At 43.1% G+C, this 57,671-nt stretch carries 51 protein-coding genes and 1 pseudogene (1 of these 52 running past the window's edge); 39 read left to right on the top strand and 13 right to left on the bottom strand.

Features of this window, described 5'->3' with window-relative positions; all coding sequences use genetic code 11:
* Window positions 1-190: 190 nt before the first annotated feature.
* The 5 genes and pseudogenes from RL70_RS09700 (at window position 191) to bioB (ending at window position 5,227) form a co-directional block, all read left to right on the top strand.
* Window positions 191-1,382 (top strand): annotated as a pseudogene (locus RL70_RS09700) (multidrug effflux MFS transporter).
* Window positions 1,383-1,620: 238 nt separating this feature from the next.
* Complete coding sequence (gene bioD, locus RL70_RS09705) at window positions 1,621-2,301, top strand: dethiobiotin synthase (protein ID WP_039043219.1); 681 nt, start codon at window positions 1,621-1,623, stop codon at window positions 2,299-2,301.
* Complete coding sequence (gene bioA / locus RL70_RS09710) at window positions 2,291-3,658, top strand: adenosylmethionine--8-amino-7-oxononanoate transaminase (RefSeq protein WP_039043220.1); 1,368 nt, start codon at window positions 2,291-2,293, stop codon at window positions 3,656-3,658. The genes bioD and bioA overlap by 11 nt, the downstream gene beginning before the upstream one ends.
* Window positions 3,655-4,263, top strand: a complete 609-nt coding sequence (locus RL70_RS09715) for a biotin transporter BioY (protein ID WP_039043221.1) — start codon at window positions 3,655-3,657, stop codon at window positions 4,261-4,263. The genes bioA and RL70_RS09715 overlap by 4 nt, the downstream gene beginning before the upstream one ends.
* Window positions 4,229-5,227, top strand: coding sequence for a biotin synthase BioB (gene bioB, locus RL70_RS09720; protein ID WP_039043222.1), 999 nt, complete (start codon window positions 4,229-4,231; stop codon window positions 5,225-5,227). The genes RL70_RS09715 and bioB overlap by 35 nt, the downstream gene beginning before the upstream one ends.
* A gap of 129 nt (window positions 5,228-5,356) precedes the next feature.
* Here bioB and RL70_RS17870 read toward each other — a convergent pair whose 3' ends face one another.
* The 3 genes from RL70_RS17870 to RL70_RS09730 all read right to left on the bottom strand — a co-directional run bounded on the left by RL70_RS17870 (window position 5,357) and on the right by RL70_RS09730 (window position 7,775).
* On the bottom strand, window positions 5,357-5,521 hold the full coding sequence (locus tag RL70_RS17870; protein ID WP_156137959.1) for a hypothetical protein: 165 nt from the start codon (window positions 5,519-5,521) through the stop codon (window positions 5,357-5,359).
* A gap of 417 nt (window positions 5,522-5,938) precedes the next feature.
* The gene (locus RL70_RS09725; RefSeq protein ID WP_039043223.1) at window positions 5,939-6,874 is read right to left on the bottom strand and encodes an ABC transporter permease; all 936 of its coding nucleotides are present in this window, start codon (window positions 6,872-6,874) and stop codon (window positions 5,939-5,941) included.
* Window positions 6,852-7,775, bottom strand: a complete 924-nt coding sequence (locus RL70_RS09730; RefSeq protein ID WP_039043224.1) for an ABC transporter ATP-binding protein — start codon at window positions 7,773-7,775, stop codon at window positions 6,852-6,854. The genes RL70_RS09725 and RL70_RS09730 overlap by 23 nt, the downstream gene beginning before the upstream one ends.
* A gap of 181 nt (window positions 7,776-7,956) precedes the next feature.
* Between RL70_RS09730 and RL70_RS09735 the strand changes: the two genes are divergently transcribed.
* Window positions 7,957-9,006, top strand: coding sequence for an LLM class flavin-dependent oxidoreductase (locus RL70_RS09735; protein WP_039043225.1), 1,050 nt, complete (start codon window positions 7,957-7,959; stop codon window positions 9,004-9,006).
* 70 nt (window positions 9,007-9,076) lie between these two features.
* On the opposite strand, the gene RL70_RS09740 is transcribed toward RL70_RS09735, so the two are convergent.
* Window positions 9,077-9,322: a hypothetical protein gene (locus RL70_RS09740; RefSeq protein WP_039043226.1), complete on the bottom strand. Its 246-nt coding sequence runs from the start codon at window positions 9,320-9,322 to the stop codon at window positions 9,077-9,079.
* 356 nt (window positions 9,323-9,678) lie between these two features.
* Here RL70_RS09740 and dacB point away from each other — a divergent pair, with 356 nt between their 5' ends.
* The gene (gene dacB / locus RL70_RS09745; RefSeq protein WP_039043227.1) at window positions 9,679-11,202 is read left to right on the top strand and encodes a D-alanyl-D-alanine carboxypeptidase/D-alanyl-D-alanine-endopeptidase; all 1,524 of its coding nucleotides are present in this window, start codon (window positions 9,679-9,681) and stop codon (window positions 11,200-11,202) included.
* A gap of 163 nt (window positions 11,203-11,365) precedes the next feature.
* Here the strand turns inward: dacB and RL70_RS09750 are convergent, their stop codons facing one another.
* Together RL70_RS09750 and RL70_RS09755 are read right to left on the bottom strand one after the other, a co-directional pair.
* Window positions 11,366-12,712 carry a GntP family permease gene (locus RL70_RS09750; protein ID WP_039043228.1) on the bottom strand — a complete coding sequence of 449 codons (1,347 nt, stop codon included), beginning with the start codon at window positions 12,710-12,712 and terminating at the stop codon, window positions 11,366-11,368.
* Window positions 12,713-13,852, bottom strand: a complete 1,140-nt coding sequence (locus RL70_RS09755; RefSeq protein WP_039043229.1) for a glycerate kinase — start codon at window positions 13,850-13,852, stop codon at window positions 12,713-12,715.
* A gap of 130 nt (window positions 13,853-13,982) precedes the next feature.
* On the opposite strand from RL70_RS09755, the gene RL70_RS09760 reads away from it, so the two are divergent.
* Window positions 13,983-15,068, top strand: a complete 1,086-nt coding sequence (locus RL70_RS09760) for a sugar diacid recognition domain-containing protein (RefSeq protein WP_039043230.1) — start codon at window positions 13,983-13,985, stop codon at window positions 15,066-15,068.
* A 23-nt stretch (window positions 15,069-15,091) separates the two neighbouring features.
* Here RL70_RS09760 and pgeF read toward each other — a convergent pair whose 3' ends face one another.
* Window positions 15,092-15,850, bottom strand: a complete 759-nt coding sequence (pgeF, locus tag RL70_RS09765) for a peptidoglycan editing factor PgeF (protein ID WP_039043231.1) — start codon at window positions 15,848-15,850, stop codon at window positions 15,092-15,094.
* A gap of 213 nt (window positions 15,851-16,063) precedes the next feature.
* Between pgeF and RL70_RS09770 the strand changes: the two genes are divergently transcribed.
* The 3 genes from RL70_RS09770 to RL70_RS17875 all read left to right on the top strand — a co-directional run bounded on the left by RL70_RS09770 (window position 16,064) and on the right by RL70_RS17875 (window position 18,029).
* On the top strand, window positions 16,064-17,317 hold the full coding sequence (locus tag RL70_RS09770) for a dicarboxylate/amino acid:cation symporter (RefSeq protein ID WP_039043232.1): 1,254 nt from the start codon (window positions 16,064-16,066) through the stop codon (window positions 17,315-17,317).
* Between the two features lie 311 nt (window positions 17,318-17,628).
* Window positions 17,629-17,874, top strand: coding sequence for a glutaredoxin family protein (locus RL70_RS09775; RefSeq protein WP_025784147.1), 246 nt, complete (start codon window positions 17,629-17,631; stop codon window positions 17,872-17,874).
* The gene (locus tag RL70_RS17875; protein ID WP_156137960.1) at window positions 17,871-18,029 is read left to right on the top strand and encodes a hypothetical protein; all 159 of its coding nucleotides are present in this window, start codon (window positions 17,871-17,873) and stop codon (window positions 18,027-18,029) included. Before RL70_RS09775 ends, RL70_RS17875 begins: the two co-directional genes overlap by 4 nt.
* A gap of 152 nt (window positions 18,030-18,181) precedes the next feature.
* Here RL70_RS17875 and RL70_RS09780 read toward each other — a convergent pair whose 3' ends face one another.
* On the bottom strand, window positions 18,182-19,723 hold the full coding sequence (locus RL70_RS09780; protein ID WP_052245893.1) for an FAD-dependent monooxygenase: 1,542 nt from the start codon (window positions 19,721-19,723) through the stop codon (window positions 18,182-18,184).
* 324 nt (window positions 19,724-20,047) lie between these two features.
* On the opposite strand from RL70_RS09780, the gene RL70_RS09785 reads away from it, so the two are divergent.
* Together RL70_RS09785 and RL70_RS09790 are read left to right on the top strand one after the other, a co-directional pair.
* The gene (locus RL70_RS09785; RefSeq protein ID WP_039043233.1) at window positions 20,048-20,764 is read left to right on the top strand and encodes a MarR family transcriptional regulator; all 717 of its coding nucleotides are present in this window, start codon (window positions 20,048-20,050) and stop codon (window positions 20,762-20,764) included.
* A 294-nt stretch (window positions 20,765-21,058) separates the two neighbouring features.
* Complete coding sequence (locus RL70_RS09790; RefSeq protein WP_197054105.1) at window positions 21,059-22,291, top strand: Zn-dependent hydrolase; 1,233 nt, start codon at window positions 21,059-21,061, stop codon at window positions 22,289-22,291.
* A 346-nt stretch (window positions 22,292-22,637) separates the two neighbouring features.
* On the opposite strand, the gene allD is transcribed toward RL70_RS09790, so the two are convergent.
* Window positions 22,638-23,687: an ureidoglycolate dehydrogenase gene (gene allD / locus RL70_RS09795; RefSeq protein WP_039043234.1), complete on the bottom strand. Its 1,050-nt coding sequence runs from the start codon at window positions 23,685-23,687 to the stop codon at window positions 22,638-22,640.
* A 28-nt stretch (window positions 23,688-23,715) separates the two neighbouring features.
* Complete coding sequence (locus tag RL70_RS09800; protein ID WP_039043235.1) at window positions 23,716-24,597, bottom strand: alpha/beta hydrolase; 882 nt, start codon at window positions 24,595-24,597, stop codon at window positions 23,716-23,718.
* A gap of 347 nt (window positions 24,598-24,944) precedes the next feature.
* Between RL70_RS09800 and fdrA the strand changes: the two genes are divergently transcribed.
* From fdrA to RL70_RS09855, 11 genes are all read left to right on the top strand, one after another.
* Entirely contained in the window at window positions 24,945-26,693 is a 1,749-nt protein-coding gene (gene fdrA, locus RL70_RS09805) for an acyl-CoA synthetase FdrA (protein ID WP_039043236.1), read from the top strand.
* A gap of 101 nt (window positions 26,694-26,794) precedes the next feature.
* Window positions 26,795-28,057: a DUF1116 domain-containing protein gene (locus tag RL70_RS09810; protein WP_039043237.1), complete on the top strand. Its 1,263-nt coding sequence runs from the start codon at window positions 26,795-26,797 to the stop codon at window positions 28,055-28,057.
* Window positions 28,057-28,977, top strand: a complete 921-nt coding sequence (locus RL70_RS09815; RefSeq protein WP_052245894.1) for a DUF2877 domain-containing protein — start codon at window positions 28,057-28,059, stop codon at window positions 28,975-28,977. Before RL70_RS09810 ends, RL70_RS09815 begins: the two co-directional genes overlap by 1 nt.
* Window positions 28,974-29,912, top strand: coding sequence for a carbamate kinase (arcC, locus tag RL70_RS09820; RefSeq protein WP_039043238.1), 939 nt, complete (start codon window positions 28,974-28,976; stop codon window positions 29,910-29,912). Before RL70_RS09815 ends, arcC begins: the two co-directional genes overlap by 4 nt.
* 117 nt (window positions 29,913-30,029) lie before the next feature.
* On the top strand, window positions 30,030-32,651 hold the full coding sequence (locus RL70_RS09825; protein ID WP_039043239.1) for a sensor histidine kinase: 2,622 nt from the start codon (window positions 30,030-30,032) through the stop codon (window positions 32,649-32,651).
* Between the two features lie 3 nt (window positions 32,652-32,654).
* Window positions 32,655-33,362, top strand: a complete 708-nt coding sequence (locus RL70_RS09830; RefSeq protein WP_039043240.1) for a response regulator transcription factor — start codon at window positions 32,655-32,657, stop codon at window positions 33,360-33,362.
* Window positions 33,363-33,636: 274 nt separating this feature from the next.
* On the top strand, window positions 33,637-34,893 hold the full coding sequence (locus tag RL70_RS09835) for an MFS transporter (protein ID WP_039043241.1): 1,257 nt from the start codon (window positions 33,637-33,639) through the stop codon (window positions 34,891-34,893).
* A 179-nt stretch (window positions 34,894-35,072) separates the two neighbouring features.
* The gene (gene pxpB / locus RL70_RS09840) at window positions 35,073-35,774 is read left to right on the top strand and encodes a 5-oxoprolinase subunit PxpB (protein ID WP_039043242.1); all 702 of its coding nucleotides are present in this window, start codon (window positions 35,073-35,075) and stop codon (window positions 35,772-35,774) included.
* Window positions 35,771-36,784, top strand: coding sequence for a biotin-dependent carboxyltransferase family protein (locus RL70_RS09845; protein ID WP_039043243.1), 1,014 nt, complete (start codon window positions 35,771-35,773; stop codon window positions 36,782-36,784). The genes pxpB and RL70_RS09845 overlap by 4 nt, the downstream gene beginning before the upstream one ends.
* Window positions 36,781-37,563 (top strand): 5-oxoprolinase subunit PxpA, encoded by a 783-nt coding sequence (locus RL70_RS09850; RefSeq protein WP_039043244.1) that lies wholly within the window; start codon window positions 36,781-36,783, stop codon window positions 37,561-37,563. Before RL70_RS09845 ends, RL70_RS09850 begins: the two co-directional genes overlap by 4 nt.
* 58 nt (window positions 37,564-37,621) lie before the next feature.
* Complete coding sequence (locus tag RL70_RS09855) at window positions 37,622-38,332, top strand: hypothetical protein (RefSeq protein ID WP_039043245.1); 711 nt, start codon at window positions 37,622-37,624, stop codon at window positions 38,330-38,332.
* Between the two features lie 8 nt (window positions 38,333-38,340).
* Here the strand turns inward: RL70_RS09855 and RL70_RS09860 are convergent, their stop codons facing one another.
* The gene (locus RL70_RS09860; RefSeq protein ID WP_039043246.1) at window positions 38,341-38,619 is read right to left on the bottom strand and encodes a hypothetical protein; all 279 of its coding nucleotides are present in this window, start codon (window positions 38,617-38,619) and stop codon (window positions 38,341-38,343) included.
* Window positions 38,620-38,708: 89 nt separating this feature from the next.
* Here RL70_RS09860 and RL70_RS09865 point away from each other — a divergent pair, with 89 nt between their 5' ends.
* Complete coding sequence (locus tag RL70_RS09865; RefSeq protein ID WP_039043265.1) at window positions 38,709-39,755, top strand: P1 family peptidase; 1,047 nt, start codon at window positions 38,709-38,711, stop codon at window positions 39,753-39,755.
* 117 nt (window positions 39,756-39,872) lie between these two features.
* On the opposite strand, the gene RL70_RS09870 is transcribed toward RL70_RS09865, so the two are convergent.
* Window positions 39,873-41,147 carry an MFS transporter gene (locus RL70_RS09870; protein ID WP_039043247.1) on the bottom strand — a complete coding sequence of 425 codons (1,275 nt, stop codon included), beginning with the start codon at window positions 41,145-41,147 and terminating at the stop codon, window positions 39,873-39,875.
* Between the two features lie 300 nt (window positions 41,148-41,447).
* Window positions 41,448-42,398: an MJ1477/TM1410 family putative glycoside hydrolase gene (locus RL70_RS09875; RefSeq protein WP_052245895.1), complete on the bottom strand. Its 951-nt coding sequence runs from the start codon at window positions 42,396-42,398 to the stop codon at window positions 41,448-41,450.
* A 211-nt stretch (window positions 42,399-42,609) separates the two neighbouring features.
* Here RL70_RS09875 and RL70_RS09880 point away from each other — a divergent pair, with 211 nt between their 5' ends.
* The 14 genes from RL70_RS09880 to RL70_RS09945 form a co-directional block, all read left to right on the top strand.
* The gene (locus RL70_RS09880) at window positions 42,610-43,434 is read left to right on the top strand and encodes a M55 family metallopeptidase (protein WP_039043248.1); all 825 of its coding nucleotides are present in this window, start codon (window positions 42,610-42,612) and stop codon (window positions 43,432-43,434) included.
* 12 nt (window positions 43,435-43,446) lie between these two features.
* Window positions 43,447-44,382: an ABC transporter permease gene (locus tag RL70_RS09885; protein ID WP_125101015.1), complete on the top strand. Its 936-nt coding sequence runs from the start codon at window positions 43,447-43,449 to the stop codon at window positions 44,380-44,382.
* Window positions 44,382-45,320: an ABC transporter permease gene (locus tag RL70_RS09890; protein ID WP_039043249.1), complete on the top strand. Its 939-nt coding sequence runs from the start codon at window positions 44,382-44,384 to the stop codon at window positions 45,318-45,320. Before RL70_RS09885 ends, RL70_RS09890 begins: the two co-directional genes overlap by 1 nt.
* 134 nt (window positions 45,321-45,454) lie before the next feature.
* Complete coding sequence (locus RL70_RS09895) at window positions 45,455-46,435, top strand: ABC transporter ATP-binding protein (protein ID WP_039043268.1); 981 nt, start codon at window positions 45,455-45,457, stop codon at window positions 46,433-46,435.
* 123 nt (window positions 46,436-46,558) lie between these two features.
* A complete protein-coding gene (locus RL70_RS09900) occupies window positions 46,559-48,202 on the top strand; it encodes an ABC transporter substrate-binding protein (RefSeq protein ID WP_039043250.1) in 1,644 nt (547 codons plus the stop codon).
* Window positions 48,203-48,278: 76 nt separating this feature from the next.
* Window positions 48,279-49,400 (top strand): mandelate racemase/muconate lactonizing enzyme family protein, encoded by a 1,122-nt coding sequence (locus tag RL70_RS09905; protein ID WP_039043251.1) that lies wholly within the window; start codon window positions 48,279-48,281, stop codon window positions 49,398-49,400.
* Entirely contained in the window at window positions 49,400-50,416 is a 1,017-nt protein-coding gene (locus RL70_RS09910) for an ABC transporter ATP-binding protein (protein ID WP_039043252.1), read from the top strand. Before RL70_RS09905 ends, RL70_RS09910 begins: the two co-directional genes overlap by 1 nt.
* A 14-nt stretch (window positions 50,417-50,430) precedes the next feature.
* Window positions 50,431-51,042, top strand: coding sequence for a pyroglutamyl-peptidase I (gene pcp / locus RL70_RS09915; protein ID WP_039043253.1), 612 nt, complete (start codon window positions 50,431-50,433; stop codon window positions 51,040-51,042).
* Between the two features lie 419 nt (window positions 51,043-51,461).
* Window positions 51,462-52,481, top strand: coding sequence for an ABC transporter ATP-binding protein (locus tag RL70_RS09920; protein WP_039043254.1), 1,020 nt, complete (start codon window positions 51,462-51,464; stop codon window positions 52,479-52,481).
* Complete coding sequence (locus tag RL70_RS09925; RefSeq protein WP_039043255.1) at window positions 52,468-53,406, top strand: ABC transporter ATP-binding protein; 939 nt, start codon at window positions 52,468-52,470, stop codon at window positions 53,404-53,406. Before RL70_RS09920 ends, RL70_RS09925 begins: the two co-directional genes overlap by 14 nt.
* A gap of 3 nt (window positions 53,407-53,409) precedes the next feature.
* Window positions 53,410-54,378 (top strand): oligopeptide ABC transporter permease, encoded by a 969-nt coding sequence (gene opp4B / locus RL70_RS09930; protein WP_039043256.1) that lies wholly within the window; start codon window positions 53,410-53,412, stop codon window positions 54,376-54,378.
* A 26-nt stretch (window positions 54,379-54,404) separates the two neighbouring features.
* Window positions 54,405-55,310, top strand: a complete 906-nt coding sequence (locus RL70_RS09935; RefSeq protein WP_039043257.1) for an ABC transporter permease — start codon at window positions 54,405-54,407, stop codon at window positions 55,308-55,310.
* Window positions 55,311-55,331: 21 nt separating this feature from the next.
* Window positions 55,332-57,143 (top strand): oligopeptide ABC transporter substrate-binding protein, encoded by a 1,812-nt coding sequence (gene opp4A, locus RL70_RS09940; RefSeq protein ID WP_039043258.1) that lies wholly within the window; start codon window positions 55,332-55,334, stop codon window positions 57,141-57,143.
* Between the two features lie 98 nt (window positions 57,144-57,241).
* On the top strand, window positions 57,242-57,671 hold the 5' portion of the coding sequence (locus RL70_RS09945; protein ID WP_039043259.1) for a CBS domain-containing protein. Its footprint extends 275 nt past the window's final position; 430 of the gene's 705 nt are visible here — the first part of the coding sequence; its start codon is at window positions 57,242-57,244; its stop codon lies beyond the right edge, outside the window.

The raw sequence follows: 57,671 nt of genomic DNA on the forward strand, positions 1-57,671 counted from the left end.
TACTTTGGAGAAATATCTCACGGCGGAGAACCCGCCCGTTCCGTCAGAGAACCCGCTCGTTCCGGCGGAGAACCCGCCCGTTCCCGCCAAGCTACCCGCTGGTTCCCATTACAATTTCTATCCGACAACATATACCACATGCAGTGTGGTATACTCCACCGTAGAATTTCATAGAAAAGGATTTGGGGAAATGACAAAAGCAATTACCATAAAGAAACCACTGCCAACACTTTGGCTCGTCGTGCTACTCGGTTCATTGACAGCGTTTGGCCCGCTATCAATGGATATGTACTTGCCTGGACTGCCAGCGGTTGCAGTGGATATGAGCGCATCCACTTCGCTTGTTCAGTTAAGCTTGACGGCTTGTCTGATTGGACTTGGCGTGGGACAACTCATATTTGGTCCGCTAAGTGATATTTACGGGAGACGTCGCCCACTCGTTTTGACGCTCGTGGTCTATGCAATTGCCTCAGTACTTTGTGCGTTCACGACGTCCATTTGGCCGTTCATCCTCCTTCGTTTTGTTCAAGGGTTAACAGGTGCTGCGGGTATCGTAATCGCGAGGGCCTGTGCGAGGGATCTGTACTCGGGACACGAGCTCACAAAATTCATGGCATTGCTATCAATCGTCAATGGGGCTGCACCCATACTTGCACCCATCGCGGGTGGCGCCATTTTAAGTTTTGCGTCGTGGCCAGTAGTATTTTTCGTACTTGGTGGAATTGGATTACTGATGTTTGTTGGAACTGCGAAGTTTTTACCGGATACACTTCCAATTGAGAACCGTGCAGAAAAGGGAATAGACGTTCGGCCGGTTACTCGGTGACCGCCAATTCATGGGAATTGCCCTTACACAAGCGTTTGTTATGGCTTCCATGTTTGCCTATATCGCAGGTTCTCCTTTTGTCCTGCAAAACATGTATGGCGTCTCACCACAACAATTTTCTCTTTTCTTCGCGTTGAACGGCATTGGGATCATTGCAGCTGGCCAAATTACTGGCCGTTTATCACATAAAATATCTGAACTGAATTTCATGATGACGGGCGTACTCATTTCGTTAACAGGTAGTGTACTGTTATTGCTCGTCATATGGCAACAAGGACCACTATTTATCGTCGCAACTGCATTCTTATTAGTCGTATCCAGTGTCGGAATGGTTTCGACTTCATCGTTTTCACTCGCGATGCATCGACAAAGTCAGGCAGCAGGGAGTGCTTCTGCATTCCTCGGTTTATTGCCATTTATCGGAGGAGCAATCGTCTCACCACTTGTCGGAATTGCAGGTGACCATACCGCATGGCCATTGGGGATTGTTATAATAAGCTGTAGTTTAATGGCGTTCATCCTATACATGGTACTTGTTCGAAAATCATTACGCTAACGAATTAATAGGTAACTTACAAACTTTTAATTCCAGTCTTGAACAGATTCAAAATGGAATCACTCTTTCTAAATAAGACTACTAGCAGACTGTAAGGAGCAATCAGCTCTTTGCGGTCTGCTTTTTTAATACTATTTTACGAATGGATAAAACTGTGATAACCTATTTGTGTTAACCTAGTTTCAATTCAGGTTAACACAAATGAAATCCATTCTGATAAATGAAGAAGGTATTTATGATGAAACACTTTTGGGTAGTTGGGACAGACACGGACGTCGGAAAAACATTTGTGACAACGTTATTCTTGAGAGAACTTCAGAAAAACGGGCACACTGTCACGCCTTACAAACCAGTCCAAACAGGTCTTGTTGCTGACACAGAACTAGGGCATTATCAGGACACGTCGAGTTATAAGGAATATAGTTTGTATTCCTTGGACAACGATTCACTCAGTACATATTCTTTTCCAATAGCGGCGTCCCCGCATTATGCAGCGGAGTTGGCCGGGCAGCAGATTGATGAAAACATGTTGCTACAAACAATTGAGCATTTAAAAACGAAATTTGAAACGGTTATTTGCGAAGGTGCAGGCGGCTTATATGTACCGCTCCATTCAAGTACAACACGGACATTATTGGACGTGGTGGAAGTGTCGAAATTGCCGGTCGTCCTTGTCGCTTCTACGAAACTAGGCACTATCAATCACACACTGTTGTCGATTGAAGCGTTACATGCGCGTGGAATCAGTGTGCAAGGGATTGTATTCAATCAATTCAACCAAACCCCGTTAGAGCAAAATAACATAGATACAATCCGTCGGTTTACAGGATTACCATCCGCTGTTATTGAGGCGAACCGTACAATTGAAAGTTTTACGGACGTGCCGGTCTTGGAAGGGTTGATGTCCAATGATGTATGAAGAATTACAAGCACGGGATGTTGAACATATTTGGCATCCATGTGCGCAGATGAAAGACTATGAAACCTTCCCTCCAATTGTCATTGAGCGGGGGGATGGTGTCTGGTTGACAGACAAACAAGGCAATCGATACTTAGACGCAGTGTCATCTTGGTGGGTCAACTTGTTCGGTCATACGAATCCTCGTATTAGCCAGGCAATTGCGGATCAGGCACAAAAGCTGGAGCATGTGATTTTTGCAAACTTTACCCATGAGCCTGCTATTCATGTTGCAGAAAAACTTGTGGAGTTAACTCCACAAGGGCTAGAAAAAGTATTTTTCGCCGATAACGGGTCTGCTGCCATCGAAGTCGCACTCAAAATGAGTTTTCAATACCGTGCCCAAACTAGTCAACCTGAGAAAAAACAGTTTTTAGCATTTTCGAATGCCTATCATGGCGAGACACTTGGAGCTCTGTCTATGGGAGGCGTTGGATTATATAACGACGTATATGCGCCGCTACTTCTTAATGTGGTTCACGCACAAGGACCTGATTGCTTCCGTTGTCCATTCGGTGAATCTCCTGAAACATGCCAGGCACAATGTATTCAAGATACTGAAAAGCAATTCAAGAAACATGCGGATACCATTTCCGCTGCCATTATTGAACCACTGATTCAAGCAGCAGCTGGAATGAAAATGTATCCCCCGATATTCCTGGAAAAGCTACGAGATTTGTGTGACGCATATGACGTACATCTGATTGCGGATGAAGTGGCGGTTGGTTTTGGACGAACGGGTACACTTTTTGCGTGTGAGCAAGCACAAATCACACCGGACTTTCTATGTTTGTCCAAAGGGATTACGGGAGGGTATTTACCGTTGTCTGCAGTGTTGACAACAGAGGATGTATATCGCGCATTTTACGATGACTACGGCACGATGAAGGCGTTCTTGCATTCACATAGTTACACAGGTAACCCACTAGCACTTCGAGCAGCACAAGAAGTCCTCGCCATTTTTGAAGAAGAACAGGTAATGGAAACGTTGGTTCCGAAACAGCAGATATTACAAGAACTCGCTCATACAGCATTTGACGAGTTACCGTATGTCGGAGAGTACCGTCAAACCGGTTTTGTTGGTGCAATAGAATTAGTGGCAGATCGTAAAACGAAAGAGCCTTTTCCAAGCGATGAAAGAATCGGCTATGAAATTTATCAGCTAGCTCTTAAAAAAGGTCTTTTGATACGTCCGCTAGGCAACATCATTTACTTCATGCCGCCTTATGTAATCTCTGAAGAAGAAATCGAATGGATGGTGAATACGACGAAAGAAGTTATGGAGCAATTTTTCTATGAGCGAGGACAACTTGTATGAAGAGAACCAATAGCATAAATTCAATGGCCCTTATTGCAGTTTTTGCATCATTAACAGCAATAGGTGCATTCATTAAAATTACGCTACCGGTTGTCCCGTTTACATTACAAATTGTTATTGTTTTTTTAGCAGGAACGTTATTAGGGAGTAGTCGTGGTCTACAAAGTCAGCTTGTGTATTTGTTCGTGGGGTTAGCTGGACTTCCGGTTTTCACAAAAGGTGGAGGTATCACGTATCTCCTTCAACCCACATTTGGCTACTTAATAGGATTTGCTGCTGCTGCGTATGTCATCGGCTTCATAATTGAGCGCGTTCCTGTTCCTAATCGAAAGCACTTCATCGTAGCAAATTTGGCGGGAACCGCGGTTACTTATGCAATTGGAGTACCTTATTTGTATGTCGCATTGAATAACTGGATGGATACACCGGCCAATGCCATGCACGTTTTGGTGGCTGGATTCTTTAGCACGTTTGTTATAGATATTGCGCTTGCTGTAGGTACGGGATTACTCGCGGCAAGATTATATCCGATATTAAAAAAGTTCATTCACACAAAAAGGGGCGCACGTCATGAACTGGAAAACACTCGCACAAGAAGTCATTGATGGAAAAGAGCTTTCAAATGAAGAGGCATTGTCGATTTTGAACACAAATGATGATGACGTTTTATCCCTGTTAGATGGGGCCTATATGATTCGACGTCAGTACTTCGGGAATAAAGTAAAACTGAATATGATTATGAACGCAAAGAGTGGCTTCTGTCCGGAGGATTGTGGATATTGCTCTCAATCTTCTAAATCCACAGCGCCGATTGATAAGTATCCATTCATCTCAAAAGAGGAAATTCTAGAAGGCGCAAAACGTGCGTTTGATAACAATATCGGAACGTATTGTATCGTGGCAAGTGGGCGAGGTCCGACACGAAAAGACGTACGTGTTGTCAGCGAAGCTGTTGAGGAAATAAAGGAAAAGTATGGCTTAACTGTGTGTGCGTGTTTGGGGATTTTAAAAGAAGAACAAGCAGAGCAACTGAAAACAGCAGGCGTCGATCGGTATAACCACAATTTGAATACATCTGAACGTCATCATGATTTCATCACGACATCGCATACGTATAAAGATCGTGTGGACACAGTTGAAATTGCCAAAAAGTATGGAATCTCTCCATGCTCAGGAGCAATAATCGGGATGAAAGAGACGAAAGAGGATGTCGTCGATATTACCCGTGCCCTTCGCAGGTTAAATGCAGACTCTATTCCAGTGAACTTCTTGCATGCAATTGACGGAACGAAGCTCGAAGGGACAAATGAACTGAATCCACGCTATTGCTTGAAAGTATTAGCACTATTTCGATACATGAATCCTACGAAGGAAATCAGGATTTCAGGCGGTCGGGAAGTCAACTTACGATCACTTCAACCAATGGGTATGTATGCTGCCAACAGTATATTTGTTGGCGATTACTTAACGACGGATGGTCAAGAGGACAATTCAGACTTTCGTATGTTGGAAGACCTCGGATTCGAAGTCGAACTCACTGAAAAACAAGCGTTAATTGCTCACTCATAAAACACAAAAACCAGCTTCTAATCGGCAATTCTAACTGCCGGAGAGCTGGTTTTCTATGGCATTCCCCAAACTGTAAATGGGGTATATAAATGGCTTCATTAGCTTCCGGGATTAAAGGGCAAGAAAAACTTACATTGGTGGAGAGGTATCAACTTTCAAAAGGTCGAGGGCATCTTCGATCAGGCGGATGTCAGTGAGGATTATCGATTTTAATTGAGTGGGCGCAAGTTGATATTCTTCGTTTAGGTGATGTAACTCACGAACCATCACATAACTTTCACACTCTGTCTGCATATTCTGTCCCTCCTCTTATTATGAAATTTTACCCGGTAGATGCTCTGTATAAACTAATTTTCAAGAATTCAAGAAAAATTTCTGTGACATTTATTACAAGTCAACAGCGTGAATTCAGACATAATACTATGAATTGTTGCATCTTCAAGGAATAAAGAGTCCTATTCCATGCAAAAAACCGACTCACTTTACTAAAGTGTAGCCGGTTTTTTAAAAGTTTATTCACTTCGAAACTTTCACCTCGTATGTATCTTAACGAGAGTCGATAATATACTCATATTTCGGATCTCAAGCACTCGCTTTGTGACCTTTGATGTGTTCGGGACTCTTCTTCCAATAAATATAGTGATAAGTAGTTGAAAAGTCAAAACACCAGTTATTATGGAGGGTGCCCCCGTAATAACTGGTGAAAATAAATTATGCAGTAATATCCCGTTTAGTAAATACGGTATAGCTGACAATTAAGAATGCTACGAGATAGACAGCTAAGACGACGAGAGAGAAGGACAGTGTAATGTCATCATTCAAGACGTAATTGGACTCGTACATCGTCAGGTCCATATGTGTGAATATCAAGTACTTCACGATTTCAAACCTGCTTAAAAGACCGACGATGACGCTTCCTGTAAAGTAGATGAACAAGGATAGCCCAATTGCCATTCCGCTTGAGCGGAACACGCTACCAATCATAAACGCAAACGTTGCGGTAATGATTACGTTAACAAAAGAGAGCAGTAACATGTATAGTCCATGACTCCATATGGAAACTTCCACGACGTTGCCACCTGAGATAGCAAGTGCTTGCCCGCCTTCTGATGGGAAGAATATGAATGCGCTTAAGATAGTCGTTATAAATCCGATTAGCATCAGTAAAACGCCAAATAGTAAGATTGCTAGGTACTTGGACGTCATGATTTTCCAGCGTTTAACGGGACGCGTCAGGAGCATTTTAATCGTCCCTTGTGAAAACTCAGATGCGACGATGCCTGCAGCGACGATGACAGTGAGCAACAGTGCAATACTGCCGACTGATGGATTGTAAATCATACCTTCTCTGCTAAAATCATTCAGTGGTGCGACATCATTTGCAAGTCGATATTCGGAGATTTGAACGTTCTCTTCTGCAAGTCGTTTACTTTCTCCTTTTAGGATACCGCTTGCTAATGAATTTTTGTCATTTTCCAGTTCACTTTGGGTGCTAAGTTTCCAGTCGGATTCATCATCCATTAAACTACCAGACCATTTCATTATCCCCGCCATGGCGATAATGAGTACGACCATCAGGCCAGCCATTATCCAAGTGCCTTTTTTAGACCATAGTTTCATCCATTCATTTTGAAGCAGTTTCAGCAAGTTGGCCACCTCCTGTCAATTCGAGGAATTGGTCCTCAAGTGTTTTTCGATGTGGCTGGATTGCATATAGCTCTAGTCCAGCTGTTGACAACGCTTTGACGAGTTCTGGAATTTGTGTTTTTTCAGCTTGAATTACGAACCCTTCGTTGACACTTTCTGATTTGAATCCAAGAGACCTAAGGAGTTCAAAGGTTTGATCAGCAGGAAAAGCTTCCACGTAATAATGAGCTTCTTGAGATTCACTCATATCACGAAGGTCAACGAGTTTTCCGTTTTGAATGACGGCAATCCGGTCACACATGAGTTCAATTTCTGACAGCATGTGGCTGGATACGAAAACAGAAACATTTTCTGTCTTAGCGATCAGTCGCAAGTATTCCCTAAACTCACGAATCCCTGCAGGATCCAGTCCGTTGGTCGGTTCATCCAGTATTAAAAATTTGGGCCTGTGTAACAAGGCTTGAGCAAGACCAAGGCGCTGACGCATCCCGAGTGAATAGGTCGCAACTTTTTCATGGATACGATTTTGCATCCCAACTTGTTTCACGACTTCATCAATACGTTCTTTCGTTACCCCTTTTTGCATGCGCGCAAAGTGTAGCAGGTTTTTGTAACCGGACATGAATTTATACATTTCCGGATTTTCGACGATGACGCCAACTTTAGAGAGGGCTTCTTCAAAGTCTGCGGAAAGCGTTTGTCCGTCAATCACAACTTCTCCACCACTTTTTTTCATCAGCCCGACCATCATTCGAATGGTGGTCGTTTTACCTGCACCGTTCGGACCGAGAAAGCCTGTGATTTGTCCAGGATAAAGCTGCAAACTTAGATCATCGATAATTTTCTTTCCACGGATCGTTTTAGATAAATTCTTCAATTCAACGATAGGAGTGGGTTCCATGGTGTTTCCTCCTTTTTTTGTACAGTCTTGTTAAGACTAAGTCCATAGTAAGGTGTACGTATAGAAGAGCATATAGTTTCGTATTTTTGGAAACTGCTAATAATCAGTTGTTTGTTTCACCATTTCTGGTCATGGACGAGTACAATAAAGAAACTAGCGATGCACTTAGGAGGAAGAAACGATGGAGATAGGAATTAGTACGTTCGTTGAAACAACGCCAGATCCGGAAACTGGAGAGTTGAAAAGTCATGCAGAACGACTGCGGGAAGTGGTCGAGGAGATTGTGCTGGCGGATAGGGTTGGCCTTGATGTATTTGGTGTCGGGGAGCACCATCGGGCAGATTACGCTGCATCTTCACCAGCGATATTGCTTGCTGCAGCGGCTTCCCAAACTTTTAATATTCGGCTGACAAGTGCGGTTACAGTATTATCTTCTGCAGACCCAGTACGCGTATTTCAAGACTTTGCGACACTCGATGGAATCTCTAACGGACGAGCTGAAATTATGGCGGGTCGGGGATCGTTCATCGAATCGTTCCCTTTATTTGGACAGGATTTATCGGACTATAATGAGTTGTTTAATGAAAAATTGGATTTGTTATTGAAGTTACGTGAATCGGAAGTGGTTTCGTGGGATGGAAAACACCGTCCGTCAATCGATCGTAGAGGTATATATCCACGCCCCGTGCAAGAGCCACTACCAGTCTGGATTGGCAGTGGGGGCAATCCGGAGTCCGTTGTACGTGCAGGAAAGTTAGGACTACCACTTGTACTTGCGATTATTGGAGGTCGTCCCACGCAATTTGCGCCACTTGTTCAATTGTATAAGCGGGCTGCAGCTGCAGCAGGTCATGATCTGTCGAAATTGAAGATTGCATCTCATTCGCATGGATTTGTCGGAGAAACGACTCGCGGTGCAGCAGATGCATTTTTCCCGTCTACTCAATACGCCATGAACGTAATAGGCAAAGAGCGTGGTTGGGCGCCTTATGATCGTGAAGCATTTGATGATGCACGAAGTCTGGAAGGGGCATTGTATGTAGGGGATCCGGATTATGTGGCGAAAAAGATTATCAAGTTGCGGAAAGAGGTTGGGATCACAAGGTTCCTACTTCACGTTCCGGTAGGTTCTATGCCACACGACGAAGTGATGAGTGCAATCCGTTTGTTGGGTGCAGAAGTGGCTCCAAGAGTACGTGAAGCAATTGCTGAGTGGGAAACAGAATCGTGAGATGAAAAAAAAGGGAAGCCGTGTGCTAGTAGACACAGCTGCCCTTTTTTATGTGTCGTGATAAAGGAAATCAACCAAATAGCCATTTTTGAAGAAACCAGAGAATGAGTAGGGCGCCTGCAAGTTTCACTAACATACGCCATCCTTTTTTATCAACAAAAAGGAAGATGATTGCAAAATAGGCTGCCTCGATTCCAGAGATGATCCAATTGGATACATGCAGCCACGCGCCGATGCTAGCGATGACAAGTATTACGACAAGGTGAATCCCATCGTTTGGTTCGTTGACGGTTTCGTCTTGAGTAGTTTCTCTCATAATAAATGCCCCTTTCATATTCCCTGCTCGATTATAGCTGGAACCCGCTCGTTCCAGAGGAGAAGCTGCTCGATTAGAGCCGGAGCCCGCTCGTTTCAGAGGAGAACCCGCCCGATTAAAGCCAGAACCCGATTGCACTCAACCAGGGACTTAATGTTTTACAGAAAGTATCGTGTCCTCCAGCTCATACACCAGCACTAACGTACATAAACTATACCAGTTGATGATTTATGGGACAGGCGACCTAGCCCGTGTTCTGTAACTAACTCATTAAATTCTGATTATTCTTTATTGTAACAGTTTATTCTACCAAATAATTGATATACTAAAGAAAAATCGAAGGGGATTGGTGTTGAATGTTAAAAAAACAAAAGGGAAAACAACTTCTTTTATTTGCACTATTAGTTGCTGTCGCATATCTTCCAATTGCTTATGAGCAAACGATTCCTGCACTCGCTGCCTCGGCTGCTTTAATTACACCACCTGCGAATGCATCAGTTGCGTTATCCAAGAAGTTAGACGTGATACTAGCGGATCAGAAATTGCAGGGGGGAATAACGGGGGTGAGTGTCCGAAACGCGACTACTGGTGAATCGATCTATTCGCATATGAGTGATATTCGATTGCGACCTGCTTCCAATATGAAATTGCTGACAGGTGCCGCGGCTTTAGATGTGCTTGGACCAGACTATCGATTCGAAACGGAAGTAACAACGACGGGTAAGCAGAAAGGATCTACTCTTCAAGGGGACGTGTATTTAGTAGGGAAAGGAGATCCGACACTTCTTCAAAGCGACCTCGTGAAGTTTGCAGATCAGTTGAAACAACAAGGCATCAAAACCATCAAAGGAAATTTGTTTGCAGATGACAGTTGGTATGACGATGACCGGTATTCCCAGGACTTGAATTGGTCGGACGAATTCAACTATGTGGGAGCACAAGTATCAGCTCTTACGCTTTCGCCGAATGAAGATTATGATACAGGGACAGTCATTGTGGAAGTAAAGCCTGGGGCAAAAGCGGGCGAGCTCCCTTCCGTTTCGTTATCACCCAAAACGGAGACGTCTGTCATTGTAAATGAGGCGACTACTGTTGGTAAAGGTGGGGAAAAGAAGATTTCCATCCATCGTGAACATGGGACGAATCGAATAATTGTAGAAGGTTCCATTCCAGTCGATGCCTCAAGTTCACGTTCATGGACGGCTGTTTGGCAACCATCGGAGCTTGTGCTCGATGTATTCCGAAGTGCGTTGCAAAAAGAAAGAATTCAAGTGATTGGAAAAAAAGGACTTCAGCGCGCTGTAGCACCTGAAAACGCGAAAATCCTTGCAACTAAGAAGTCTATGCCGCTGAACGAAATCTACATTCCATTCATGAAGCTGAGTAACAACGGGCACGCAGAAATGCTCGTGAAGGAGATGGGAAGAGTCGAGAAGGGAGAAGGTAGTTGGAACGCTGGTCTTGCGGTAATGTCTGAAACACTTGCAGGACTCGGTATCGCAAAAGATACGGTTCTGCTACGCGATGGTTCCGGTATGTCACACAAAAATCTAGTCTCCTCCGAAACGTTGACGACACTTCTAGTTCGAGCTCAAGAAGAATCTTGGTATCCGGCTTTCAGAGAATCGCTACCACTAGCAGGTGAAGCGGATCGCATGGTTGGCGGAACACTTCGCAATCGTATGAAAGAGGAATCGACAAAAGGGAATGTAGCAGCGAAAACAGGTTCGATCACAGGTGTATCCACATTGTCAGGGTATGTGACGACGAAAAAAGGAACACCCCTTGCTTTTTCTATTATGATAAACAATTACATTACGGGACCCGTAACCCAAATTGAAGATGCTATTGCAACAGCACTTGCGGAAGCGGATATATAATGAAAAAAGCAGATCCCCCAGGAGTAACTCCCAGGGGGATCTGCTTTTTCAGTGCGCACGATTCACATTTTTTTTAAGATCGAAAATACGTGATTTGATAACGAGGAATTCTTCAGCAACCCTCTTATCATGTTCTAATCACTGTTCGGATTGGCGAACAACTTTAAACGAGTATTACCCACAGTATCATCGTGAATACAATTGTAGTGAGACCCATCAATAAAGTCGCCATTGTTTGTGCTTTATATGCATCTGTAACTTTCATGCCACTGAACTCTGTCACGACCCAGAAGAAACTGTCGTTCACATGACTCACTGTCATTGCGCCAGCTCCAACCGCCATAACGACAAGTGCAAGTGGAATCGCTCCTTCAATTCCCATTGCAGGAAGTAACGGAGCCACTAATGTAGATGCAATGACCAACGCTGCAGTAGAAGACCCTTGTGCGGTTTTCAAAGCAGCGGATATGAGGAACGGAACTAGTAGGAATAGTGCACCACCTGCAAGTGCAGTGAAATTCATTTCCCCGATCAATTCCGCGACACCAGAAGTAGAAATCACTTTACCAAATGCACCCCCAGCTCCAGTAATCAGTAAAATAGGAGCCGCTTCTTTGAGGCCATCACCAATCCAACCTGTAAGTGTCTCTTCGTTCCATTTTGGAAGTAATAAAAACGCTGCGAGGACTCCGAAAAGTAGAGCAACGGTAGGCGAACCGATGAACTGTAGCAATGAGCTGAATCCACTTTCTCCCATTGTTAGCTTAGCAACTGAACCAGCCCCGATTAAAATAATTGGTAAGACAATAGGTAGGAATGCTTTAAACGCAGAAGGCATCTCTCCAAAAGATTTGACGATTTCATCATAGTCGAATGTAATGGATTCCTCATCCTCAGGAACAGTTATTTTGGAGCCGACTTTTACAGCCCATAAGTATCCGACCACAGTTGCTGGAATTGCGACGATCAGTCCGATTATGATAATCACACCTAAATAACCTTCAGCTCCGATATTTCCTGCAGCTGCAATAGGTCCAGGCGTAGGCGGCACCAGTGTGTGTGTCGCGAACAATCCAGTTGCCAATGCGACAGACATGGATGCAATCGTGACACCAGCTCGCTTTGCAAGCGCTTTCTTTAGACTGGATAAAATAACGAATCCTGAGTCGCAAAATACAGGGATTGAAACAATATAACCGATGAGTGACATCGCAAGTTGAGGTCGTTTTTCACCAATTACGCGTAAGACAACTTCTGCCATGCGGTAAGCGGCCCCGGATTTTTCAAGGATGACGCCGATAATGGTACCGGAAACAATGACAATCCCAATGCCTTTCATTAATCCGCCGAAACCTTCATTAACAGTGTCTACGACGGTTAGTAGAGGCATTCCAGATGTGATTCCGATGAAAAATGCCCCTGCAAGTAATGATAAGAACGGATGGACCTTCAAGACTGCTGTTAAAAAGATAATGAGAACAACACTTAAAATGATCATAGCAAACAACATTTAACATTCCTCCTTATTTTTAAAGTGCAGAATTGCTTGTTTCGTAGTTTCTTTCAGCATTCTAAATGGATTCAACATCGCATCAGCTACTGTGACGCTATCAGAAGTAATTGCGTGCACTCCTGCGAACAAATCAGTAAGTGCAAACCGACAATCTGGTGTAATTGTTCCTGATACAAGTATTACAGGGACATTTTTTTGCTGTGCTGCCTGTGCGATTCCATAGGGAGTTTTCCCTGAAAAGGTTTGACTATCAGAACGACCTTCACCTGTGATGACAAGATCTGCAGTTTCCAAATGTTCATCAAAATGGAGTGTTTCCAGCACGATATTTATACCGGATTGGAAGTTACTTGGGAAAAACACTTGAAACACACCACCCGCACCGCCAGCGGCACCTGCTCCTGGTGTCTGGTGTAAAGAAACTCCTGTCTGTTGCTCTATAATGTCTGCGAAATTGGAAAGACTTCTATCGAGAAGTTCAACATCCACGTTAGATGCCCCTTTTTGAGGTCCAAAAACTGCTGAAGCCCCATTTGGTCCAATAAATGGATTGGTAACATCCGCTGCAATTAGAAATGTACTTTCAGCGATTCGTGGGTCAAAAAAGAATGGATCAATGGTGTGCAACTGCTGCAGTGCAGCCCCACCCCTAGGGATTTCCTCTCCATTTGAGTCGAGTAACTTCATTCCCAGTGCCTGTAAGATACCGGCACCGCCGTCATTTGTGGCACTTCCTCCTAGTCCAATTATGAAATGACGATAACCTTCATTGAGCGCGTGGACGAGTAACTGTCCTGTCCCGAATGATGATGTAATGAGTGGGTTTCGATCCTGATTTGTAAGATGCATAAGACCGGAAGCTTCTGCTAATTCAATTACACAAGTCGAACGATCCCCAAGTATTCCGTATCTTGCTGGAATGAGATGGCCAAGTGGTCCTTCAACGTGAAGAGAAACAAATCTCCCATTTGTTGCGTCGACTAAGCTTTGCATCGTCCCTTCGCCACCATCAGCTGCAGGTAATAAGATGGGCACGCTAGTAGAGTCAGCCTCTCGGATTCCTTCAGCCATCGCTTCCGCTGCGTGTAGTGCAGACAAACTTCCTTTGAAGGAGTCTGGTGCAACGAGTATTTTCATACAGGCATCATTCCTATCGAATAGTAGTTGATGTCTATTATTATATGTACAGAATAATCTAATTACATTAGACTAGGTGTATATATATTACATAAATTAAAATACTTTTTTTATACGTAGAGGTGAAAAGATGCTGACCAAGCGACTTGCTGAGGAAATTGTGGAACAGACGATGCTTAGATTGACCCGAAATTTGAATGTGATGGATACGAATGGAATGATTTTAGCTTCAGGGGAAAGGGAACGGGTGGATAGAATTCATGAGGGAGCAGCCCATGTTGCGGAAACGGGAAAGTCATTGTGGATAGACAATGATAATCTAGAGGAATGGCCAGGTTCAAAACCTGGGGTGAATTTACCAATTCACTATAAATCTCGATTAGTTGGCGTTATTGGGATAACGGGATTCGTAGAAGAGTTACGAGATGTTGCGCCCCTTGTCCAGTTAACAACGGAAATGATGGTTCATCAATCGTTATTGACTTCTGAATCGGAGTGGAAGAGAACTGCGGGGGAATTGGTATTTAAAGAACTAATAAGCGGACTTCCTATTTCAGGAGTTACATTGGATAGGATGAAGATGCTAGCCATTTCTCTGGAAGGTCCGTTTATGGTACTGATCGTTCACCAAAACGAGGCGACCCGTACACCAAATCATCTTGCGGATTGGCTAGCAGAAACTATGGGAATTCGTTCTGTGTTGTCAGGAGCTGATTATGGACATGCCTTGCCATTTCTAATATGGGGGGTGGATCGGGAACTGGTGAAAAAAAGGGTGGAGCATGTTTGTAAACAGAAAGGTGTTTCCCTCCTCAAGGTTGGGATTGGTAAAACGGTGTTTGTAGAAGAGGACATCGTATTGGCCTACGAATCTGCCCGGCACGCAATTCAATTTGGTGTGGTGAATGAAGTCATCAGTGATTTTGAAACAATTGAAATGCGTGCCTTGATGGGGGCATATCAACAACCCTTGCATACGCAATACGTTGAGAGGGTATTGGGACAACTTGATGAGAATTTGATAGCAACACTTCAAGCGTATTTGGAACATGAACTTCATGCCCAAAATACGTCCAATGTGCTTAGGATTCACCGTCATACGCTCTCGTACCGACTTAAACGTATTTCAGATATAACGGGATTGGATCCCACCCGATTTAGCTCAGCGGTTCAATTGTTTTATGCGTTGTTGCTAAAGGAAGGGGCACAAACCTAAAAAACCGAGCGTTTTCCGCCCGGCTACTTTAATCCGATGAATGCGAGATGTCTTCCTGCCTTTTTGTCTTGACGATATGAAAAACCATCGTCGCTTTGAAACGTACATATCGGATCGATTGTAATATTAGCACTTGGGATACCTGCGAGTTCACATTGAGTTTTTACAGTCTGTTGGTTATCGATATGGTATTTGCCGGTTGTTTCGTTGAACGAAATCCAAGGTTTCGCATAGCCGAGTGCATGAAATTTCTCATAGACATCACCGTCCACTTCGAACTTGTCTTGGCTAAGTGCAGGTCCAATCAGTATCTCGAAGTCTTCTGGACGACATCCTTCATGTTCAATAAGATGTTGGAGCAATTTTGGTGTGATTTCTTTGACAGTGCCTTGCCAGCCCGAGTGAATAACGCCAACGATACCAGCGCGTTCATTTGAAAGAAGCACGGGAACGCAATCCGCCATGAATCCAGCGAGAACGATGCCATGCTCATTTGTATACAGAGCATCCGTATCAGGAATTGCGGTGGTTTGCTCAGTTGCACCACGCCCACGATCCGCACGAGTGACTTTGTGGAAATTGGCACTATGCGTCTGGTTTGAGTAGACAAAATCACTTGTTGAATGTCCGAGTGAAGATGCGAGCGTTTCGCGGTTTTTGAGAACAGCTGCTGGATCCAGACAAGCGTGTAACGCCAAGTTATTCTCTTCAGGAGCACTGGAGTCTTTCATAGTAATTCCTGAAATCGAGCTCCCTTTCATGTCGTATCGCTTTGTTTTCATTCCGTTCACCTCTAGTTATCAAAATGTTTGCTGATTATTGTACCATGTCGTGGGGTTACATGTGCATTAGATAGGGAAGTAATGAATACACCCTGCCGTATTGAGCAGAGACATTGACAACCTTTTTTCTGTGCATTAATGTAGACTATTATATTCCCTAGTAAGCAGATAGGGATTAATCAGAAATATAGAGAAAAGGAGATGCCGACATACATGAAAGCACTCTGGAACCGATATGCGAATGCATCTTTAATTCTTAAAATAACGATAGCTTTAATCCTCGGAATTGTGGTTGGATTGCTGATGGGCGAGCAAGCGAGTGTATTTGAGCCGCTTGGCGATTTACTGATCCGTCTTCTGACATTCTTAATTATTCCTCTTATCCTTTTTACGCTCATCGTCGGTGTGAATCAGACGACAATTACGAATCTCGGTCGAATGGGTGGAAAAGTGTTCATCTATTACACGCTCAGTTCTGCGGTTGCAATTGTGGTAGGACTTGCGGTTGCAACATTGTTCCAACCTGGATCTGGCATGAAGTTGGACGGAAGTGAGTCGTTTGATGTACCTGATAATCCCGGCATCGTCAATGTGTTACTGAATATTGTTCCGTCAAATATCGTCACTGCGTTCACAGAAATGAATTTACTAGGAATCATTTTTACAGCACTCGTTTTCGGTATTGCAATTTCTGCTATGCGCAGTTCAGAAGGATTCAATGAACTCGGCAATCATTTGTTGAAAACGATTAGTGCGCTGAACGAAGCCTCATTATTCATCCTCAAAGGGATTTTGCAATACGTTCCGATTGGTGTATTTGCAATTATGGCGAAGACGGTGGGGAGCCAAGGGGCCGACACACTTCTTTCACTTGGAGGCATGATTGGCGTGCTATATGCAGCATTACTTGCGCAAATCGTATTGTATATTGTCGCGATGCTGCTGTTTAAAGTGAACCCACTAACGTTTTTCAAGCACGCTCGAACTCCGATTACAACAGCTTTTGTGACGCAAAGTAGTGCGGGCGCGTTGCCATTATCGTTAACTGCTGCTCATGATTTAGGATTACCACGCAGTTTGTATGGATTTAGTTTGCCGTTAGGTGCCACGGTCAATATGGATGGCGCAGCGATTCGAATTGCTGTGTCTGCCGTCTTTGCTGCAAATATTTCAGGTAACCCGCTGTCGTTGACGGATATGTTAATGGTAGTCTTGATCGGAACGCTTGCCTCTATTGGAACTGCAGGTGTCCCTGGTGCAGGAATAGTAATGATTGCAACGGTTTTTGTACAGCTAGGTTTACCGATTGAAGCGGTGGCTTTACTTACGTCCATTGATGCATTGATTGGAATGGGAGCGACGGCACTGAATGTTACGGGTGACCTCGTAGGTACGACGCTCATTAGTCGTACGGAAAAACATAAAGAGGATATAAAAGAAGGAGAAGAAACCCCTGTACATTCTTAAAAAGTGATTTTCTAAAAGCTAGCTCTCAGAGATGTGATGTGATTCTCTGTGAGCCGGCTTTTTTTTGAGGGAGAATTGCTGAAGAACGTGTATGAATAAATAGGGACTTTTGGTAGTCTTAAGTTCTTGCGATATATGGAAGAAAATTGTTAAGAATCCTCAATCGAAACAATTAACACTGCTAGACACCCTATTGCAGTGAATTATCTTTTTTAGAAGGAGGACAATTGTTTCTGAAGAGAGCAGATAGGTTGAAATAATACCTTAAGGGGTATATGATGAAGGCAATTAAATCAAAAGGAGTGTTTGTTATGACACCACAAGCAACTGTTTACGTATCTTCTACGTGCCCTTATTGCACGATGATGACGAATTATTTGGACGAACAGAAAATCACATATGAGACTGTCAACGTTTCATTGGATCAAGAAGCAGGAAAACGTCTCGTAAAAACAACTGGACAGATGGGTGTTCCCCAGACCAAATTGAATGACGTTTGGATTCTAGGTTTTGACCCTGATGGTGTTCAAAATGCTCTTCGTGGAGAAGCTCAGTGAAGCGTATTGTTGACAAGTTTCGCTGTATGACGTGTTCTATTGAAACAGATGTTGAAAAGGAAATGACGCGGAAGCTATTTCCTAAGTTTTGTATCGGACACGTTGCGCTATTTGCAACCGGCATTTTTCTCGTGATTATGGAATGGATGAACTGAGCAAGGATACTAAAGTTGTTTATTTTAAATTAAGGTCATTTAAAAATCCTTCTTTCGCTAGATTTGAAAATTAGCGAAAGAAGGATTTTTGTTGACTGAATGATGGGAAATGCAGATACACCCTGTATAATTCACCAATTTACTTAGTGATTTCAGTTCGAGTTACTCGTATTGGAATGTGTGGCAAACGTGCTGACAATGTTGTTGAAGTTGGCTAGCCAGTCGTTAGTGATAATGCTGCCAATGTAACCGTCCGGTCGGATTAGTACTAATGTTTCACCAGTGATGCCGTAAATACTGCTCAGATTGCCGGTTGTGTCGTCGAGGCGATTGTTGTCAACCTCGAGACCGTTACCAACGGCATAGCAACGTAATTCTCCAACACCAATTGGCCAGCTCGACTCAAACTCAGAGAATCCTTTGATCGGGTTACTTCCAAAGGCTAGCAGGGTGAAGTGCGGCCCCTGATATAGCTCGAATAAGCGACTTAAACCTTTTGGTCCTGTGCAAGGAGCGTCTGGTGCTCTGTCTCCAACGTGTAGGGTTTTAGTGGCCGAGCTATTGGTAGGGGCGAGTGGTCCGCCGTAGTAAGAGATTCCAAGCTGTCGTTCCTCATCTCCACGTTTAAGCCCGGAAAGATGCTGCTTCTCAATCTCAGAGTAAAGTTCATTAGATTTTTTAAGAACGCGTGCGGCAATCGGCTGTCGTTCGGCTTCATAGCTTTCTAGGAGGCTCTCTGGTGCACCCTTTATAACCTGACCAAGTTTCCAGCCGAGGTTGTAAGCGTCCTGGATACCGGTGTTTAGACCCTGAGCGCCAGCGGGTGTGTGTACGTGAGCGGCGTCGCCAGCCAGAAAGACCTTGCCAGATCGGTACTGCTCGGCAAGTCGAACATTAGGTCTGAACACTGAGGTCCAGGTGATATCCTGGAGCTGTAAACCTGTGAGCGATTGGAACTTGACGGCTAATGCAGTTTCGTCCAAATCAGCCGATTCCTCCGGTGTCAGACGAATCATTACTTGAAACTGATCAGAGTGAGGGAGTGGGCATGCTGCGACCTGCTTCCCATGGGTTCGCGGCCATACGTGCCATCGGTTGCGTGACAGTCCGTTTATTGTCCCATCGATGATAAGCATACGGTCGGCTTCGTTGGTCTCTCCCATGAAACGAATACCAGCAGCCTTGCGGACTGTACTAGAACCACCGTCAGCTCCTACAAGATACCTGCTTCGAATCTTCTCTCCAGAAGAGAGTGTTGTAGTCACCCCGTTGTTATCCTGTTCAAAATCAATAATCGCAGTGTCAAACTCAATACTCAGCCCTAGACTGTCAAGTAGGCGATGCAAGATAGCGTCGGTACGGTGTTGAGGCAGTAATAATACATTCGGGTACGGCACATCAGGAGTAACCTTTTTTCGTTTCTGCATCCGCAATGGTACAGTAATCGGTCCAAAATGAATCCCCATAAGAGGATAGGCTCCTCCTTCAGAGTGAGCTTCTTTCAGGACGCCAAGGTCCTCAAGTACCTCCTGGGTTCTCGGTTGGACTCCCTTTGCACGCGAGCCCTTGAATGAATGAGGTGCCTTGTCTACCAGTCTGACACTAAGGCCGCGTCGAAGTAGATCTGCCGCGAGTGTAGACCCGGTCGGTCCAGCGCCGGCTATGAGGACATCGATGTCGTATTTTCCTGTCAAATGAATTGACCTCCTATATTTTGGTGTGAGATGTAGAAAAAATGGTTGTAATTTCTACGCATCCTCACTGGATTTTTCCAAAAATCTTGTAGAATGCGAACAAGACGTTTCAGCTTAGTGATGCACTATCTAATCGAACATCATACTGCATGAAACATGTCTTGCTCTCTTATTATTGTTGATTGGAAACATAATGTTTACAGGAAACAATAATAGTTGATATCCTGCTCTTTGTCAATAATGTTTCCCAGAAACAATTATTGTTGCTTGTTTATTTGCAATTGGTATAATGGTATCAAGTTAGCCTTTGGAGGAAAAACATCAATGGACAATAAAAGTAAAAACCAATATAAAGATCGTTTAATCATAGAAGTATGGGAAACCGCAAAAGATATGCAGCATAAACTTCAATCTGAAGATGACGAAGAAAAAAAGTGGTTGATGCAGAATAGCCAAAATCTAGTTGTTACAGAGTCAATGAAAGAAATGACTATTTTGATGTTTCATGTTCTGGAGGCGATTGGAAGGCTTGAGCCTGTAAACGGAATAACTATTTCGAAGCAATTCGGGATATCGAGGGGAAGTGTCTCCAAAATTACGAGAAAACTTGTAGAAAAAGAAATTATCTTCGTGGAATATCTTCCAGATAACAAAAAAGAAATTCTTTTCCGTACCACTCCGTTGGGCAAAGAGATACGTCTGTTACATCAAGATTTACATCATCAAATTGATAGTGAAATCAATCGTTTCTTACAACGTTATACCGAAGAAGAATTGGGAACTATCCTCAATGTACTACTCGATGCGCTGCATACGTCTTGGTTAAATCCTACGACAAACGAGGATAAAATTAAACATAGTCCAAGGATGGCGCAGATAAATGAAAATGAAGAGCTAAACACCGACAAGGCCAGCCATTCTTACCCTGTTGCTGAAGAAATGTATGAGATCATGGAAATGCTCAATAAACTTGATTCCAGAAACTTAAAAAGAGCGAAAGTGATCCTTAATGAAATATTTTATTCAGACCATAGAGAATAGAGTTAGTGTGATTTTACGGAATTAATGAATAATAATAGGTTAGTATTTCTGTTGTAAATTAAATCATGTATAAGTTTTTTAACAAATATACTTAAAAAAACATAGACTTTAGTCCGGAAATGAAATTAATCGACTTTAATGTTTTAACACATGAACTATTAAACCATCCCCTGGAGTTAAATGGGAAAGTCGGTTTGATTTTTTTCTATGAACTTGCGATACTTTACAGTAGGAGTGAACGAATTTTTTGTAAATTCATTTGCATCACGTACCTATATGAAAAGGGGAATTGCTATGAAGCTGGAGCGATTGCGTCAGTCATTTGAAGAGCTTGCGAAGTTTACAGACGAGGGAGAAGGCATCAACCGGCTTGCTTATACCGAAACAGAGCGCAATGCGAGAGAGTATATGATCCATCAGTTCGAAGAGGCTGGTCTCACTGTACGCACGGATTACGCGGGAAATGTCATTGCACGACGTGAAGGCGCAGCAGCTGAATTGCCTGTAGTAGCAACGGGTTCACACATCGACTCGGTTTATGCAGCTGGAGAATTTGACGGAACCGCTGGTGTGCTCGTTGCACTTGAAGTGATGCGCTCGCTTGCTGATGACAATATTGAAACCGAGCATCCAATGGAAGTCATTATCTTCGCGTGCGAGGAGTCTTCGCGTTTCGGAGCCTCCACACTAGGTAGTAAAGCGATGTCAGGACGATTGGATCCGGCATATACCCGGTCATTGACAGACAGAAATGGCATTACTCTTATGCAAGCGTTTGAAGAGAATGGACTCGATCTGGAAGAAGTCCATTTAGCCATGCGTTTCCAAGATGAGTTCAAAGCATTTGTGGAGCTTCATATAGAGCAAGGACCTGTGCTAGAGAAGCAACAAGCGTCTATTGGGGTCGTCTCTGCCATTGCCGCGCCTGTCCGATTCCACGTACACGTCGGAGGAACGGCCGATCACTCGGGGACAACCCCGATGGATTACCGACATGATGCACTGCTTGGTGGAGCTGAAATTGCACTAGCCGTGGAACGGGCAGCTTTTGAAGAGCTTGCGCATGGTACTGTTGGTACGGTAGGCGTTTTTTCAATAAAACCCGGAGCGATGAATGTCGTACCAAGTGCAACGGAAATGGACGTCGATATCCGAGGAACGAACACAGAATCGCGGCAACGTGTCGTGGATGCACTTGAAACAGCGGTTAAAGGAGTAGCCGAAGCACGTGGTTTAGACATTTGGATGGACGCAATCTCCAGTGAAGAACCGGTTCAAATGGATGTTGACATTGTGAATGGGTTCAAAGCGGTTTGTGAAGAACGAGGAGTGAAGTGGCTAGAAATGCCAAGTGGTGCAGGGCACGATGCTATGAATATGGCGGCGTTCTGTCCGACTGGCATGATCTTCGTCCCGTCCAAAGATGGGCTTAGCCATAACCCAGCAGAGTACACATCCATGGAAGAATTGTTGGAGGGTGCAGAAGTGCTACGGGCATTCATGTTAAGACAGGCCAAAATTGTGTGATTATCCGAGCAGTGTGGCGGGACAGCAGTTGTCTCGCTGTGCTGTTTTTTTGTGGGATAATCTTTGAAAACGGTGATGTTGCCAATTTCCTCTAAAATAGTTTCAACGATTAGTTAGCCCATCGAAAGATAAGGAAAGAGCTACCAATTAAGTCCTATAACATACTTGAATTGTGTCCCGTTATCGAGAAATTTTCGCAAGTGTCGGAGAAATCACTTTAAGTGTCGGATAAATGCGAACGAGTGATCGAGAATTCCCTGCGAGTGAACAGCAACCGCTCCAAACTAATCGACAATGAGAAAAATCATCAAAAAAAAGATGGCCCACACAAAGTGGGCCATCTAGTTTATTTTGCAAAAGGATCCTTATGATCATATTGGTTATTGTGCACAACGTCACTACGCAAATACTCAAGGATTTCATCTACAATCTCCACACCATTCTTCAAAGACTCTTGTTCTTGAAGTGTTGTGTTCTGACCAGGATACAGCACTTGATCGAACCCTGGAGCTGGTTTCACCTCATTCAATTCCTTCATCATGCCGGAAATATTGGCACGGAACAGATCGGAACTTGTAAACGCACCTGGGTCAATCACGATATGGAGTTGTCCGAGTTCACGTCCCGCCGTCAAATCGTGATACATCGACGACACGTGTTTTCCGAACGGAAGTCCAAGCAACACACCTGACAAGATATCTACCATCATCATAAGACCATAGCCTTTTGGTCCAGCAATCGGAAGCAATCCCGTGACCTTAAATGGATCTGTCGTCGGTACACCGTCTTTGTCTACCGCCCATGTATCCGGAATGGATTCGCCTTTTGATCGAGCGTGCAAAATTTTCCCCCATGCTTGAATGCTTGTTGCCATATCGAAGATGATCTTATCATCACCTACACCTGGAGCCGCGAACGCGATCGGGTTTGTCCCGAAATACGGTTCAGCTCCGCCAAAAGGAACGACCATTGGATCGGACTGGCACATGGAGATTCCAATCATTCCCGCTTCTGCTGCTTGTTGGACAAAGTACGACATGGCACCGCTATGGCTCATACGACGAATGCCGACAATGGCTGTTCCGTTTTCCCGAGCCATGTCAATTGCTCGAGTCATTGCATCTTTCGCAGCTACATGCCCGACGCCGTTATCGGCATCCAGCACAGCAGTACCCGGTCCTGTTTGGTTAAATTGTTTGTCTGGATTTACGGTAATGCCGCCTTTAGCAATTCGTTCGGCGTAGTATTCAGTCCGCATCGCTCCGTGAGAAAAAATACCTCGAGCGTCTGCGTGTGCAAGTACGTCTGCAACTATCTCCGCATCATCCCGTTGCAGCCCCGCTTGTGTGAGTTTGTTTGCCATCAGCTCTTTCAATTCTTCAATCGATATATTCATCTCCAACACTCCTTTTGGCTATAGCCACTTATAAGTTCGTCTTCATATGAAATCGTTGTTGTAAAAAAGTAATCGTATGCTGGACAGTACGTACAGAATCAGGATCGTTCATGTTCGCGTCAAAATTATGTTTCCCTTGGGAAATTGTCATAAGCTCATTTGGAATACTTAATGAATCGAGCTTTTTTTTCATCGCGACAGACTCTGCATATGGCACATCCTCATCTTGATCACCATGGATAAGAAGGGTTGCCGGATATTTTGTATCTGCTAACTCAACAGGTGCATAATTCGCCAGCTTACTTTTATCCAGGGCATACGAACCGGCCACCCAATCGAGCCACGTGCCTTGCTGACGGCAATACAAGTAAATCGCATACCGTCGTTCGATCGGAGCGGAGTAAATCGCATTTGGCTGAACGAGTTGCTTCGCTAACATTTCGGGCACAGTCGTCATCGATGTAAAGTGCGGACTCGGATTCCGATACCATTCACCAGTAACCTGTCCGTATCCATAAAACGAGACAATCGCATCCGGCTTCACTTCAAATGTCCCTGATAACAACGCTAAATAACCTCCTGCTGAGCTACCAATCACAGCCACCCGTTCTCGATCGAAATTGAAATGAGCAGGTGCTTCTGTCTTTATCCAAACTAGTAAATCCTTAATATCATCCTGGATTTCAGGAAGTTTGGATTCAGGTGCAAGCCGATAATCCACAGAAAACACGTTGAATCCAGCCTCATTATATAGACGGATTTGTTCTCGATTCATGTCGTCTCGGGTCCCCCAGATCAGTCCGCCTCCATGTATGTAGACAATCAAAGGGGCAAGAGTTTCAGATGTCGGATGAAGTACCCCTCCAATCTCGCAACCATCCACACGTTTATAAACAAATGTATCTGCCATAATCGCATCCTCTTTTCTAACTCTCTATCTTTCTTAATTAAATATCGAACGTAATAGTTAGTTTTTATACAATGTAGCTACTCTCTTAATAGTCTGATTACCTCTCAGCAAAACTATTTCTCCTACTATCTTACGACACGAAACTCCAAGAAAACAGCTTTCGATTAACAATTTTATGTTTTTGTAATGTTACACTCCAGTATTTTATTCGTCTGCAATGCAAATTGCGTTACAATTAACTTGGATAAACAAAAACAGCTTCACCATTGTTTTGTGCTTAACACTTAGGGAAACACATGCAATGGTAGGCGCGCTGATTTTAAAAAATACTTACAGGGGTGATTTTTGTGCTTCATACGATTATCAAGAAGAACTCGTACCAAGACTCCATTAACCTCATGTTGCTCACGAACTCAATCGCAACAATGGAAGGTCTCAACAAAGTACAAATCATGATGGCAACACCAGCTAACAAAGACATCTTTAAAGATGCAGGGTTGCATACATCAGAACTCGAAGCAGCAGAATCGAATGACATGGCGATTGTTGTCGACACAGACAATGCAGACATGATAGACACAGTTCTTGAAAAAGTAGAACAATACTTAAATGACCAATCCATCAGCAACAAAAAGCAAGGATTTGAAACAGTACGGACATGGGACAAAGCAGTGGATGCACTTCCAAATGCAAACGTTGCCATGATTTCAGTACCTGGTGAATATGCAGCAGATGAAGCGGACAAAGCATTGGACCGTGGTCTTCACGTGTTCATGTTTAGTGATAATGTGTCTGTAGAAGACGAATTGCGACTAAAGCAAAAAGCTCACGAAAAAGGATTACTTGTCATGGGGCCAGACTGCGGTACAGGAATTCTTGACGGTGTACCTTTGGCATTCGCAAACGTCGTGAACAAAGGCCGTATCGGACTTGTCGGTGCATCAGGAACAGGAATCCAGGAAGTTTCTACAATTATCGACCGTTTAGGAGAAGGCGTCAGCCACGCAATCGGTACGGGTGGACGTGACCTAAAAGATCCAATTGGTGCGATCACTATGATGGATGGAATTCGTGCTCTAGAAAACCACAGCGCGACAGAAATCATCACAATCATTTCTAAGCCACCTGCAGAACACGTTCGTAACGAAGTAATGGAACTTCTTCAAAGTTTGACGAAGCCAGTCGTTGCTGTATTCCTTGGTGAAAAGCCAGAGCAATACGAAGGTAATGTCTACCAAGCTTACACACTAGCAGAAACTGCACATATTGCAGTGGACTTAGCACGCGGGAACGAAGTGAAACCAGACTACAACTCAGGCGATTTCTCTGTAGAGAATGCAAGTTTGAAAGATGGTCAGAAGACTCTAAAAGGGTTGTACTCAGGTGGTACTCTCGCTTCTGAAGCAGCAGTGCTCATTTCAGACGCACTTGGTCTTGGAACGCACATTAAAAACGAAGAAGGCTACGTCTTGAAACACGAAGGTCAGGAAATCGTTGACCTTGGGGACGATAAGTATACACAAGGGAAGCCACACCCAATGATTGATCCGGAAACTCGTTCGAAGTTCATCGAGCAAGCTGGGGATGATGAAACAACAGCTGTTATTTTGCTAGACTTCGTTCTTGGCTATGGTTCGCATGACGACATGGCAAGCGCGTTACTTCCGTCTATCAAAAAAGCGGTAGCAAAAGCAAAAGAAGGCGGCCGTACATTGCACGTCGTCGCAACTGTTTGTGGTACGAAAAACGATCCGCAAAGCTATGACGGTCACGTAAAGCAGTTGAAAGAAGCTGGCGTCATCGTAAAAGAAACAAACAACGAAGCAGTCCGTACTGCGCTTAGCATTGTTGGACTTCAAGTTGAAGATAACCAGAAGAAACATGTAGAGGGAACTAAGTCGGATAAGAAATTCGACCTCTCTGTTTCAGAAGACATCGCGTCACTTGTTTCAGAACGTCCGCGCGTCATTAACGTCGGTTTGAAAGGCTTTACAGGTGCACTTTCAGACACAGGTACACAGTTCGTCCAATACGACTGGCGTCCGGTTGCTGGCGGCAATGCACGTATGGCTAAAATCTTAAGCTTGCTGAAATAATTTCAGATTGATGAAGATAGAAGGTCCAGATCCGCTCTGGACTGGACCTTCCTCATGCAGATGGAGACATCTGTAAATATGACGAATGAGGTGTGTACGTTATGAACTACAAGTCAATGGATGAAGCAAACAAAGCGGTTATCGATAAAATTACCGGATCTGCTCCATTTTTAGTGGATGTTGTTCCTGCTAAAGAAAAAATTAAAGAATTAAATGACGGAAAAGTGTTGCTACATGCAGGTCCACCTATTGAGTGGAACGACATGACAGGTCCAATGCAAGGATCTTGTATCGGTGCTTCTATCTATGAAGGTTGGGCATCGAACGAAGAAGAAGCGGAAAAGCAACTAGCAGGCGGTGAAGTGAAATTCATCCCATGTCACCATGTGAATGCAGTTGGCCCAATGGGTGGTATCACGTCTGCTAATATGCCTGTTTTTGTTGTAGAAAACCGTACAGACGGCAACGAAGCTTACTGCATCATGAACGAAGGAATCGGAAAAGTGCTTCGTTTTGGTGCCAATTCACAAGAAGTCATCGATCGTTTGAAGTGGATGCAAGATATTCTTGGACCAACGATTGCAAAAGCTCTTGCGCTCACTGAAGATGGCTTGAACTTGAACGTCATCATCGCAAAAGCAATTACAATGGGCGATGAGTTCCACCAGCGTAATATTGCTGCGTCCTTAATCTTCTTGAAAGAAATCAGCCCGTACATCGTACAGTTGGATATGAACGAAAGCGATCGTAAGGACGTTATTCAATTCTTGGCGGATACAGACCAATTCTTCTTGAATATCATGATGGCAACAGCTAAAGCCGTAATGGACGGAGCTCGCACTATTCAAGACGGAACTGTCGTTACAGCAATGTGCCGTAATGGTAAAGACTTCGGAATCCGCATTAGCGGAATGGGAGACGAGTGGTTCACAGCACCAGTAAACACGCCTCAAGGACTATTCTTTACTGGGTATTCACAAGATGATGCCAACCCGGATATCGGGGACAGCGCGATCACTGAAACATTCGGTGTCGGCGGTATGGCAATGATTGCAGCACCTGGCGTAACACGTTTTGTTGGCGCGGGCGGCTTTGACGACGCACTTGCAACAAGCAATGAAATGACAGAAATCTGTGTCTCTCAAAATAGTAACTTCACAATTCCTACTTGGGACTTCCAAGGTGCTTGCCTTGGAATCGATGCACGTAAAGTAGTCGAGACCGGTATTGAGCCAGTCATCAACACAGGAATTGCACACAAAAAAGCAGGAATGGGTCAAGTTGGTGCAGGAACAGTTCGTGCTCCTAAGGAATGTTTTGAAAAGGCATTAGAAGCATATGCTGTGAAGCTAGGCTTGATCTAATGGAGAGGCTGTCAGCTAAGGTTTCAGTTTTGTATGCAGAGGAATACGAACAACGCATTCCTCTGTTGCTTTCTGAGCACCCAGAGGGCAAAGTACACAGCATTTTTCAGAATGGTATTAATGTCCAAATGGGTGAGCATTTGTTTTTCATCGGAACGACGAAAAACGGGCAGTTGCCATTTGGCATTCACCTCACCCACCAGCATTTACAAGAATTGCTAGGAACCATCAACGACGATTGCTCTGTGTCTTGGCATTCCGCACAGCGGGAGTTGGAGTTTGGAAAGGGAGTACCTGCTGTTTGCCTCGCGGGCGCAGTGCCGTTTGACTGGCAGATTTCTCGCAAAACAATAACAGATGATGAGCTGATGGACAATCTAGCCATGCTTATCTCCATATTGCTCATTGAACCACGTATAACTGGATTAAAAACAGAAATTGAATCATTTTTAACTGCTTATTTAGAGGGTTCCCCTGCAAGTGGAATGAATGAGCAGCATATCTATGAACTACTTACCGTGTTGGAATCATCTGACCGGGAGAAAATAGAAACAGAACTTCGCTTTTTCATCGGACGGGGGCAAGGCTTAACCCCTTCAGGTGATGACCATTTGGTCGGCTTACTCGCTATCCATGCAGCGGCAGGAATATTATCACCCCCTTTTGTTGAAACCGCAAAAGGGCTTGTTCTGAACGAGGCACTGACGACAGATATTGGACGTGAGTATTTGTTGTATGCATTGGAAGGGAAGTTTAGCTCGACTGTAGCTGAAACGGCTTCAGCATTGACAGAGAAGACAGATATTTATATGCTAAAACCATTGCTTTCCGAATTGCTCGATATGGGGCATAGTTCTGGAATCGATACGGTTTTTGGTATGTTACTCGGCTTACTAGCGCTAAGGAGGAAACTAGAATGACAGAAAAAGTAGTAATTGCACTTGGGGGTAACGCAATCCTTCAACCTAAGCAGGAAGCGACTTATGAGAATCAGCGTGAAAACGTACGGATTAGTACTGAAATCATCGCGAAAATTGTCAAAAACGGTCATGAAGTCATTGTTACACATGGTAACGGCCCACAAGTAGGCAACATCCTTCGTCAGAACGAAGAAGCTAAAGATGTTGTTCCTGCACTTCCACTTGACGTTTGTAGCGCAGAATCACAAGGGTTCATCGGGTACATGATGGAACAAACATTGAAGAATGAGCTCAATAAGCTGGATCTCAACAACCAAGTAGTTAGCATGCTGACGCAAACAGAAGTAGATCGCAACGATCCGGCATTTGAAGATCCATCCAAGCCAATCGGTGTCTTCTATTCAGAAGAAGAAGCAAAGCAATTAGCAAAAGAAAAAGGCTGGGACGTTAAAGAAGACGCTGGCCGCGGATGGAGACGTGTTGTTGCATCTCCAAATCCGAAGTCAATCCTCAGCTCTCAAACTATAAAAATGCTTACAGATAATGATATTATTGTCATCGCTTCAGGTGGCGGCGGAATTCCCGTTGTCCGTGAAGAAGATGGTAGCTTGACAGGTATTGAAGCAGTTATTGACAAAGATCGTAGTGCATTCCGTCTTGCAGAAGAAGCAAAAGCAGACGTTCTTATGATTTTGACTGACGTTGACAACGTATTTGTAAACTATGGCAAGCCAGATCAAAAAGCACTTGGTACGATTACGCTTGAAGAAGCACAAGGCTATGCGGACGAAGGACAATTTTCTGCAGGCAGTATGGGTCCTAAGATGGAAGCAGCCATGAAGTTCGCTGAACTCGGTGGACGTGCGATAATCTGTTCACTTGGACAAGCAGACCTTGCAGTAGAAGGTAAGGCTGGTACACAGATTAAAAAATAAGTATATCAATGGTATTGGCTATGGTCATTTTGACACTTGCCAATACCCTTTTGGTATTTACATAGGTTTTAGAAGTTTACATAATTGGTCGACATCAAAAGGAAGGAGAGAGTGTGGATGAAAAATAGGCGATCCCGTTCTTTTAAAAAGGAACTCATATACTCGTTTCTTACAATAGGACTGACTGCGATTATTGTCCTCGGGATTTTTCAATTCTTCCAGCTCTCCTCGCTAATCGAAGGCAATCAGGATAGCCAAAAGAAAGTAACTGGGTTTTTAGAAGATAATATTGAAAGTTATATGGACCAACATGGTAGAATCATTGAAACCATGGCCTCTAATATTGCTCCTCTTTTAGAGGAAGGACGAACATCTAAGATAGAAGAAAAGCTACGTGATATTAAAATTAACTATCCGGGATTTGTAAACTTGTACGTAGGGGATAAAAATGGTGAATCTCTTGTATTTTACCCTTCTGTATACACGGATGGAGTGAGACGGGAACACTTGAATTATAGCGATCGGTCTTATTACAAAGATCTTCTCGATAAAAACAAACAAGTGGTGTCTCCTGTTTTTTATGGTAGAGGGGGAACAGATGTCCTTTTGGTTGCGATCGTCTCACCGATATTTGACAGTAAGGGGAAGATGCAAGGGTATATTTTAGGGGCTATCGATTTAAACGCTTTGGAGAAATACGTATCTACAAGGATATCAGGCGAAGCAAGTTATGCGGTGTTACTTGACCAAGATAATAATGTAATTGTGCACCCCGATGTTGATACTAGGACAGACATGGTGAATCTCACGAATTCTAAAATTGTTCAGACCATCAATAATCAATCTGATCAATCTTTGAATAGCTTGACTGTCAAAGAAGAGGGCAGTGAAAAAGAATTCATCACCTATGCGAAAATTAGGAATCTTGATTGGACGGTATGGATTGCAAATCCATCCACATTAATCACAAAGCCACTTAGAAGTGCAGCGAACACAATTCTGTGGTTCATACCCATTACGGCGTTATTTGTTGTGTTAGCAAGTCTATTTTTAACGAATCGACTTGAACGAACGATTCGCAATCTCCTCGATACCATTAAGCGTTATTCTGTAAGTTATAAGACGAACCAACCTGTTCAATTATCTGAACGAATTCAAGGCCCGCAAGAGATGACGGATTTGCTGGCTCACTTCAATGATATGATATCTGAAATTGAAGAAAATCGAAATGAACTCATTGATTTGAATACACAACTTGAAGGCCGTGTTCAGGAACGAACTGCAAATTTGGAACAGCGGAATGCTGAATTACAGGCAGTAAACAAACTGATTACACCGGTGTCTTCAAAAATGGATTTGCCGCATTTCATCCAACTATGCCTTCAAAATATCGAAAAATCCGTACCTTTCAATGTGCACATTTGGTTTCGTGAGTTGGCCGTAACAAGCCAAGCGATTTACGTCGACAAAAGTTTGCAGAGCTATTTAGAGAAAAATGTGCAGGGCACTAATCAACACATGGAACCGATTGTACTAGATGGGTTGCCAAATGGCTATCTCATTGTCGATTTGCTGGACGGGCAGACAATTGAGCCAAGAGGACAGGAATTTCTTCAAACGTTCTCACGTTCCCTTGCAGTTATGTTACAAAACAAGTTGTTATTTGAGCGATATCGTAATAAGCATGCTGAACTGGATGCCGTTCTTGAAAGTATGTCAGAAGGGATTATGCTTCTTAATAATGATCAACAGGTCGATTATGTGAACGAATTCTTCTTGAATGTGACTGATGGAGATGGCACGAATGGACCGCTTGTGTACTTATCCGACGTTATCGAACGCATTAATATCCTGTTTGAGACTTCTACAGAAGATATCGCTTCATTTTTTGAAAACGAAGCAAGTGAACTAAAGTTAGAGTACAAAACAAAATCGGGCAATGCTGATTTTTATATGCTTCATAAATTCTCCGTCATATCGGATGAGAAAAAAATCGGCGAAGGGCTGCTCATTCGTGATATAACAAAAGAGGAAGAAATTGATACCTTGAAAAACAACCTGATTTCGCTGACGTCTCATGAATTTAAGACACCCATTACAAACATTCGAGGCAGCGTGGAAACGTTATTAAGAGAGGATGTGGAATGGGAGCCTGATTTTCAGTATGAATTGTTAGAAGGAGTCCATGAGGACATAGAGCGTATTCAACATCTGGTGGATGACTGGATGGATATTTCAAAGATTGAATCTGGCTCGATGTATATCGAACGCAATATGGTTCGTGCAGATCATGTCATTGAGAAGTCAATCGAACTGGTGCCACTTTCTTTAAGAGAAGGGGCAACGCTCACTTTTCATAACAAAGCGGAAGATTACTTATTCTTCTATGCTGACAAAACACGAGTCCAGCAAGTGCTAGTCAATCTCTTTACGAATGCTCTGCGCTATAACGATAATCCGCAAAAACAGATTGATATCACGCTTGAAAAAAAGGATGATTATTTAACCATAGCGGTATCGGATAATGGAATCGGTATTTCGAAAGAGCATTTGCAGAAAATCTTTAATCGTTTTTACCAAGTCGATGTTACAGCTACGCGTCGCTCGGGTGGAACTGGATTAGGGTTATCCATTTGCGAAGGAATAATGGAAGCACATGAAGGCAGAATCGAAGTGGATAGCAAACCAGGGGAAGGCAGTATGTTTACTCTTTACTTTCCGATACGAGAGGGGTCTTAAGGGATGAAACAAAAGATATGTGTCGTAGATGATGAAGCGAAGATTTTACGTTTCATCTCTGCGAATTTGCGATCGGTTGGATATGAAGTAGTGACCGCTGATTCAGGAGAGGAACTGCTGGAAAAGTATGATCTTATTTCTCCTGACTTAATATTACTAGATATTATGATGCCAGGAAAAGATGGATTTTATGTACTTGAAGAATTGCGTAAGTTTTCCCATACACCGATTATTATGCTGACAGCAAGAAGTAATCCAAAAGACAAAGTAAATGGATTGAATCTTGGAGCTGACGACTACTTAACAAAGCCTTTTTCGTTAGATGAGTTGTTCGCTCGGGTCAATGCGGTACTGCGTAGAAGTCAACCACATCTCACGGATTCTGCAGCAGGGTCCACATCTGTTATTGAGACAGGATTATTGCAAGTGGATGTCGGAAGCAAGCGGATCTGGATTGATAACGAGGAGTTAAAACTTACGCAAACAGAGTTTTCCTTGCTCGAAATTTTAGCACTGAATTTAGATAAGGTAGTCCAACACGAAACGTTGTTGTCAGAAGTGTGGGGACCCCAATATCGTGATGATGTTGAATATTTACGTGTCGGTATCGCAAGAATTCGTCGAAAAATTAAAGAACGATTGAAAGAGCCTGAAGAATACATCATTACATACCCTGGACTTGGCTATATGCTGAAGAGCGTTACACTTTAGAATGACTAGGCAAAAAAAGAATTCTTTGAAAATGTGTAAATGAATAACTAGTGATAAAAAAGTAGGGAAATACAAGCAACGCAATGCAGTGTATTCAACAGAAATGCCATGACCAGTTCTCTTGTAGTCATTTTGCTAGGAAATTTAATGTTTTGGCAAGGTTACCTGATTTGATTTTATTCGTCTGCAATGCTGTATAAAGTATTATACTAGTGAAAGGTAAATGATCATTTACTTGAATAGTAAATTATAAAAAATTGAGGAGGAACAAACGATGGCGAAACAAATACAAGATAATGGCCAGAAAAAAGAACTCATTCCTTATTGGATCAAAGCCGTTATCGTATTTTTCTTAGGTTGGGTTGCAATTTACGGAACACGTGCAATCTTGAACCCTGTCATGGACGATATTCAAAACGAATTTAGCTTGTCTGGCGCTCAACTCGGTATGATCAGTAGTATTTTCTTCATCGGTTATGCAGGACTAAACATTCCGTCCGGTATACTTGGAGATAAAATCGGTAAAAAGAAAGTACTTGTACCAGGAATTATTTTGTTCGGTATCTTTGCAGCAATTGCAGGCTCGATGCCAACATTCTTCTTATTTATACTTATGTGGTTAATGGTTGGTGTGTTCCAAGGATTCTATTATGGACCACAGTACGGATTGTCTTCTGAAGCGATCCCTAAGAAACACATTACAGTCGGTTCAGCGATTATCAACAGTGGTATGGCGTTCGGTCTATCTGCTGGTTATTTCTTATCAAGTTGGACAATTGAAGCTGGTATGTCATGGAGAGCACCATTCTATATCGTTGCAATCCCAGTTGTCCTCATTGGTTTGCTAATGTGGTGGCTTGTTAAAGAAAACCCATATGGCAAGAAAACTAAAGCTGAAGTTGAGAATGAAGAACCATTCAAGATCAGCGTGCTGTTCAAAAATCGTAACTTGCTTATGTCTTACATTGTAATCTTCTGTGCGATTTACGGATTCTTCGTAGTCGTAACATGGATGCCTTATTATTTGCAACACGCACGTGGAATTGAAGGTAGTGCAGTTGCGACCGTTTCTTCACTAGTACCGTGGGCAGCTATTCCAGGTTCGATTTTCTTCAGCTGGGTCGCTGACCGTATGGGAAAACGTCGTCCAGTGCTACTCGTTATGCTCCCACTTTCATTGATATCACTCATCTCCATCGTTGCATTTGACAACATGTACGTTCTTTATGCAGCACTGATTGGTTACGGTATCTTTGGTAAAATCAGTACAAATCCTGTGTTGGTTGCTGTTGTTGCAGACAACGCTCCTAAAAACGCATATGGTACATCATTCGGTATTTACAACTTCATCGGAATGTGTGGTTCCATCCTTGCACCATACATCACAGGTTTCTTGGCTGATAAAACTGGTAATCTGGATATGGGCTTCTACTTTGCAGGTTTCCTACTTGTCATCGGTACAATTGCCGCAGCGTTGATTAAGGAAGATAACAAACCAAAATTAACAGAAACGAAAGCAGTAACTGAATAAGTGAACTAGACAGGCTGTCCCCTTAGCGGGGGCAGCCTGTTTTTTAGATTCTGTTCTTTCGATAGTGAGGTTATGCGACAATATTGTTTCTAACGAGAGTAAGTACATCATTGAGTCAAGAATTGTCTGAACAGTGTTTCTTACCATATACTAAACAAAACGTGTGGAGGAGGAGTGGGATGAAATTCATCATTTCTCCTTTAGGAGATCAGGCAGTTCACCTCGAATTTGGTGGACCTTTTCATGAAGAAACAGAGAAAAAGATTAGAACTGTCACTACTGTATTGGATGATAAGCGACCGGTCTGGCTCGTCGAATACATCCCGTCCTATACGTCGGTTACCATTTTTTATGATGTCCACTGCTTTGCGAAAGAAGAGTTTCCATATGAAGCAGTACGTTTGGAAGTAGAGAAGTTATTTGATCATCTTGAACCGATTGTGATAAGCGAAAGACGTACGGTTAGAATTCCAGTACTTTATGGTGGAGAACAAGGACCTGATTTGCAAGAAGTTGCGGAACTAAACGGACTGACATTAGACGAAGTAATCGGTATACATACTTCTGGTGTCTATACCGTGCAAATGATAGGATTCGCACCCGGGTTTCCATTTTTAGTGGGAATGTCGCCTCGGATTACGGCACCGCGTCGAAGTGATCCAAGACTTCGAATACCGCCACGATCTGTTGGGATAGCTGGCGGACAGACCGGTATTTATCCGATTGAAACACCAGGTGGATGGCAGCTGATTGGACAGACACCGATTGAATTGTTTTTACCGAACGAAACGCCTCCAAGTTTGTTACGTGCGGGCGATCAGCTCGAATTTTTTCCCATTACAAAAGAACAGTATGATGCCTATAGGGAGGGGGACGTATGATTCGAGTAGTAAAGTCTGGTTTGTCAGACACGGTTCAGGACAGCGGTAGGATTGGCTACCAACAATTCGGAGTGATTCAAAGTGGAACAATGGATTCGATATCTAGACGAATTGCCAACCTCCTCGTGGGAAATGAAGAAGGAGCGGCCATTCTGGAAACGACGCTAATTGGACCTAAGTTATTATTCGAAGAAGAGATGCTCCTTGCTTTATGTGGTGGGGAATTTACACCTGAAATCGATGGGGTACCAGTTCCGATGTGGAAGCCTATCGTAGTAAAAGAAAACTCCTTATTGACGATTGGCACTGCAACACGAGGAAGCCGTCTCGTGATGGCAGTTGCAGGAGGGTTTGACTTACCTCGAGTGCTTGGCAGTTATTCCACGTACTTAAAAGCGGGGTTTGGCGGGTTCAATGGAAGAAGCCTGCTGAAAGGAGATCTACTTTCAGTTAATAAACCTAATGAAAAGTCTAAAATGATGTACAAGCAGCTTATGGATTGCAAAACTACCTCTTACTGGACGACTAGATGGTCTGTTGCGAAACAACTACGACCGTTTGTAAGGGAGTCTTATACAATTCGAGTTTTACCTGGCAGACAAAAGAACCTATTCACCGAGCAAAGCCAAAGGAATTTTTTGTCCTCCTCTTTTACAATGGGTTCACAATCAGATCGCATGGGCTACAGACTACATGGTCCACAACTTCAACTATCTGAACCGAACGAACTTCTTTCTGAAGCTGTCACATTCGGTACTGTGCAAGTCCCTTCAAACGGACAACCAATTGTATTAATGGCGGATCGTCAAACGACAGGTGGCTATCCAAAAATTGCTCAAGTGATCTCGGCTGACCTCCCGGTGTTAGCCCAAGCGAAACCTGGTGATTCACTAAGGTTCGAAGAAGTCTCCTTATATACTGCACAACAGCTACTCAGGCAAATCGAAAGAAGCATACTTGAACTGCGAATAGGCATTGGACTTAAACTATACGAAGGAGGCATTCAATGACTGTACATATAGATATCAACTGTGACTTAGGTGAAAGTTTTGGTGCTTACAAGCTTGGAAACGACGAGGAGGTCATGAAGCATATCACCTCTGCGAATATCGCTTGTGGATTTCATGCAGGGGATCCAAGGACGATGCATACGACAATCGATCTCGCTTGTCGGCACAATGTTGCAATTGGTGCGCACCCAGGTTTGCCAGACTTAAATGGTTTCGGTAGACGGGAAATGCAACTGACGCAACGGGAGGTATATGATTTGATGGTCTATCAAATCGGAGCGCTTCAAGGGTTTATAAAAGCTGAGGGGGCGACGCTACACCATGTAAAGCCTCATGGAGCCCTTTATAATATGGCTGCCAAAGACAAGAAAATCGCTGAAGCAATTGCAAGGGCAGTCGCAGCAGTATCACCTGAAGCCATACTGTATGGATTGTCGGGAAGCGAACTGGTTCAAGCAGGCAAAGCGCAAGGGTTGTTGACGGCCAATGAAGTGTTCGCAGACCGCACGTATGAACCGGATCTTTCTCTAACACCGAGAACACATCCAAATGCAGTCATCCAAGACTATGATTTAGTGATTATGCAAGTATTGGGCATGGTGACTGATGGAGTCGTACGAACTGGTATTCATCAAGAAACGTCAATACAAGCAGATACGATATGCATTCATGGGGATCATGAACGTGCGCTATCATTCGCTAAAAGAATGTTCACAGATCTTTCCTTAAAAGGAGTTTCTGTCACGAAAGCAGGGAACTTTATTCAACGGACTCCTTAACCTCCCTAAAGATATGGTGGGTCATGAACGAAGACGGAATCTTTGCTATACTGAATGCATGACAACACTTACAGCGAACCAAATCCAACAACTTCATAGCAATGGTGTCTATACAACCCCACCTGAGCATCCGCTTTTTACGTTAGAAACCTTATCTTCTCCAACAGATGGAAAAGATCTATTAACCGTTCTTCAAACCGTGAGTCAAAGCCCTAATATGACTGTCGCGGCTTCTTTTTTCATGAGGCGTTACGGAATGTTTACGGCAATGCAACTTGTTCAATTCATTCAATATGAGGAACTTTGGCAAGGGGAACCAGATGAATTACAGTTTGGAGCCGTTCACGAGTATGGCAATATGACTGTCAGTACATATCCAAAGGTCGATGGTTGGATAGAAGTGCCTATCGAAGATTCTGCTGATGTCGTTCGAAAACTTCTTATCCAAATCCAAACAGTGATCAATGCGCTAAGATCCGTGGCTTCTGTCTCTCCCAATGTTTTGTGGGAAAACGTATTTGGTTTCTGGCTTTGGCAGTTTCATGTTATGTTGAATGATCCAACTTGTACAGACGAAGCAAGAATCGTTTTCAATCATCTTAAAGACGATTCTGTCTGGGAAGGAAACTCTTCACATTCTCGGTTTTCATCCTATTTAAACGGATGTGAGCCGACAGATTTGCTGAATACAACGGTAAGGAAAACATGCTGTCTTTCGAAAGACGTCCCAGGATTAATGCAATGTGGATTTTGTCCATTGAAAGAGTAACAAGACTTTCATTTTGTCCGAAATGCTAGATAGGATTGCTTCATTGAATAGAGCACTCCCATGGCGGCACCGCTATAGAAAAACCCCATGAAGATACCCGCGGAAAGACTATGAGGATGGCTGATGAAAATGGACAAGATGAGTGCGACGACCGTTGAAACTGTAGAAAGCCATGTGGGGCGAACTCGAAATACCCATTTAGCAATGAGAACGACTATAAATGTCACGGGGACCGCCCAAAAGGCATCCCATATATTTGTATGAATTGTTGGAAATTCCGTCAGCATAAAGACCACTCCTTTTACAACGTAGTGTGGAAACATTTGTGAAAGACTATACATAGACTGGAGCCATGTAAATGCCAAAACAACAACCAATGAAAATTAGAGCGCGAGGTATTCAGATTGGCACCCTTTTAACCGGGGAAAACAACTGTATTACAGACGTTGCAAATGTACGAGTCGGACACGTAACGCTCGATGAACCGTTAGAGAATGAGGAGCATCTAGCGACAGGTGTGACTGCAATCTTGCCTCATCTAGGCAATCCATTCAGGGAAAAGGTTGCGGCGGCAAGTTATGTCATTAACGGATTTGGGAAGACGACAGGACTCATTCAGTTAGATGAACTAGGCGTTCTCGAGTCACCAATTATGTTGACGAATACATTCGGTGTTCCGGCAGCAACAGAAGGAGCCCTTCGATGGTTGCTCGACAAGACACCGGAAATCGGAGACACGACAGGAACTGTTAACATTGTGACAGGGGAGTGCAATGACAGTCGCCTTAACTCAATTAGAGCGCTGTCGATAACGCCTACTCATGCCGAGCGAGCAATTGAAATAGCAACCACTGAACCATCTGACGAGGGGGCGGTAGGTGCTGGGAAAGGAATGGTTTGCTTCGGGTATAAAGGAGGAATCGGCACATCATCGCGTGTTGTTCACTCTGAAATGTCTACCGAATCATTTACAATAGGGTGTCTCGTTTTAAGTAATTTTGGGAAGCGGGAAGAGTTTGCGAGCGACCGATATATGAAAATTGAACCCATTATACAACCAGATGCACCAAAACCTGCAGACGGATCGATTATGATTGTCCTTGCAACGGATGCTCCAATCGATAGCCGGCAGTTAAAACGAATCGCAAAACGTTCTGGGATTGGACTTGCTCGAACTGGAAGTCATTACAGTAACGGCAGTGGAGATATAGTGATTGCATTTTCTACTGCACACAAATTGCTGCATGACAGGCCAGATGCTATAGAGAACGTACAATTACTTCGCGATAGTCATCCTATCATGAACCAACTATTTCAAGCTGCTGCGGAAGTAACGGAAGAAGCGATTTTGAATTCGTTGTCTCAAGCGGTTGAAACGACAGGGCGAAATGGTTTAACTGTACACCCAGCACCGTTTTCTTAACTGTTCCATGTGAAACAATTTGTGACATTATTCGACAATTGGACTTTGTGGAAAACAAAAAAGCTGATACAACACTAGAAAAACTAGTATTGTATCAGCTTTTATTATGTTAAGGAATTACTTCCAATGACCTTCTTGTAAAAGTTTCTTTTTACCAATGAACGCATACGCAACAAGAACAATGCTTATCAAAAGCAGTACAATCAAGATATAAAGAGCAATGTTATAACTCTTTGTAATATCAAAGATGTATCCGTAAGCAGGTAAAGCAACAATTCCTGCAATTGCAAGTCCTAAAGAAGCAGTTGAATAAATTTGGCTATATTCACGGCTACCGAACAGACTGCTTGTCAGTGCTGGAGCTAGTGTACCCACCGAGTTCGATACAGTGAATCCAAACAATGTAGTGGAAAGAATGATGAGCAATGAACTGTTCGTTCCATACAATAGACCGAAGACAGAAACAATTGCCAAGATCAATGCCAGATAGATTGTGTTACGAGAACCTATTTTATCAACCAGGAACCCAAGTACTAATGCCCCAAGTAACACACCAATTAAGTATCCTGCCATTGCATTTCCAGCGAAAATAGAGTCATAACCAGCTGGGAGAGAGACAATGTAAGATGGGATGTGGATAGCAAAACTTGCAATCGATACAATCAATAGGAAGAATAAGAATAATGAATAGAATGCAGCGGACTTTCTAGCAACCGCGAATGTTATACCTTTATCAGCTTCCGCGTCTACAACTGCAGCTCCCGATTCCGGTTCTTCATCAGCTCCGTAAGGCATAACTCCAACAGCTTGTGGAGACTTACGGATAAGGAATAGAATGGTAGGTACGACTATAATGATTGCTGCCAAACCTAATGAAATATAACCTGTACGCCATCCGGATTCTGCAATTGTACGACCAACAAGTGGTTGTGCGAGTGCTCCAAGAAGTCCTTGAGAAGCTCCAATTAGTCCGAGGGCCATACCGTTTTTCTTTTTAAACCACTGGTTTACAATAACAGGTCCTGCGATAACTGTATTGAAAACACCACCAACTGCCAATGGAATAGAGAAGATATACCAACCCCATACCGAGTTACTGAAGCCGAAAGCAACAAATGCGCCAGCTTGTAAGATCATAGCAGCAATTAGTACAGCACGAGTATCATATTTTGCTAGGATTTTACCACCGATTGGGAGGAAAATCATTGTCACAATTGAAGCGATACTAAAGTAAATCGTCAAGTTACCTGTAGAAATACCTAAATCTGATGTAGCTTCTGGGATAAATAGGCCTGCAGAGTTATTGAGTGCACCTTTTCCGACACCGACAATAATACAAAGTGCTACGAGTGTCCACCAAGCGTAGTGGATTTTCTTCTTGGACTTAGCCATTATTCCACACTTCTTTTCTTGTTATATTTTTTGCAATCAATATCTGGAGGGTCTCTGTTATGACGATTTATGAAGATCTATAGAATCTCTTCGATTTAAAAGAACCACCTGTACGAAGGAGGTTTCTATGAAGAGCGGTTGTGTGGATAAACGCTAGCAGAGTCCTTAGAGAAAATCAATTACCAATCGAGCATACTTAATCGACAGTTATGTGTCAATAGTAATTATTTAAGATTAAACCTTCTGATTTGATTGTACAATTGTTTGACTTTAAAAAGGTTGTTACATAGCTCTTCATATCTAGTCAAATGATTTTATGGAAGAAAGTGACCGATCCGGATCAGCAGCCAAGCAGTAAAATTTTTCGTTCCTGCATAGCCGGTAATAGCGATTGATTGCATAGCCGCCTTTAACATAGTCTACTGAAAATACAGGCTTATTTGCCTTGGAAAACTGTGAAAGCCACTTAAGACGTTCCTCGATTTCTTCTGAATTGTTCTTTTTACTCCCATTGAACCAAATGTCTTCTACCCCTATTCCGTCTACTGATTTTAGATAGGAGCCATTGTCAAACTGCAATAATTCCTCACCATTTTGAGGGATGATAAAAAAATCGGGATCCCTTTCTTTTGCAACGGCAGACAGAGTTCGGACGAAAGAAATCATTCGTTCAGCTGCGTCTTTTTTGGACGTGGGATCGGATGGAAAGGATTGCTCACCATTTTCTTTATACGTATTTGAATCTCCCCAATAAAGGTATGCATCAATAATGTCTAAGTACACCCCTTTAAATCCTGCGTCTTGAATCTTTTTCATTTCCTCCAACATATATTGTTGCCATTCTGAATCCCAATAACGAACTTTTACACTTTCCGGCCAATCAGGATTAGCGACGTTACCCACCCATTCAGGAGCTGAATCGGTGATGGTCAACACTCCTTTTTGTTGGGAACCCCACTCTGGTTTCCAATAAGGGAGGTAACTGCTTGCCTCACCGATACTCAAATATGAAATGGGGCGTATTCCCTTTTCTCTAAGAGTCGCAATGTCCTTCTTGCTATATCTCTCGCTCCCATCTTTTGTTGCGTCAATCACTGCATATTTAACAGGAAGCAGGGAAATTTTCTCAATGGAGGCATTTTGAAGTTGATAAACCCATGTAGGTTGTCCTTCATCCAGCCGGAAATATGCAGCGAACAGAAGCAAACTTGTAAGTGCGAGTGTGCCCCCGACTAACAACCATTTGTTCACGTAATACCAACTCCTTCGTAGCGTGTATCTAGTATACTATTAGATTTTCGAATTCTCACTGTTGGCACAATAGTGTTGCTAAAACATTAAAAACTAGTAAACATAATTTCATTATACTAAATTATCTTGTTATTTTGAAAATATTTTGTTATTGTTAATTGACAATAAAATCAGACAGATTCTATTTTCTGTTGGATGTTTGGAGGACCGTATGAAATTATTTGTTTCCGTGGATATGGAAGGCATAACTGGGTTACCGGATGAGACGTTTGTAGATTCACATCGTCATAATTATGAACGTGCTAGACGTATTATGACAGAAGAAGCGAATGCGATTGCGTCATCAGCATTTGAAAAAGGTGTACAAGAAGTGCTTGTGAATGATAGTCATTCAAAGATGAATAACTTGCTAGTTGAAGAGATGCATCCGGATGTGGAGTTAATAACCGGTGAAGTGAAACCGCTTTCAATGGTTCAGTCGTTGGATGAAACTTATACAGGTGTTGTGTTCGCAGGTTATCATGCCCGGGCAGGACAACCTGGAGTCATGAGCCATACGATGATTTTTGGTGTTCGAAATATTTTTATCAATGACGTTGTAGTTGGAGAACTCGGGTTTAATGCTTATGTTGCAGGTCATTTCGGCGTTCCAGTCCTAATGGTAGCCGGTGATGATGGAGCATGCAAGGAGGCAGAAGAACTCATTCCAGGTGTCGTAACAGCTGCAGTGAAAAAGTCCATTTCCCGTTCATCTGTAAGGACGTTACATCCCAAAAAAGCACAAGTGTTGCTGAAAGAGAAAATGGCAGAAGCGCTTGAAAAACGTGGTGAAATTAAACCGCTGAAAGCGCCTGATAACCCCGTCATGCGTATCGAATTTACGAATTATGGAGAAGCGGAGTGGGCTGCAATGATGCCAGGATGTGTGATAGAAGAAGGAACTACAATTGTTCGCTATGAAGCAAAAGATATTGTTGAAGCCTATCGTGCGATGCTCGTTATGACAGAGCTCGCGATGCAAACGAAGTTTTGTTAAGGAGGAAACAGAGTGCCGCTATACATATTGAAGCGTTTCATCATGATGATTATCACCGTTCTAATTATTGCCACGCTTACATTTGTACTCATGCGGGCGATCCCAGGTTCACCGTTTGACGAAGAGCGCACGTCCAATCCGACCATCCAAGCGAACTTGGAGAAGTTTTATAAGTTGGATCAACCAATGCCAATTCAATACTTGAATTACTTGAAATCTATTGTAACGTTCGATTATGGTCCGTCTATAAAAAAACCGAATGAATCCGTGAATACGCTACTAGCACGAGGGTTCCCAATCTCCTTTGAACTGGGAATGGCGACAATTATCGTCGCGGTTATCTCAGGGATTATTCTAGGTACGTTTGCTGCACTTCGTCATAATGGAATTATTGATTATATGGCCATGACCTTCGCAGTTGTGGGGATATCAATCCCAAACTTTGTTCTTGCGACACTTCTGATTCAGCAAGTCGCGGTGAACTGGCATCTACTACCACCAGCGACGTGGAGCAGTCCGAAGCATATGATTTTACCGGTTATTGCACTAGCTACAGGCCCAACTGCCATAATTGCACGTCTTACTCGTGCCAGTATGTTGGAAGTGTTGACGCAAGATTACATTAAAATGGCGCGTGCAAAAGGCTTAAGCCCTTTCCGAATTGTAGCGAGGCACGCCTTACGAAATGCGCTCATGCCGGTTGTTACTATCATGGGGACAATGCTTGCAGGGATTTTGACGGGGACATTTGTTATCGAAAAGATTTTTGCAATCCCTGGAATGGGGAAGTACTTCGTCGAGAGCATTAACAATCGTGACTATCCCGTCATTATGGGATCTACTGTATTCTACAGTGCATTCCTAGTATTCATGCTGTTTTTAGTAGATATCGTATACGGATTCTTGGATCCTCGCATTAAGCTTCACAAAAAGGAAGGTGAAGTGTAATGGTTACCAAAGACCCGAGAGTCTCAATTCCAGATGATTGGTTCCGGAAAAAAGGAGAAGACCGCAAGCAGGCAGAAGCTGTCGTTCGTCCTTCGCTCTCTTATTGGAAAGATGCTTGGAGACGATTACGAAAGAATAAGCTAGCAATGGGTGGATTAGTGTTCCTAGTTATCCTCACGCTACTTGCAATATTTGGTCCAGTATTTTCTCCGTATGAAGTAACTGCAACGGATTTACGAAACCAAAACATGGCTCCGAGTGCGGCCCATTGGTTTGGAACTGATGAAATGGGGAGAGATGTCTTCACAAGAACGTGGTATGGTGCTCGAATTTCGTTATTCGTAGGTGTGATGGCTGCACTCATTGACTTTTTCATTGGCATTATTTACGGAGGTGTTAGTGGATACAAGGGTGGCCGCACGGATTCCATTATGATGCGGATTATTGAAATTCTTTACGGACTCCCTCATTTACTCGTAGTCATTTTGTTAATGGTTGTGATGGGCCCGAGTCTAACAACAATCATTGTAGCACTGACGATTACAGGCTGGGTTGGAATGGCCAGAATCGTTCGCGGGCAAGTCCTGCAAATAAAAAACTTTGAATTCGTGACCGCATCGAAGTCATTTGGTGCGCGAACACCGCGTATTATCCGTAAAAACCTGCTTCCGAACACAATGGGCCCAATCATTGTTCAAATGACACTCACTGTACCGAGTGCGATATTTGCGGAAGCCTTTCTAAGTTTTCTCGGCCTTGGCATTCAAGCGCCGTATGCAAGTTGGGGTGTAATGGCGAATGATGCCCTCCCAGTAATTCTATCTGGTGACTGGTGGCGCTTATTCTTCCCAGCATTCTTCATCTCCATTACGATGTTTGCCTTTAACGTACTAGGCGATGGTATGCAGGATGCGCTCGATCCGAAATTGAGGGGGTAATGGATGTGATAGGACAACAGTTGGCAAATGCGTCCAGCTTGGAAAATGCCCCTGCTATAAAGGAGCATCAACCTGGTTCAGGCATCGCCACAGAAGAGAATAGAAAGCAGAAGAAAACAATTTCACAAGAAATAATGCTCTCCGTACGAGACTTGGAAGTTTCTTTTAAGACGTTTGGCGGCGAAGTGCAAGCAATCCGAGGTGTTTCGTTCGACCTGTACAAAGGGGAGACTCTTGCAGTCGTTGGAGAATCAGGCTGCGGGAAAAGCGTGACAGCAAATACGATTATGGGGCTTATTCCACAACCACCTGGCAGGATTCGGAATGGGGAGGTTCTTTTCAAAAATCGAGACTTGACCAAACTGAACAAGAAAGCGCTGCGGGAAATCCAAGGCGTAGATATCTCGATGATCTTCCAAGATCCGATGACAGCGCTGAATCCGACATTGAAAATCGGAGAACAATTAATGGAAGGATTACGAACACATCATAAGGTGTCACGTGGAGAAGCGAAAAGGAAAGCCGTTGAAATGCTAAACCTTGTAGGAATCTCGAATCCGGAAGAACGACTCAAACAATACCCTCACCAGTTCTCAGGGGGGATGCGTCAGCGGATCGTCATTGCAATCGCTTTGATCTGCGAACCTGAATTGCTCATCGCAGACGAACCGACTACTGCATTGGATGTTACGATCCAAGCGCAAATTCTAGAATTATTCGATGAAATCCAACGTAAAACTGGCGTAGGGATTATTCTAATCACTCACGACCTCGGTGTTGTCGCGAAAATTGCAGATCGCATCGCAGTCATGTATGCAGGGAAAATCATTGAAATCGGGAATAAGCGGGAGATCTTTTACGACCCGCAGCATCCATACACGCAAGGTCTACTGAACTCAGTACCTCGACTCGACTTGCAAGAAGAAGAGTTGAAGCCAATTGAAGGTACACCTCCGGACTTATTCGCACCACCCGAAGGTTGCCCCTTCGCTGCAAGATGTCCCTTCGCCATGGAAGTATGCGAACGTGTTTACCCAGCAACAACACAACTCACCACCCAGCACACCGTAGACTGCTGGCTCCAAGACCCAAGAGCCCAATCCGTAATTAATTAAAAGACTTTACTTTAAATGGTAGGTTCCGTATTTATCATTCTCTGTAGTGGGAATTAACGCTGTTTACTCTAACTTTATTTACTGGGCATCAAAGGATTCATTATAAAAAAGGGGGAAGTCACATTGAAGAAGTGGATCAAGTTTGTATTATTTACTGCACTACTCGTAGTACTCGCAGCCTGTACAGCAAACGAAGAAGCAGGCAAGAAGCCAGAAGCCGACACAGGAGGAAAAGACAGCAAGGACAACAAGCCTGCCGAAGAAAAAGTCCTCTACTTGAACAACGGCGAAGAACCTACTTCGTTTGACCCGTCCGTAGGCTTTAATGCAGTTTCTTGGAGTGCCCTTAACAACTTGATGGAAGGACTCACTCGTTTGTCAGAAGATCACTTGGCAGAAGAAGCTTCTGCAGAAAAGATCGATGTATCTGAAGATGGTTTGACATATACATTCACTATCCGCGATGGCGCAAAATGGTCAAATGGCGATCCACTCACAGCAAACGACTTCTTGTTCGCTTGGCAACATATGCTCGACCCTGAAACAGCATCTCCTGCAGCATTCCTTGCATACTTTATTGAAGGCGCAGAGGACTACAACAACGGTGAAGGAACTGTTGAAGACATTGGAATCGAAGCACCTGATGAGAAAACATTCGTCGTGAAGCTGACAGCTCCAAACGAAGCATTCTTGAACATCATCACGAACCCAAGCTTTTTCCCAATCAATGAAAAAGTAGCGACTGACAATCCGAAATGGTTTACAGAAGCAGATTCATTCGTTTCCAATGGTCCATTCAAATTAGCTTCATGGGATCATGACGTGAAATTCGTTTTTGAAAAGAACGAAAACTATTGGGATGCAGACAAAGTTAAGCTCGACAAAGTGAACTGGGAAATGGTGAGTGAGTCTACAACTGCTTACCAAATGTACCAGTCTGATGAGTTGGATAGTACGGATGTCCCGTCTGAAATTGCTGAAGACTTGAAAGATAATCCAGAGGTTAAATTAGAAGACCAAGCAGGATTGTACTTCTTCCGATTCAACACATCTATGGAGCCATTCACGAACAAGAAAATCCGTAAAGCGTTCGGTGGAGCGGTTAATCAGGAAGATATTGTAGAATTCGTCACTAAAAATGGAGAAAAGCCAGCACATGGTTTCGTTTCTTACGGATTCATCGGGCCGGATGGCAAAGAGTTCCGTGAGTCTGCAGGAGACCTAGTTTCGTTTAATCCTGAAGAAGCGAAGAAATTACTTGAAGAAGGCATGAAGGAAGAAGGATATACAGAATTACCTAAGGTAACATTAACGTATTCTACAAGTGATTCTCACCAAAAAATTGCGGTTGCATTGCAATCGATGTTTAAAGAAAACCTTGGTGTGGACATTGAGTTACAAAACGTAGAAGCTGGAGTATTCCTTGCAGATCAGAAAGAGTTCAAGTACCAGTTCTCTCGTTCATCTTTCTTGCATGACTATGCAGATCCTGTAAACGCTTTAGAAAGTTTCATTTCAGATTCATCGATGAACCGTACGACTTGGTCAAATACTGATTATGACAAGTTGATTGAAGCTATTAAAAATGAAACAGACGAAAACAAGCGTTGGACGTTGTTGCAACAGGCTGACACTGTGCTCATGGACGAAATGCCGGTAATTCCACTTTACTATTACAATCAGTCAACATTAGAAAAGCCTGGTGTTACAGGGATTCTCCGTCACCCAGTCGGCTATCTCGACCTGAAATACGCTGACAAAGAATAAGTAGGGGAGACTGTGTGCGCCGAGTGTTCGACGCACACAGTTTTGTTCGTTTTAGGCGAGAAAGGAGAACGTGTACATGAAGATTCACTCGATTGAACTTGCAACAGTTGCTGTTCCATTACGAAAACCATTTAAAACGGCATTGCGCACCGTTCATACTGCCTACTCAACTTATGTAAAGGTTACGACAGAAGATGGAAAAACCGGATGGGGAGAAGCTCCACCAACTCATGTGATTACAGGCGACTCCATGGCGAGCATTGCATATGCAATTGAAGAAGTCTTGGCTCCTAAACTGATTGGGATGGATATTCGTAACCGATCCGAACTTTTCGCGGTTCTACATAAAACAATTGTGAGAAACACTAGCGCTAAAGCGGCAGTCGATATGGCGATACATGATCTCCTTGGTCAACTTGCAAGACTCCCTCTTTATCAACTCCTAGGGGGGCACAGGAATAAGTTGGATTCGAACTTTACGGTAAGTGTTAATGATCCAAAAGAGATGGGAGACGACGCACACCAGTACGTAGAAGATGGATTCACTACATTGAAAGTGAAGGTCGGAACCGGTTCTTCAGAGCTCGATATTGAGCGTGTCAAAGCAATTCGGAATCGAGTGGGTCATACTGTCAAGATTCGCCTGGATGCTAACCAAGGTTGGCAGCCTAAAGAGGCGATCAGAACGATCGCCGCGATGGAAGATGCCGGTCTTGAGATTGAACTCGTCGAACAACCCGTCCATGCGGAGGATATAGATGGATTGCTTTTTGTGACTCAAAATACATTGACGCCTATCATGGCAGACGAAAGCGTTTTTTCACCAAAAGATGCGTTACGTGTCCTGCAATGTGGCGCAGCAGATTTGATCAACATCAAGTTGATGAAGTCAGGTGGAATCCATGAAGCATTGAAAATCAATGCACTCGCTGAAAGTTACGGAGTCCAATGTATGACTGGCAGCATGATTGAAACGAAACTGGGAATCACGGCAGCAGCTCACTTTGCTGCGAGTCAGTCGAATATTACGCGTTGTGATTTTGATGCACCCCTTATGCTAAATGGTGATCCTGTAATTGGAGGCGTTACCTATACAAAACAACTGGTTCATCTACCGAATGAGCCAGGGCTCGGTGTACAGATTGACTCAACTTGGCTATCACATCACAGAACGTCTGGAAACGAGGAGGAACAATGATGACAGATTCCCAATCAGTATTACTATCTGTAAAAGACTTGAAAAGACATTTTGATGTAGGTAAAGGTAAGACATTAAAAGCGGTAGATGGACTTAGTTTTGATATTTACAAAGGAGAGACGTTTGGTCTTGTAGGAGAGTCAGGTTGTGGAAAGTCGACAGCGGGACGTACAATTTTAGGGCTTTATAACAAAACAGACGGGGAGGTTGTATTTGAAGGGCAAAATGTCCACGATATGAACGACAAAGAACGTCAACAGTTTCTTAAAAAGATGCAAATGGTTTTCCAAGACCCCTATGCGTCTCTTAATCCACGCTCAACAGTTTATGAGATCATTGCAGAGCCAATGGAAATCCATAATATGTACAAGTCTAAAAAGGAATTGCGTGCACGCGTAAATGAGCTGCTGGAAGATGTAGGGTTAAATCGAGACCATGCCAACCGATATCCTCACGAATTTTCAGGCGGACAGCGACAGAGGATCGGTATTGCAAGAGCGCTCGCCCTCGACCCTGAATTTATCATTGCTGACGAACCCATTTCAGCATTGGACGTGTCAGTCCAGGCGCAAGTTGTCATGTTGTTTCAACGGTTGCAACGCGAAAAAGGGTTGACCTATCTATTCATTGCACATGATCTATCGATGGTGAAATACCTCTCAGATCGGATAGGCGTTATGTATTTAGGTCATTTAGTAGAGTTGACGACAAGCGATCAGCTCTATGGGAAGCCTTTGCATCCCTATACAGAAGCCTTACTATCAGCAATACCAATCCCAGACCCAGATATAGAGGAATCGAGAAAACGTATTTTATTGGAAGGGGAGTTACCGAGTCCGATTGACCCACCTTCGGGATGCGTGTTCAGAACTAGGTGTCCTTATGCGATGGATGTTTGTGCCACACATAAACCGCAGTGGTTAGAAAAAGATGAGGGACATTTTGTCGCGTGTCACTTACATGATGAGTCTTTAATGAAAGAAGTTAATGAACAGGCAAAGCAGTTGCAAGTGTAAAGGAGATTTTTAACTTGAAGAAATTACTACTTACAGGGTTTGAACCATTTCTCTCATTCCCAGTGAACCCAACAATGCAACTCGTTGAAAAATTGGATGGAACGGTTATTGGAGACTATAAGATTTGCGGGAAAATCTTATCTGTGAATTTTAATGCATCCGGTGAGGAGCTGCTCAATTATATTGAAAAAGAAACTCCGGATGCAGTTTTATCACTTGGGCTTGCCGGCGGACGTTATAAAATGACCCCTGAACGGGTTGCCCTCAATGTAAAAGATGGCGAACCTGACAACGAAGGGCATCAGCCGATGGATGAAACTATTGAATTAGAAGGACCGCCTGCTTATTTTTCAACTCTACCGATCCGCAAAATGGTGAACCGATTATCTGATGCAGGACTGCCAGCTGCACTATCTAATTCTGCAGGAACTTATTTGTGTAATAACGTAATGTATGCAGGACTTCATTGGGCGGCCCACCATAGACCGGATATGCCATCAGGCTTTTTGCATATTCCTGCTTCGTTTGAGTTGGCAATGCAACATGGTAAAATACCAGGTTGGTCGTTAGATGAGTTACTTAAAGGAGTCACAATTTGTATTCAAACCCTTTCTGATGAAAATTAACTCAATTTATTATAGTGAAGTGGATTTTCGTGTCGCGAAATGTCGTAAAACATCGAACGATTGAACTGAGTGGAATAAGATTGTTGGGGAGATGCTTCTAAAGTAATGGAGAATTTCTCAGTCTCGTGGGATCAACCAATAAGGAGGTTGCGAAAATCCAAACTAGCCAGGCAAAGGGATTTCTATCAGCAGTTAAAAAGATTTAAAAAAAGTTCATAAGGAATTATATTGTCTAAGTCCGCTTTGTTACAGAGTTCGTCATTGATTTGTCATAGTTGAAATAATCTATGTATTTGGTATTCTGAAAAAATAGTATTGCCAACATAAAAGTTGTGTAGTATAGTTGAAAAAGCTTATAAAGTCTGAAAATTAAATCAACCTTTTTTTGTACATATTACCAAGGGCAAGGAGGAACCACTTTGGCTGAGACAGTTTTGGAAATTGAGAATCTGCGAACATCATTTAACATTAAAGGGAACTATTACGCAGCTGTGGACGGTGTTTCACTATCGGTTCATAAAAATGAAGTCGTGGCGATTGTCGGTGAATCTGGATGTGGAAAGAGTGCCTTAGCACTCTCCATTATAGGTCTTCATAATGCGAAGACTACAAAACTAGAAGGTCAAGTGAACTTGAAAGGGCAGAATCTTCTAAACCTGCCAGTAGAAAAGTTGAACAAAATCCGTGGGAAAGACTTGGGCATGATCTTCCAAGATCCAATGACAGCTCTTAACCCACTCGCAACAATCGGCCGACAAATTGCAGAGCCGATGGATTACCATATGAAACTATCTAGTGCTGCAAAAAAGAAACGAGTGCTGGAGTTACTTGGACAGGTCGGTATAAAAGATGCCAACCGAATCTACAAACAATACCCACATGAACTTTCAGGTGGGATGAGACAACGCGTTGTGATTGCAATTGCACTAGCCTGTAATCCAGTGATGCTGATTGCAGACGAGCCTACAACTGCGTTGGATGTAACAATTCAAGCTCAAATTATGGATTTAATGAAAGAGCTCCAACGCATTACAGATTCTGGTATTATCCTCATCACACATGATCTGGGAGTAGTTGCAGAGATGGCAAATCGAGTAGCGGTAATGTATGCAGGTGAATTTGTAGAAATTGCAGACGTAAATACACTGTTTTCGAATCCGCTACATCCATATACCCGCTCACTCTTGAGCTCGATTCCTTCTAACATGACAGATAAAGAAGAACTACATGTTATTGAAGGTATTGTGCCATCGATTCAAAAACTAGATCGCGAAGGATGCCGATTTGCTCCACGAATCCCATGGATTTCTGAGGATGCACATGAAGACAAACCGACGCTCCATGAAGTGGAACCAGGTCACTTTGTACGCTGTACGTGTTACAAGGAATTCCACTTCCCGGAAGAACGAGTGGAGGATGAAAACTATGTCACTACTTAATGTAAATAATCTGCAAGTACACTTTCCGATAAGAGGTGGTTTCTTCCGCCGAGTGGTCGATCAAGTACGTGCAGTTGATGGGGTCAGTTTTGAACTGGAACCGGGCGAAACGTACGGACTTGTCGGGGAGTCTGGTTGTGGAAAGACAACAACAGGCCGTGCAATTATTGGACTAAACAAAGCAACCGGCGGTGAAGTTTTGTTTAATGGTGATAATCTCGCCAATATGAATGGACATGATCGTCGAAAGCATATCCGTGATATCCAAATGATTTTTCAAGACCCATACTCTTCATTGAATGGAAGAAAGAACGTCTTGAATATAATTGCTGAACCCCTGCGCAACTTTGAGCGGCTTTCTCCTAAAGAGGAGCTGACCCGCGTGCAAAACATGATTGAGCGCGTTGGTCTAAGTCCAGAATCTATCTATAAGTATCCACACCAATTTTCGGGAGGACAACGTCAGAGAATCGGAATCGCCAGGGCACTTATGCTTAACCCTAAATTGATCATTGCCGATGAACCAGTTTCTGCATTGGACGTTTCCGTACAGGCCCAGGTCTTGAACTTCATGCAAGAAATTCAAAAAGACTTTGGATTGACTTACTTATTCATATCCCACGATCTCGGGGTTATTAAACATATTTGTGACAGAATTGGAATTATGTATAAAGGCCGTTTTGTCGAAGAGGGCACTGCAGAAGATGTTTACACGAATCCTCAGCATCTTTATACAAAACGATTGATTGCTGCTATCCCAGAGATGGATCCTGCAAAACGTTTCGAGAAAATGGAATTACGTAATAAAATCAACACCGCTTACAGGACAGAGTATGATAGCTATTTCGATAAAGACGGTCGGATGTTCGACTTGAAACCGCTTACTCCTACACATTCAGTTGCTGTTCAGCAAGGGGGTATGTAAGCGATGGTTAAATTTATCTTTCGGCGATTGCTCGTCATGATTCCACAACTATTTCTGTTAAGTCTAATCATCTTCATCTTGGCAAAGCAAATGCCAGGAGATGCAGTAACAGGCGCATTTATGGGAAACCCTAACGTAACACCCGAACAAGTGGAAAAGATTCGTGAACAATATGGCTTGAATGATCCTTGGTATGTTCAGTATGGAGCTTGGGTAGGAAAAGCAGTTCAAGGTGATCTAGGCAGCTCCTATACTCATAAACAGCCTGTTACATCGCTTCTTGCAGGACGCGTGACCAATACAGTTACATTGTCACTATTCATTTTGATTGTCTCTTATATAATTGCAATCCCACTGGGCATCATAGCCGGTAGATGGACTGACTCCTGGTCTGATAAACTGATCGTCACCTATAACTACTTTGCATTCGCTACACCTTTGTTTGTTTTCTCTTTGCTTATGCTGTTCTTCTTCGGTTTTGTACTCGGTTGGTTCCCTACAGGAAACAGTGTCGATGTGAGGCTGGAAGTAGGAACATGGGATTTCTATCTCAGTAAATTAAAACACTTAGTGTTACCAGGGATGTCAGGAGCCCTGCTTGCAACAGCTGGTACTATCCAATATTTGAGAAACGATATTATTGATACAAAACTTAAAGACTTCGTGAAAACGGCGCGTGCCAAAGGAGTTCCAGAAGGAAAAGTATATACGCGCCACATATTACGTAATTCTATGCTTCCTATCGCCGCATTCCTGGGCTATGAAATTACAGGATTGATTAGCGGTTCGATATTTTTGGAAATGATATTTAGTTATCCAGGCCTTGGCCAGCTCTTCATTCAATCTATCACAGGACGTGACTTCACTGTCACAACAGCAATCGTTATGATTTCAGGTACTGCTGTTATTGTCGGTACGATGCTCTCAGACATCATTCTGAGTGCCATAGACCCACGTATCCGGATTGAATAGGAAAAGCGAATGAGGAGGAATACTAAATGGTAACAATTGATGATAAAAAACTAATTGCCAAAGAAAAAGCGAACAATCCATCTCTTGCAAAAACGATATGGCGAGAAATCAGACATGACAAAATGGCGTTGATTTCCCTAGTTCTGCTGATTGGCATATTGATAACTGCTTATAGTTCACCGCTGTTTATTGATCAGGAACAACTTCAACGGGTAAATTTCCTTGAAACGTGGGAGGCGCCTTCCGAAGCCCACTGGCTGGGTACGGATGACGGAGGACGGGATGTTTTCGGGCAGTTGCTGCTCGGAACACGCAACTCATTTACAATCGGGCTCAGTGTGACGGTTATCGCGGGTCTCTTCGGTTTAACAATCGGTTTAATCGCGGGATTCTTCGGCGGTTGGATTGATAATGTCATTATGAGAATTATAGATTTTCTGATGGTTCTGCCAAGTACAATGTTCATTATTGTATTCATTGTTATCGTTCCGGATTATTCCATTTTGTCATTTGTTCTCATGATGAGTGCGTTTGCCTGGTTCCAAAAAGCCAGGCTGATCCGTTCTAAAGGACTTGCAGAACGTGAATTGGATTATATTAACGCATCCAAAACACTTGGCACACCAAGTTGGAAAATCATGTTTTTCGAAATGTTCCCGAACCTAAGTTCGCTTGTCATCGTTAATATGACTCTGACTCTTGCTGGGAACATCGGTCTTGAGACCGGCTTAACATTCTTAGGATTTGGACTTCCAGCAAGCACACCGTCCCTTGGGACACTGATTTCGTTTGCTACGAATCCAGACATTCTCCAAAACAAATCATGGGTTTGGTTACCCGCAGCATTACTAATTCTAGTAATGATGCTGTGTATAAATTACATCGGGCAAGCGGTGAAGCGCGCGTCGGATGCGAGACAAAGATTGGCTTAAAAAAAAGGGGAGGTAAGACAATTGAAGAAAAGAAGTTTTATGTTGCTGGCAAGTCTAATGCTCGTGCTCAGTGTGTTCTTGGCTGCTTGTAGTGGCGACGATAGTGCAGATGGCGGAAAAGGAACGGACAAAGGAAAAGGTAAGGGGACTACTGAAAAAGGTTCAGCTGAGAATGCAGCAGAAATCGATTTCCCTCTAGGTGTATCAAACGATTCTGAAGCAATTGAAGATGGGGAAATGACAATCGCAATGGTTGCAGATGAGCCATTCGAAGGGACATTGAACTATAACTTTTACTCTGGTACGTATGATGCCGAAATTCTTGGATATTTCGATGAAGCATTACTTGACACGGATGGTGACTACTTAATCACTAACGAAGGTGCTGCAACATTCGAACTATCTGAAGATAACAAAAAGTTGACTTTAAAAATCAAAGATGGCGTGAAATGGCATGATGGAGAGCCGGTTAAAACAAGCGACCTTCTTTACTCTTATGAGATTCTTGGACACCCGGATTATGCTGGTAACCGTTACGATTTCATGATTGAAAACGTAGTAGGTATGCCTGAGTATCATGAAGGTAAAACAAAAGAAATCTCTGGTATTAAAATTATCAACGATCAAGAGATGGAATTCACTTTCAATGTAGCTTCACCATCTATCCTTTCAGGATTCTGGTCTTATGCAACACCACGTCACCACGTTGGAGATCTTATGACTGGTGAAACAACAATTAAAGATCTTGAGTCTTCAGACAAAATTCGTGTAAATCCAATCGGTTTCGGACCTTACAAAATTGAAAAAATTGTACCAGGCGAGTCTGTACTTTACGCACGTAATGACGACTACTGGAGAGGCAAGCCAGCTCTTAAGTCAATTGTACAAAAAGTAGTTAGTTCATCAACAATTGTTGAGTCAGTAAAAAAAGGCGATATCGACCTTGCTAGTATCCCTGCAGATCAATACGAAACAGTTAAAGATGTTGACAACATTGAGTTATTAGCAAAAGTGGATCTTGCTTATACGTATATCGGTTTTAAACAAGGTAAATGGGATGCAACTAAGAAAGAAAACGTAACAGATCCAAATGCAAAAATGGCTAGTAAAGAACTTCGTCAAGCAATGTGGCATGCAATGGATAACAAGACGATCGGTGAAAAACTATACCACGGTCTTCGTTTCCCGGGAACTTCTTTAATCATCCCTGTGTTTGAAAGCTTCCACAACACAGAAATTGAAGGACGTCCATATGATCCTGAAAAAGCAAAAGAACTTCTTGAAGAAGCAGGATTCAAAGATACAGACGGAGATGGATTCCGTGAAGACCAAAAAGGTGAGAAATTGGTCATCAACTTCGCTTCTATGTCAGGCGGAGAAACAGCTGAGCCAATTGCAAAAGCTTATATGCAAAACTGGGCTGACATTGGGCTGAAAGTTGAACTAGTTGACGGTCGTCTACACGACTTCAACGCATTCTATGACATGGTAGAAAACGATGATCCGAAAATCGATATTTACCAAGGTGCTTGGGGAACTGGTTCTGATCCAGATCCATCTGGTCTATATGGCCGCACAGCTTCATTCAACTACACTCGCTACACTAGTGAAAAGAACGATGAGTTGTTGGAGAAAGGTACTTCGGAAGAGGCATTTGACCTAGAATATCGTAAAGATATTTATGATCAGTGGCAGGAGCTTATGTTTGAAGATGTACCAGTAGCTCCAACTGTATACCGTTATGCACTTAAATCAGCTAACAAACGCGTCGTTAACTACTCAATCGATCCTAGTTCAGACCTTGAGTTGTACCAGATGGGTGTTGCCGAATAAGTATTACACTAAGCTCTGCCTCCTTTAATGGGGGCAGAGCTTTTGTAATGTTACAGTTCTTTTAGGGTATACTTTTTGAAAGGAGTTGACCTGTAAGTATGGCTGTCAAAAATTCAGATAGGTTCATAATTGCCTACAATCGAATCGAAAAAGCGCTTGTGAAGAAGATAGAGGAGACTGGCTTCTTGCCGTTTTATCGATTAGTAGAAAAGGCAAAAATCAAAAATTCAGTAGTTCGTAATTATGAGGAAGATTTACGGGAGTTTGGTGATTTGCGGAATGCTATTGTCCATCATAGAACAGGTGTAGACTATGTTATTGCTGAACCCCACGACGATATTGTGGAACGCATTGAACTGATCGAACGGAAAGTGAGTAACCCGCTCAATGTAGGAGCTTTGTTCGGCTGTAAGGTTCATACGCTACAAGCATCAGACTCCCTGACTATGGCTCTTAGACTAATGCGCGATAACAAGTTCAGTCAAGTTCCCATTTATGAAGATGGGAACTTTAAAGGTCTCATTACAG

Source organism: Sporosarcina sp. ZBG7A, assembly GCF_000813425.1.
Lineage (GTDB): Bacteria > Bacillota > Bacilli > Bacillales_A > Planococcaceae > Sporosarcina.

Coding starts and splice junctions, on each gene's coding strand:
- RL70_RS09825 (WP_039043239.1), top strand. CDS start 30,030: ATGAAAAATAGGCGATCCCGTTCTTTTAAAAAGGAACTCATATACTCG.
- RL70_RS09750 (WP_039043228.1), bottom strand. CDS start 12,712: ATGTTGTTTGCTATGATCATTTTAAGTGTTGTTCTCATTATCTTTTTA.
- RL70_RS09865 (WP_039043265.1), top strand. CDS start 38,709: ATGAAAATTAGAGCGCGAGGTATTCAGATTGGCACCCTTTTAACCGGG.
- RL70_RS09880 (WP_039043248.1), top strand. CDS start 42,610: ATGAAATTATTTGTTTCCGTGGATATGGAAGGCATAACTGGGTTACCG.
- RL70_RS09905 (WP_039043251.1), top strand. CDS start 48,279: ATGAAGATTCACTCGATTGAACTTGCAACAGTTGCTGTTCCATTACGA.
- RL70_RS09740 (WP_039043226.1), bottom strand. CDS start 9,322: ATGAGAGAAACTACTCAAGACGAAACCGTCAACGAACCAAACGATGGG.
- RL70_RS09830 (WP_039043240.1), top strand. CDS start 32,655: ATGAAACAAAAGATATGTGTCGTAGATGATGAAGCGAAGATTTTACGT.
- RL70_RS09735 (WP_039043225.1), top strand. CDS start 7,957: ATGGAGATAGGAATTAGTACGTTCGTTGAAACAACGCCAGATCCGGAA.
- allD (WP_039043234.1), bottom strand. CDS start 23,687: ATGAATATATCGATTGAAGAATTGAAAGAGCTGATGGCAAACAAACTC.
- RL70_RS09870 (WP_039043247.1), bottom strand. CDS start 41,147: ATGGCTAAGTCCAAGAAGAAAATCCACTACGCTTGGTGGACACTCGTA.
- bioA (WP_039043220.1), top strand. CDS start 2,291: ATGATGTATGAAGAATTACAAGCACGGGATGTTGAACATATTTGGCAT.
- pgeF (WP_039043231.1), bottom strand. CDS start 15,850: ATGAAAACAAAGCGATACGACATGAAAGGGAGCTCGATTTCAGGAATT.
- bioD (WP_039043219.1), top strand. CDS start 1,621: ATGAAACACTTTTGGGTAGTTGGGACAGACACGGACGTCGGAAAAACA.
- RL70_RS09760 (WP_039043230.1), top strand. CDS start 13,983: ATGCTGACCAAGCGACTTGCTGAGGAAATTGTGGAACAGACGATGCTT.
- RL70_RS09890 (WP_039043249.1), top strand. CDS start 44,382: ATGGTTACCAAAGACCCGAGAGTCTCAATTCCAGATGATTGGTTCCGG.
- RL70_RS09910 (WP_039043252.1), top strand. CDS start 49,400: ATGACAGATTCCCAATCAGTATTACTATCTGTAAAAGACTTGAAAAGA.
- dacB (WP_039043227.1), top strand. CDS start 9,679: ATGTTAAAAAAACAAAAGGGAAAACAACTTCTTTTATTTGCACTATTA.
- arcC (WP_039043238.1), top strand. CDS start 28,974: ATGACAGAAAAAGTAGTAATTGCACTTGGGGGTAACGCAATCCTTCAA.
- RL70_RS09790 (WP_197054105.1), top strand. CDS start 21,059: ATGAAGCTGGAGCGATTGCGTCAGTCATTTGAAGAGCTTGCGAAGTTT.
- RL70_RS09715 (WP_039043221.1), top strand. CDS start 3,655: ATGAAGAGAACCAATAGCATAAATTCAATGGCCCTTATTGCAGTTTTT.
- RL70_RS09800 (WP_039043235.1), bottom strand. CDS start 24,597: ATGGCAGATACATTTGTTTATAAACGTGTGGATGGTTGCGAGATTGGA.
- RL70_RS09755 (WP_039043229.1), bottom strand. CDS start 13,852: ATGAAAATACTCGTTGCACCAGACTCCTTCAAAGGAAGTTTGTCTGCA.
- RL70_RS09775 (WP_025784147.1), top strand. CDS start 17,629: ATGACACCACAAGCAACTGTTTACGTATCTTCTACGTGCCCTTATTGC.
- RL70_RS09810 (WP_039043237.1), top strand. CDS start 26,795: ATGAACTACAAGTCAATGGATGAAGCAAACAAAGCGGTTATCGATAAA.
- RL70_RS09770 (WP_039043232.1), top strand. CDS start 16,064: ATGAAAGCACTCTGGAACCGATATGCGAATGCATCTTTAATTCTTAAA.
- RL70_RS09925 (WP_039043255.1), top strand. CDS start 52,468: ATGTCACTACTTAATGTAAATAATCTGCAAGTACACTTTCCGATAAGA.
- RL70_RS09850 (WP_039043244.1), top strand. CDS start 36,781: ATGACTGTACATATAGATATCAACTGTGACTTAGGTGAAAGTTTTGGT.
- RL70_RS09860 (WP_039043246.1), bottom strand. CDS start 38,619: ATGCTGACGGAATTTCCAACAATTCATACAAATATATGGGATGCCTTT.
- RL70_RS09895 (WP_039043268.1), top strand. CDS start 45,455: ATGCTCTCCGTACGAGACTTGGAAGTTTCTTTTAAGACGTTTGGCGGC.
- RL70_RS17870 (WP_156137959.1), bottom strand. CDS start 5,521: ATGCAGACAGAGTGTGAAAGTTATGTGATGGTTCGTGAGTTACATCAC.
- RL70_RS09730 (WP_039043224.1), bottom strand. CDS start 7,775: ATGGAACCCACTCCTATCGTTGAATTGAAGAATTTATCTAAAACGATC.
- RL70_RS09835 (WP_039043241.1), top strand. CDS start 33,637: ATGGCGAAACAAATACAAGATAATGGCCAGAAAAAAGAACTCATTCCT.
- RL70_RS09815 (WP_052245894.1), top strand. CDS start 28,057: ATGGAGAGGCTGTCAGCTAAGGTTTCAGTTTTGTATGCAGAGGAATAC.
- bioB (WP_039043222.1), top strand. CDS start 4,229: ATGAACTGGAAAACACTCGCACAAGAAGTCATTGATGGAAAAGAGCTT.
- RL70_RS09785 (WP_039043233.1), top strand. CDS start 20,048: ATGGACAATAAAAGTAAAAACCAATATAAAGATCGTTTAATCATAGAA.
- RL70_RS09855 (WP_039043245.1), top strand. CDS start 37,622: ATGACAACACTTACAGCGAACCAAATCCAACAACTTCATAGCAATGGT.
- pxpB (WP_039043242.1), top strand. CDS start 35,073: ATGAAATTCATCATTTCTCCTTTAGGAGATCAGGCAGTTCACCTCGAA.
- opp4B (WP_039043256.1), top strand. CDS start 53,410: ATGGTTAAATTTATCTTTCGGCGATTGCTCGTCATGATTCCACAACTA.
- RL70_RS09845 (WP_039043243.1), top strand. CDS start 35,771: ATGATTCGAGTAGTAAAGTCTGGTTTGTCAGACACGGTTCAGGACAGC.
- RL70_RS09935 (WP_039043257.1), top strand. CDS start 54,405: ATGGTAACAATTGATGATAAAAAACTAATTGCCAAAGAAAAAGCGAAC.